The organism is Shewanella sp. SG44-2 (genome assembly GCF_014164215.1).
Lineage (GTDB): Bacteria > Pseudomonadota > Gammaproteobacteria > Enterobacterales > Shewanellaceae > Shewanella > Shewanella frigidimarina.
Genome location: NZ_JACJEU010000011.1, coordinates 57,672 through 115,342, shown reverse-complemented (window position 1 = coordinate 115,342; position 57,671 = coordinate 57,672). Strand labels below are relative to the sequence as shown.

Below are 57,671 nucleotides of genomic sequence, written 5' to 3'. Positions count from 1 at the left end.
AAATGGTTCATTAGTTCCATTACTGAGGCTACTGCTGTGTTAAACATTTGACGACGTGCAATGTCATCGCTGACTTTGGCAATGGTCTTATGTAATTCACGGCGCAATGCTTTTTGATCGGCATTTAATTTGCTGGTATCTAATGCTTCAGTTTTACCTGCAGCAACATGATCGCTAGCCAATTTCCAGAAACGTTTAATGAAGCGATGTGCTCCTTCAACGCCTGACTCTTGCCATTCCAGGGTTAATTCTGGTGGCGAGGCAAACATCATGAATAAACGTACGGTATCAGCACCGTATTTTTCCACCATGACTTGTGGATCGATACCGTTATTTTTCGATTTAGACATCTTACTCATGCCGGTGTAAACCAGTTCATGACCTTGATTGTCTATCGCTTTAATGATGCGGCCTTTGTCGTCTTTTTCTACCACAGTCACTTCTAAAGGTGATACCCAAACTCGGGCGCCTTTTTCGTTGGTGTAGTAATACGCATCTGCTAATACCATGCCTTGAGTCAGTAATTGCTTTGCGGGCTCATCACTGTTGACTAAGCCTGCGTCACGCAGCAACTTATGGAAAAAGCGGAAATACAACAAATGCATACAAGCATGTTCGATACCGCCAATGTACTGATCTACTGGTAACCAGTAGTTAGCTTTAGCAGGATCTAACATTTCGTCTGCGTGAGGACTACAGTAACGTGCGTAGTACCAAGACGATTCCATAAAGGTATCAAAGGTATCTGTTTCGCGTGTTGCTGGCTGACCGTTGACTGTGGTTTCGGCCCAAGCCTTATCGGCTTTAATTGGACTTTGAATACCGTCCATTACCACATCTTCTGGCAAAATAACTGGCAGTTGATCTTCAGGTGTTGGCACAACAGTACCATCGGCGAGGGTCACCATCGGGATAGGAGCACCCCAGTAACGCTGACGAGAAACACCCCAATCGCGTAAACGATAATTGACTTGGCGTTTGCCTTTACCTTCTGCGGTTAATCTAGCATCAATAGCTTCAAAAGCTGCTTGGAAGTCTAAACCGTCTAGCTCAGGGAATGCATCGCCCGAATTAAACACCACACCTTTTTCGGTGTAAGCTTCTTTGCTAACGTCTACTTCGCCATCTACTGGCTTAATGACCGCTTCAATCGCAAGCTGGTATTTAGTCGCAAATTCATAATCGCGTTGATCATGAGCTGGAACTGACATTACCGCGCCTGTGCCGTAATTCATCAATACAAAGTTAGCGACCCAAATAGGTACTAACTTGCCACTAATAGGATGAATCGCTTGTAAACCTGTCGCGACGCCTTTTTTCTCCATCGAAGCCATCGCAGCTTCAGTGGTATCAGCATTTTTACATTCTTCTAAAAATGCGGCTAATTCAGGGTTACTCTGCGCAGACTGTTCAGCTAATGGGTGACCAGCTGCAATAGCTACATAAGTCACACCCATTAAGGTATCAGGACGAGTGGTGTAGATATCAAACGATGCATCACTGTCAGCAACGGCAAAGGTCATTTCAATCCCTTCACTGCGACCAATCCAGTTACGCTGCATGGCTTTAACCTGTTCAGGCCAGCCATCTAACGTGTCGATGTCGTTAAGCAATTCTTCAGCATAATCAGTGATTTTAATAAACCACTGAGGAATTTCTTTCTGAATTACTTCAGTATCACAGCGCCAACAACAACCATCTTGTACTTGCTCGTTTGCGAGTACGGTTTCATCGTTTGGACACCAGTTTACTGATGAGGTTTTTTTATACACTAAACCTTTGGCATACAACTGAGTGAAGAACCATTGTTCCCAACGATAGTACTCAGGGGTACAGGTAGCAATTTCACGACTCCAGTCATAACCAAAGCCCAATAGCTTGAGTTGGTTCTTCATGTAGTCGATATTTTCGTATGTCCACGGTGCCGGCGACGTCTTATTATTGATCGCGGCATTTTCTGCAGGCAGACCAAATGAGTCCCAACCAATCGGTTGCAAAACATTTTTACCTTGCAAACGTTGATATCGTGCCACTACATCGCCTATTGTGTAGTTACGGACGTGGCCCATGTGAAGACGACCTGATGGATACGGAAACATTGAAAGACAATAGAATTTCTCTTTGCTTTCATCTTCAGTAACTTCAAAGGTTTTATGTTCGTGCCAGTGCTTTTGCACTAAGGCTTCAATTTCTGAGGGATTATATAGCTCTTGCATCAATCTATTTCCGGCCATGCCGCCCATTGTTTGATCTAACGCTCAGCAGCGCGATTTATAACTGCATAGAATAAACCAGAAGTGATCTATTAAAAAGGTGCGTATTAAGGAGTATTACTTATGAGTGGAAAAAGTTCAGCACTATTAGCCTTATATCAGTCACTATTCGAACAGGTGAAAACCACGTTTGAGCAAGATAACTCATTGACAGCTAAAAGTTTGTTTAAGTCAGTGACCCAGGGTAAAGACTATCTAAAACTTAAATCTCATGCAGATGAAGAAGAGCTCGCTTTAGTAGAAGAATTTTTAAAGCGTGACATTGCAGCCTTCTTAAGTGAGGAAAATGCCGATAATTTGAGTTTTAGTCCAATGGTAATTGGGATTGAGAATACATTATGGCAGTGGTTGAGCGAAATAACTGATCGTAGCCAAGTGGAGTGGCATGAACTTTTACAAGATTTTAAACATCATGGTGTGTATAAGTCTGGAGAAATTATTAACCAAGGTAAACTGACCTGTAATAAGTGTGGTCACCAAATGCAAATCGATTTTCCTGGGGTGATCCCCGATTGCCCAAAATGTGATTACAATGAGTTTTCACGGGAGCCGTTAACACCATAATCCGTTAGGTGAATGCTTAAAACTCTACTCGGTAATGGTAGTGACTTGCACTGCTGTTACCGATCATTTCATCATAAGCAGTCTGAATTTCTATCATGGCATAATGAATGCCTTGTTGTTTCAGTAATACTTCAGCTTGTTTGATTGAGTGAAGACTCAGCTGTTTCCCTGCTTTATTGCGAACACTGTAAAAATTTCCCCGAAGGTCTTCAACACCGAGCAAATAATGATTTGAGTCGGCATAACTAATAATCGTGGGATGCTTAGTTTGTTGGGATATGGCTAATTTTATTTCAGATAATTGCATCGTAACTTCCATCAATAGTCGTTTATCGAGGGCATTACGAAGCAAGCTCGAGTTTAGTTTTATATCGAAAGCTTATTTTGAACATCTACAAGTATTTAAAGATGGTTGTAGATTAGCAACCACTTACTACAGTTTGATATTCAGGTGCTGTATTTGCATCTGCGGCTTGAGTGTAAGAGAAGTAACAATTGTCATTGATGACTTGGCCATTATCATCTTTATCGTATCCGATATAAGTAACAGCAATTCCTTGATATTGTATGGTAAAAGCGTCATCCACAATGATCCATTTTTCAATGTCCGTGTTGTCTAAATAGCCCCATTTTAACCGAGTTTCAAATACACCGTCGCTGTCGATATCAATATCGATTAAGTCATCGCGGTTTGTGACAGCCTGCACTCGTAAACTCGTCATTTTTGAACGGGCATAAACTAGGGTGTTGGCTGTTTTAATGCTGCCCATGAGGCCTGATAGAGTGCTCTGTCTCGCTTCGGTACTCAAACCAATAAATTTAGGCGCTGCAACCATCGCTAAAATACCAAGGATAATGATGACCACAACTAACTCTATTAAGGTAAATCCTTTTGAGAGAACCTGCGTTTTGAGTTGAATCGATTGTGACATCAAATTATCTCGTTATTTCCGTAAGACGTTTCTGACACCAAATAGCATTAATAAACCACACAGTATCAGCAAGGGGAGTTGACCTATTTTTCTAAACCAAGTTTCACCTTGATAAAGCGCAACATTGGTTACTAACACCCCAGTTTCAAACTGCGGGATAGCATCGGTAATTCGTCCATGCGGATCAACGACTGCAGTAATGCCATTATTGGTACCACGCAGTAATGGTTTACCCATTTCAATGGCACGCATTTGGGCTATTTCCATGTGCTGTAATGGCCCGTTAGATGTGCCAAACCAGGCATCGTTTGATACGGTGAGCAGCATATCTGTTTCGTTTGTAACGCTTGCTCTTACTTGCTCTGGGAAGGCAATTTCGTAACAAATAGCCGGTGCTAAATGGTAACCCAGTGCAATTAAATTAGGTTGAGTGTAGTCACCACGTTGAAATGATGACATCGGTAAATTAAAAAACGGTGCAATAGGGCGTAATAAATCCCCTAATGGTACGAATTCACCAATTGGCAGTAAGTGATGTTTTTTAAACTCATTTGTGCCACCGACAATATAGTCAGCACTTTGCTGCTGCTTCTGATGATGATTACCCAATACGATTAATGAGTTATAAAAATCTTTTTGCTGGTGGCTAATAATGCCAGTAATAATCGCCGTGTTATTCATATTGGCGACTTGATTGGCATTCAATAAAAAGTCTTCCACCATGGCTTCTGGTGCAGGAATGGCAGCTTCTGGCCAAATAACGATATCGACACTAGAGGCATCATCAAATTGCTCACGGGTAAGATCCATGTATTTAAGCATGGTAGGCCACAACGCATCTGGCTCCCACTTCATGCTTTGAGGGATATTCCCTTGCACTAATGCCACTTTAACTGTTTTACCACTGGCTGATATTGGGTTGAGTTGTGGTGCAGCCCAAGCGCTTAATGCCAAAATGGGTAATATGATTAACACTGGGAACACGCGCTTTTGTGTTAACAGCATCAGTGAGCCTGCAACCAGAGCCACCACAAAGCTCAGTCCTAACGCACCAATAAAGCTGGCAAATTCACTAAGAGGCCCTAATGTTTGGCTGTAACCAGCCCAAATCCAAGGGAAGCCTGTCAGTACCCATCCTCTTAACCATTCGGTTAGTACCCATAAGGCGGGGAATAATCCTAGATAGGTTAAATAAGGATTTAAGGTGTGCTTAGCTGTACGTGATAACTTGTTGAGCAAGTATCCTGTTATTGCGGGATAAATTGCCAGATACAGTGCCAGTAAAGCCATTAAGGTTATCGACACAAAAATGGGCATCCCACCAAAGGTGTCAATACTGACATGCACCCAACTAATGCCAATGGCAAAGCAGCCAAAACCGAAACTAAGCCAGTAATATAAACTTTGCTTGGCGGTTAATGTATGACTCTGCCATAGGGCAAAACTCAATGCTAAAGGAAATATGGCCCAAATTTCATAAGGCGCAAACGAAAGTGCCGTACTGGCGCCAGCAATAAATGCCGTCACCAGACGAACAATACTCAAAGAAGAGTGTAAAGGTTGAGTTTTTAGCACGATTTAGTCGTCGAATTCTTCACTAATATTAGGGTCAGGAAGTTTAACACGAAGTTGCACCAAGCGGCGGTTATCTGCGTTAATGACTTTGAACTCGATATTGTTGATGACAATGCTTTCATTACGTTCTGGTAAATGACCAAATGCATGCGACACCATACCACCGACAGTATCGAATTCTTCATCACTGAAATTGGTACCACAGGCTTCGTTGAAATCTTCAATTTCCGTCAGCGCTTTTACCATAAACACAGTGTTACTGAGTTTTTTAATTTCGGTGTCTTCAACTGAATTGTGGTCAAATTCATCTTCAATTTCACCAACGATTTCTTCGAGAATATCTTCAATAGTGACTAGACCTGACACTCCACCATATTCATCGACAACAATGGCCATATGGTAGCGCTGTGAGCGGAATTCTTTGAGCAGTACATCGACTCTTTTACTTTCAGGAACGACCACGGCAGGTCGAATCACTTGGGCAAGAGTGAAAGATTCATCAGATTGTTTAAATCCGTATTTGATCAAATCTTTAGCCAGTAAAATGCCTTCAATATGATCTTTGTCTTCATTAACAACAGGGAAGCGAGAGTGACCGGAATCCATGACGATTTCTAAAAACTCATCGACGGTCGAGTCTATTTGAATGGTAACAATTTGCGATCTTGGGATCATGATGTCGCGCACACGAAGGTCGGAAACCTCTAATACACCTTTAATCATTTCGCGAGTATCTTCGGTGATGAGGTCACGCATTTCTGCACCTGCTATGACATCAACTAAATCTTCGCGATTTTGAGGTTCGCCCTGAAATAATTGGTTAATTTTATCGAACCAGCTCTTCTTGTGGGCGTTTGTACTCGGGGGGATATCGTCACTCATAATATTTACCTAAACAAGGGTATCTATAAGATATACCTTGTTTATTTATGCTTCCTTATAGGGATTGTCAAAACCTAAGCCTTCAACAAGTTGGGTCTCTAATGACTCCATCTCATCGGCTTCTTCGTCGATAATATGGTCATAGCCCAGCAAATGCAAGCTACCGTGTATGACCATGTGTGCCCAGTGAGCGATTAGCGGTTTATTTTGCTCAATTGCTTCTTGTTCCACCACTGGTGCGCAGATAACGAGGTCACCCAATAATGGCAATTCAACTTCTGGCGGCGCTTCAAACGGAAACGACAATACGTTAGTTGGCTTGTCTTTACCGCGATAAGTTGAATTGAGCTGCTGACTCTCGGCAATATCAACAATACGAATAGTTAACTCTACTACTGGCATTGTTTGGCCAATAGCGGCTCGAACCCAAGTTTCAAACTCAGCTTGAGTTGGTAAGCGTGGATTATCGACTGCAATTTGTAGGTCGAGATCTAATGATATCCCTTGCTGGCTCATTGAGCACTTTCCTCTTTATCTATTAGCTGACGTTTCTGTTCACGTTCGCGATAAGCTTGTTCTTTGATGGCTTTTTGAATTTGCTCTTGTTGCTCGAATGCTTCATACGCTTCAACGATACGAGCAACAACAGGGTGACGGACCACATCTTGGGCAATAAAGAAATTAAAGCTGATCTCAGGTACCTCGCTGAGCACCTCAATGGCGTGACGTAGGCCTGATTTTTGGCTACGAGGTAAATCTATTTGAGTAATGTCGCCAGTGATCACCGCACGAGAATTAAACCCAATACGGGTTAAGAACATTTTCATTTGTTCAACAGTGGTGTTTTGGGCTTCATCTAAAATAATGAAAGCATCATTGAGAGTCCGGCCGCGCATGTAAGCGAGCGGGGCGACTTCAATTACGCCGCGTTCAATCAGTTTTTCAACTTTCTCAAAACCCATCATCTCAAATAAGGCATCATAAAGTGGGCGTAAATATGGGTCGACTTTCTGGCTTAAATCGCCCGGTAAAAAACCGAGTTTCTCGCCAGCTTCAACCGCTGGACGAGTTAGTAGAATACGACGCACTTCTTGACGCTCATAGGCATCAACCGCCGCCGCAACAGCAAGGTAAGTTTTACCTGTACCAGCAGGGCCAATACCAAAACTGATGTCGTGCCCCGTGATATTATGCATGTACACACTTTGATTGGGTGTACGAGGTTTAATTACGCCACGCTTAGTTTTAATATGGATGCTACTGTCGTCAGAGTCTTGCAGTGCTTCAAGGTTAATGGCTTCTTGAATGGCTAAATGCACCACTTCAGGTTCTAAGTCTGGCGTACTGCCTTTGATTGTTTGGGTTTCTATGTATAACTGACGCAACAAGTTATTGGCATTGAGCGCATTACGTGGCAGTCCAACAATAGTGAAGTGGTTATCTTTATGAATAATCTCAACACCTAATCGGCGTTCGAGTTGTTTGATGTTGTCATCAAATGGGCCACATAATGAGACGAGGCGGCGAGTATCTGAAGGTTCTAGATACAAATTCATGGTGGTGACTTTAGTGGTCAAATAAGGCTCCAGGTTTCGGTCTTGGACAACAAAATAATAGCGTTAAAATGCCATTTAGTAATAATGACAGTTTACGAGTCTCTGTATCGAATTACCATAATATGACCAATTTTAGGCAAAATTAAAGGCGGACAAGCCGCCTTTAGTATCATCTTAAGCAACAAACATGAATTACGGCTTAAAGTGGGTCACACCTAATGCGTCATCTTGCTTGTGTTTAGCCAGAATTTCAGCCGGACGTAAACTGCGACGTAAATCCATTTCATTTTCACCACGGACAAATTCACCGCGTAATGAGTTGGTATAAACATCAACAATTTTCACATCAACGAAACTACCTATATGAGTGTGAGCGGCTTCAAAGTTAACCACACGACTGTTTTCAGTTCGACCGCGAAGTTCCATTGGATTCTTCACTGAAGGACCTTCAACTAAAATACGTTGAACAGTGCCCAGCATTTGACGGCTATAACGCATTGCTTGTTGGGTAATACGGTCTTGTAAAATGGCTAAACGTTGCTTCTTTTCTTCGTCGCTAACATCATCAGGCAAATCTGCCGCAGGCGTGCCTGGACGAGCGCTGTAGATAAAGCTAAAGCTGTGGTCAAACGCAACATCTTCAATCAGTTTCATGGTATCAGCGAAATCGTCTTTAGATTCACCAGGGAAACCAATAATAAAATCTGAGCTAATTTGAATATCAGGGCGAGCTTTACGCAAGCGACGAATAATCGATTTATACTCAATCGCCATGTGACCGCGTTTCATTTGGGTCAAAATACGATCCGAACCCGATTGCACCGGTAAATGCAGGAAGCTCACCAATTCAGGCGTGTCTTCATACACATCGATAATGTCTTGGGTGAATTCAATTGGGTGGCTAGTGGTAAAACGCAGACGGTCGATACCATCAATTGAGGCCACTAGGCGCAATAATTCCGCAAAGGTACATATCTCATCATCATGAGTTGCACCGCGATACGCGTTAACGTTTTGCCCCAATAAATTCACTTCACGTACACCTTGGGCGGCTAATTGAGCCACTTCAAGAATAACGTCATCTAACGGACGGCTGACTTCTTCACCGCGGGTATAAGGTACCACGCAGAAAGAACAGTACTTACTGCAACCTTCCATAATTGATACGAACGCGGTTGGACCATCAGCGCGAGGCTCAGGAAGACGATCGAACTTCTCAATTTCTGGGAAACTGATATCAATCACAGCTTTTTCGCCGCGTTGAATTTGTTCAATCATCTCAGGTAAACGGTGTAAGGTTTGTGGACCAAAGATAATATCAACGCATTGAGCGCGATCTTTAATTGCTTTACCTTCTTGCGAGGCAACACAACCGCCGACCCCAATAATTAGATTAGGATTTTTATCTTTTAAAGATTTCCAACGCCCTAGCTGATGGAATACCTTCTCCTGTGCTTTTTCACGAATAGAGCAAGTATTTAGCAGCAGAACATCTGCTTCGCTTGCATCCTCGGTCAAGGTATATCCTTGATAGTCGTCTAATAAATCGGCCATCTTTGATGAGTCATACTCATTCATTTGACAGCCCCAGGTTTTAATATGAAGTTTTTTACTCATCAGTGCTCGCCAGTAAATCACAGTAAAAATAGCGCGACATTTTACCTGTTGTCAGGCGGTCTGGCTAGCACTAGTGCAAGTTTCACTCATTTGAATCTAAACTTTGTAATAGCCTTGAAAATAGTAATGATTTATCGTTGGCGTTAAACGTGATTGATTGCTCGGAGTAAAAACCAAATTCCGCAGCCATTTGGCGACTTTGTTGCTGGACTTGAATGAGATTACTTTGGCTTAAATCACGATTAAAGCTGAGCAACATTTCCGTGGTTTGTTGATATAGGGCATAATCGAATGCATTACGATATGTCACTGTAATGGTTTCAATGGAACCTACGTTTGTTGCAGCTTGAGTGATTAAGTTATTTTTGGGATTATTAGCAGCGGCATTCGTCGACAGTACTAATGAGCAACCTATGATTGTGGTGATCACAACTGTGGCAATCAAACCATAGCGAATGTCATGGCGTACAAATTGATGGTGACTGTTCATGATGTCCTCTCTTGATTACGTAAAGTGGATCAATTAATGAGACAGTCACAGTATATAGAATCGTTTATTGATTGATTTTTGTTCATTGTAAGCAGATGTAGGTAAAAGCCGTTATAGCAACATTTGGTCATGCTTTAGCTCTTATAGACATATCTATACATATATTGACCGCAGTTCACTGTCATATTAAACAGAAATCATCTCACTATTTATGGATGCCAATACAATGCAAGATGCTTCATTCACATCAACGAACACCTCTGGTAACGCTAATTATGATGTTGTCGTTGTTGGCGGCGGAATGGTCGGTGCGGCTGCTGCGATTGGATTAGGTCAGTTAGGGCTCAATGTCGCAGTGATTGAATCTCGCCAACCACAACCTTATGATCCTTTACAGCCTTTAGATGTGCGAGTATCGGCAATTAGTGTGGCATCTGAGCAATTGTTAACGCGTCTTGGTGTTATGGATGAGCTGCTAACCATGCGCCATGCACCTTATACAGGTTTAGAAACGTGGGAGCTCGATGGCTGCCTTACTGCATTTAGCGCCGAACAAGTTGATCAGTCGCACTTAGGCTACTTTTTTGAAAACCGTGTAATTCAATTAAGCCTATGGCAACAAATCTATAAAATGGACAACATCACCTTATTGTGTCCAGCAAAAGTGATGCAGTTTTCTCGTTTAAGGGACTGTCATCAAGTCGGTATTTTGCTCGATAATGGCGACATGCTTACTACAACATTACTTGTCGGTGCTGATGGGGCTAACTCGCAAGTGCGCCAATGGGCTGGTATTGGTTTGACTGGTTGGGATTACGTCCAATCGGCGATGTTAATCAATATTAATACTCAAACTCCGCAGCAATCAATTACCTGGCAGCAATTTACTCCAGCTGGACCGAGAAGCTTATTGCCGCTGCCTGGAAATCATGCTTCATTAGTGTGGTATGACGATGCCAATCGTATTAAACAGTTATCTCAACTGAGCGATCTACAACTTGCCGAACAAATTAGACTGCATTTCCCATCGAGATTAGACCCTGATTTTACTGTTGAAAATCGTGGTAGTTTTCCATTAACTCGGCGCCATGCACAACAATATTATCAAGATAATCTGGTTATTATTGGCGATGCGGCTCACACGATTAATCCATTAGCTGGCCAAGGCGTTAATATTGGTTTTAAAGATGTCGATGTGCTGGTGGCTCAAATTGCTAATGCTATTGGATCGGGTGGCACATGGTGGGATAGCAAGGTATTAAAGCGTTATCAGCAAGCGCGATATTATGATAATCAATTGATGATGACCGCAATGGATGCTTTTTATGCCGGTTTTAGTAACAATTTATTGCCATTAAAATTACTGCGTAATGGCGCGTTAAAACTGGCCAACATCGACTCACCGCTAAAACGTAAAGTATTGAAGTACGCGCTTGGGCTGAATTAAACTATTGGTTGGCTACATGAGCAATTTGGTCGCTAGGCTTCTTACGCAATAAACATGGCTTTTATAAAGAGTCGCCAACAGTAAAGCATGAGCGGCTTTGAATGATTACATTATGAGTGAAATTGGTATAAAATGCCGCGTTTTGCATCATGTGTATTTTGATGTACCCCATGAAGGCATTTAGCAGCATTGTTTGCTAATAAACTGACTAGGTTGTGATGAGTAACATTAAATTGATTGTCGGATTGGCAAATCCGGGTGCTGAATACGCACAAACTCGCCATAACGCTGGTGCATGGTACGTGCAAGAACTAGCGCGCATCTGTAATATCCCCTTGGTTGCAGAGAGTAAATATTTTGGTGTCACAGCTCGTGCAACTTTGCATGGCAGGGATGTTCGTTTATTGATCCCGACAACGTATATGAACTTAAGCGGTAAGTCGGTTGCAGCATTAGCCAATTTTTTCCGTATTTTACCTGAAGAAATCTTAGTCGCCCATGATGAGCTGGATATGGATCCTGGTGTGGCTAAATTCAAGTTAGGCGGTGGCCATGGTGGTCATAATGGCTTAAAAGACATTATTGCCAGTTTAGGTAACGACAAAAACTTTCATCGTTTGCGCATTGGCATTGGCCATCCAGGCGATAAAAACAAAGTCAGCGGCTACGTACTGGGCAGGGCGCCAGCGGTAGAGCAAGAGCGAATAAATGCCGCGATTGATGAAGCGGTGCGTTCAACCGAGATTTTATTTAACCAAGACATGGCGAAAGCTATGCATAGATTACATTCGTTCAAAGCAGAATAAGCCAAGCGAGTTTTGTTTTAACACCCTTTCGACATCATTATCCAATGGGATAATTCTACATATATAAAGGTAAGCATATGGGTTTTAAATGCGGCATTGTTGGTCTGCCAAACGTAGGTAAGTCAACGTTGTTTAATGCGTTAACACAAGCGGGTATTGAAGCGGCAAACTTTCCGTTTTGCACTATTGAGCCAAACACGGGTGTGGTACCGGTACCAGATGCACGTCTTGATGCGTTAGCTGCTATTGTTAAACCTCAACGTATTTTACCTACTTCTATGGAGTTCGTTGATATCGCTGGTCTAGTGGCTGGTGCATCGAAAGGTGAAGGCTTAGGTAACAAGTTTTTAGCTAACATTCGTGAAACTGATGCAATTGGTCACGTAGTACGTTGTTTTGAAGATCCAAACATTGTTCACGTAGCCAACAAAATTGACCCAGCTGGCGATATTGAAGTCATTAATACTGAGTTAGCTCTAGCAGACTTAGACGCATGCGAACGTGCTATTTTTCGTCAAGCTAAGCGTGCTAAAGGCGGCGACGGTGATGCGAAATTTGAAGTCGCAGTACTTGAAAAAATGCGTCCAGTGTTAAACGAAGGCCAAATGTTGCGTTCGTTGGAATTAACTAAAGAAGAGTTAGCAGCCGTTGCATACCTTAACTTCTTGACCATTAAACCAACAATGTACATTGCTAACGTTGCTGACGATGGTTTTGAAAACAACCCTCATTTAGATGTTGTTCGTGCTATTGCCGCAACAGAAAATGCTATCGTTGTGCCTGTATGTGCTGCTATTGAGTCTGAATTAGCTGAAATGGAAGCTGATGACCGCGCAGAGTTTATGGCTGACCTTGGTTTAGAAGAGTCTGGTTTAGATCGCGTAATTCGTGCAGGTTACGAATTACTGAATCTGCAAACTTACTTTACTGCAGGTGTAAAAGAAGTTCGCGCATGGACAGTACCCGTTGGTGCTTCTGCCCCACAAGCTGCTGGTGTTATTCACACTGACTTCGAACGTGGCTTTATTCGTGCGCAAGTAATGGCATACGAAGACTTTATTACTTATAAGGGTGAAGCTGGCGCCAAAGATGCGGGTAAATTACGTGTTGAAGGTAAAACTTATGTCGTTAAAGATGGCGATGTAATGCATTTCTTATTTAACGTTTAAGTTTTATTAACGTTATCAAGAAACGATAAAGGGGCGTAAGGGAATTTAATCGGTGTTAATTGGGTTTATTTTGTCGATTCGGCATTCAGTTTGGTGAAGTTATAGCCGAACAAGTCGAATTGATGAAAATAGCGAAAAAAACCAGTTGACCTAGATAACCTGAATAAGCATAATACGCCCCGTTCCTCACCAAGAGGGATAGCAAGAAATAGTGGCAATATAGCTCAGCTGGTTAGAGCACAGCACTCATAATGCTGGGGTCGCAGGTTCAAGTCCCGCTATTGCTACCATCTATTTCTTACCCATCTGCTCAAGATGTTAAACTAGAGTGTTGTGCGGGAGTGGTGGAATTGGTAGACACGCCAGATTTAGGTTCTGGTGCCGCAAGGTGTGAGAGTTCAAGTCTCTCCTTCCGTACCATTTATTCGAGATATTGGCTTAGGCGAATGTTTCAAAAAGTTTGATTGGGATATCGCCAAGCGGTAAGGCACTGGGTTTTGATCTCAGCATTCCAAGGTTCGAATCCTTGTATCCCAGCCATTTATAAAGTTAGACAAGATTATTGGGATATCGCCAAGCGGTAAGGCACTGGGTTTTGATCTCAGCATTCCAAGGTTCGAATCCTTGTATCCCAGCCATCTTTGGCAATGTAGCTCAGCTGGTTAGAGCACAGCACTCATAATGCTGGGGTCGCAGGTTCAAGTCCCGCCATTGCTACCATATTTACTGGGTAGAGTGAGTTGTACTTACGTTAGCTGGTAAAGCAAAGTTTACTCTGAAATAAAAAGAGTATACTCTAAGTTAAAATTTGATGCGGGAATGGTGAAATTGGTAGACACGCCAGATTTAGGTTCTGGTGCCGCGAGGTGTGAGAGTTCAAGTCTCTCTTCCCGTACCATCAAATTTTAGTCAAAATTGTTTTTCATGTCTGTTTAAAAAATACTATTGGGATATCGCCAAGCGGTAAGGCACTGGGTTTTGATCTCAGCATTCCAAGGTTCGAATCCTTGTATCCCAGCCAAATTCTAAAAAGCCCGTCTTATAGACGGGCTTTTTGCTGTGTTTTTTCAGTAAAATGTTTTCAGCAAAATTTTTTGATCATATTGAAGCCTGTTGATGTGAATGCCACTCAAAGAAAATCACCCCTTAGCCTTACTCCATGTGCTATCAACTTACTCTGAATGAGCAGATAATTAATACAATCGGTATTGTTTATCAATAGTATTTTCCTATCAACGTTATTGATTCTATCGGTTATCTATTTTACTTACTGTTGTTTAGAATTGTCTTATGCAGTGAATATTTTTAGAAAGGCTTATCCATGGACGTCCTAACACCAACACCATTAACGTATCCTTATGAAGCATCACGCCCCAAGATGGCGCTGATTGCTGAAGGCGGTGGTCAGCGAGGGATATTCACCGCTGGTGTGTTAGATGCGTGGTTAGATAATGATTTTGATCCCTTCGATTTATTCATAGGCACATCTGCAGGTTCACAAAATCTCACGAGCTTTTTATCTCGCCAGAAAGGCTATGCCAAGCGGTTAATCCGTGGATTATCACGGCATAAGCGATTTTACCAACTGGGCCGAGGATTAGTTGGAGGAAATGTTGTCGATTTGGATTGGTACTTTGATAAAACGACTCAAGGTAGCTTTGCCTTAGACTTTACCGCCGCCGCAAAATCATTGGGACAACGCGAGTTATTGATCACCGCAACTAACTCACGCGATCGACAAGGTTATTTCTTACGCCCAAATGGTGATAATGACCACTGGCGCGAATTACTTAAAGCCTCAAGTGCATTACCTTTTCTATATAAGCAGGGGGTTAAACTTGCGCCCTGGTTAACCGCCAGTGCCGCTAATCAAGTTCATACCAACTATGATTACCCTCAAGCTGACTTTTACCTTGATGGTGGACTGGCAGCGCCGTTACCAGTTCGTGAAGCATATCGTCGTGGAGCGCGAAAAATTGTGGTTATTCGTACTGTTAATGCAGATTTTCATGCTCAATCTGCTTGGGTACATAAATTAAAATCATGGATTTGTGTGTCAGGTTATTGTCCCAAAACCATAGATTACTTGGCTCAGCATGAACAAGCTTACGAACAAGAGCTCGCGTTTATCGCCAATCCACCTGATGATGTCGAGATCATTCAAATTTTTGCTGATGATAATCTTCAAAGCAAATTGTTGGGCAGCACAGATATGGACTTACGCCATGATTATCAAACGGGTATTACAGCAGGTAATGCTTTTTTACACACTCAAAAGGCATTCTATTCAACACATTCTTTGCATGCTCAGCCGCCGCTAGAGTCGCTTACGATCATGCAAAGCATGACAGCTTAAATGAATCTGGTTTTGGTTTTGCAGCCAACGCTGAGGTGATTATATTGACTCAATAATTCACTTTGGGTTGAATTTTTTAATGTTGCAGAACGATTTGACGGTTAATGTTAAACATCAGTTGTTCAACACTGACTAACATTTGGTAATAGAGGTTAGGAGTCTTTCTCAAATAAGGTAGATAAAATATTTTTGCGATATTTACCCAAACAAAAACGCACTCGTAAGAGTGCGTTTAGTTGTTTCACTCACTAAAGATGATTAGTGGCGGAACATCGCAGAGATTGACTCTTCGTTACTAACGCGACGTATCGCTTCAGCTAGTACTGCAGACATTGTTAGCTGGGTCACTTTCGCCACTTTTAACATTTCAGGGCTTAATGGCACAGTGTCTGTCACGATAACTTCATCGATAACAGAGTTAGCAATATTTTCAGCAGCATTACCTGAGAATACCGGATGAGTAGCATAAGCGAACACGCGGTTAGCGCCATGTTCTTTCAATGCTTCAGCAGCTTTACATAAAGTGCCACCAGTATCGATCATGTCATCAACGATGATGCAATCACGGCCTTGAACATCACCAATAATATGCATTACTTGAGCAACGTTAGCTTGTGGACGACGCTTATCGATAATCGCAAGGTCAGAGTCATCTAATAGCTTGGCAACGGCACGAGCACGAACTACACCGCCAATATCAGGAGACACAACAACAGGATTTTCTAATTTCTTTGCCAACATGTCTTCAAGTAACACAGGGCTACCGAACACGTTATCAACAGGGACATCAAAGAAACCTTGAATTTGCTCAGCATGTAAGTCACAAGTCAATACGCGGTCAACACCCACGCTTGACAAGAAATCTGCAACAACTTTTGCGGTAATTGGTACACGTGCACTGCGTACACGGCGGTCTTGACGAGCATAACCAAAGTACGGAATAACGGCAGTAATACGACCCGCTGATGCACGACGTAGCGCGTCAACCATTACAATAAGCTCCATGAGGTTATCGTTAGTTGGTGCGCAAGTAGATTGGATGATGAACACATCCGCACCACGTACATTCTCGTTTATTTGAACACTGATTTCACCGTCGCTGAAACGGCCTACAACTGCGTCGCCAAGTTTGCAAAATAAACGGTCGGCTATCTTGGCGGCTAGATTTGGGGTAGCGTTACCAGCAAAGAGCTTGATGTCGGGCACTTTATGAACCTCAGGTGTTTGCTTTACGATTAAAGGCTAGATCAATTTTACGTGTTGTCACTCAAAACTGACCCAGAAGAAATAATGTTGTTAGAGCTGCTCAAGCCGTATTTGTAATGGCGACTTGTTCATCCCCTTTGCAACAAAACCTTGCATATCAGCCGGTAATTTGGCTAAAGCGTCAAGGGCTTGTTGCGAATGTGTAAATTCCCCGAACACGCATGCACCTGTTCCGGTCATTCTCGACGGCGCATATTCTACCAGCCAGCTTAAGGCATTGGCAACTTGAGGGTGCTTAGTTGTGACCAGTTTCTGACAATCATTGCTCCATTGTTGAGTCATTAAACTGCTCATATCCAATTTTGGTGTGTTACGTGGCAAATCAGGATGTTGAAAAACGGCCTGGGTTGATACATGTACATCAGGGACAATAACTAAATACCATGACTCGGGTGGTTGTACTGTGATCAACTTCTCACCGACACCTTCGGCGAACGCAGATAAACCATTAATAAAAACAGGGACATCCGCACCAAGCGTTAAGCCAATTTCAGCTAGTTTATTGGGTGATATATTGGTTTTCCATAAGGCATTTAGCGCCACTAATGTGGTAGCTGCATCAGATGATCCGCCACCTAAACCACCCCCCATAGGCAACAATTTTTCTAACCAAATATGCGCGCCGCCTTCATATTGGGTGTAACGCTTGAGTGATTTTGCGGCCTTAAGAATTAAGTTATCGCTGTCAGCGACAGAATCGGACATCGTAGAATGGAGAATTAAATCTGGTGTGTCTGTGATATGAAAATCAAGGTAATCACAATGGTCAATAAATTGAAATAGCGTTTGTAGTTCATGATAGCCATCGGCTCGCTGGCCAGTTACATGCAAAAATAAATTCAGTTTTGCAGGAGCTGGCCAACTTTTGGATATCGCTGATTTGCGAGAGTTCGTCGATGTCATATTTTGTTAACTACCTTGTTATTAGCCAGCACTGAATATTAAACCCTATTTTGTTTTGGCTGCTACCGCTGTCCATTGATTAGTTTGAATTTTTATTTGCACATCTTCACGCTCAATCTTCAACAACCTAGGCACCTGCGCGCCGCTTTGTTGTTGCCAACCTAGAAAACTGACCACCCAATTGGCTTCAGGGTCGTGACTGATTAATTGTTTAATTGTGCCATCAGGATTATAGCTGACAATTTTATCATTGCTGCCAATTTGACCTGTGATCCATAAAGGAAGGCTATCAAGTGGGATTGACCATCCGCTAATACCGGTCAGTAAATCTTGAGCATTACTGTCGCGATAGGTTTTGCCGTCAACGTCAAGTGTCGCCATACCTTGATTTGTCTTAAGGGTTAATACTGTTGTGCCTAATACCGTTGTTAAGCGTAAATCATTAGCTTTCGGTTGGTGCAGCCAATACAAATTGGTACTGAATTTGTCTTCAGATGTCTTGACGGCAATTTTCCCTTGAAGTTCCCATGCTTTGGCTTGAGCCGCATTGGTCACATTGATAGGGCTAAAATCTTCAGATGGTGTGACACTACAACCGGCTAAGACAAGCAACACGGTAACGAGGGCGATATGAAATAAAGATGCAGATAAACGCAATGGATTGCCTAGCAGTTGCTTAAGATGTTCTTATGATACTGGGCTTAAGCCATTATGTAAAAATCCTTTTGCCAAAATTAATGTGATATTAATGTATTGGTTTACATAATAGATATGTGATCAATAAATAAAAATTTAGACATTTATTCCGTTTTGTTAAGCCAATTGTGTTTTTAGTTGGTTCAATTCAGTAGAATAGCCTAATTAACGTCACCGAAAAGAACTTGATACCGTCTAATGAGCCTAGTAATAATCGGGATAAACCATAAAACCGCCACGGTAGATTTGCGTGAAAAAGTCGCTTTCTCTCCAGACCGCATTCATGATGCCATGAAAAGCTTGGCCAGTCGCACCCGCACAGGTGAGGCTGTTATTGTGTCTACCTGTAACCGTACTGAGCTATATTGCAATAATGCTGAAAAGGAAGACATTATTGAATGGTTAGAGGATTATCATGGTTTAGATCATAGCGATTTAATGCCGTGTATCTATGCTTATGAAGAACAAGTAGCCGTCAAACATTTAATGCGGGTAGCATCGGGTTTAGATTCTCTGGTGCTTGGCGAGCCGCAAATTTTAGGGCAGGTCAAACAAGCGTTTGTGAAAGCCAAAGAAGCTGGCACTATCGCATTAACGATTGATCGTTTATTTCAAAATACTTTTTCTGTGGCTAAAAAAGTACGTACAGACACTGAGATCGGTGCCGCAGCAGTTTCTGTTGCCTTTGCCGCTGTTAGCATGGCGAAACATATTTTCTCATCATTGAGCACCACTAAAGTGTTACTCATTGGTGCCGGAGAAACCATTGAATTAGTTGCCAAGCACCTTAAAGATAATGGTGTTGCTTCTATGGTGGTGGCAAATCGTACTATTGAACGCGCTCAAGCCATGTGTGAAGAGTTTAATGCGACCGCAATTACCCTAGAACAAATACCAGACTTTCTCCCTAAAGCCGATATCGTGATATCCTCTACCGCCAGCCCTTTGCCTATTTTAGGTAAAGGAATGGTCGAAAAAGCGCTAAAACAGCGTCGTCACCAACCTATGTTGTTGGTGGATATTGCAGTTCCAAGAGATATTGAAGCAGAAGTCGGTGAGTTAGACGACGCATTCCTTTATACTGTAGACGATCTGCATAGCATAATTGAACAGAACATGGCTTCACGTAAAGAAGCCGCCGAGCAAGCAGAATTAATTACTGAAGATCAATCACACATATTTATGGAGTGGATTAGGTCTTTAGAGTCAGTCGACAGTATTCGCGAATATCGCAGCCAGAGCTTGGCTATTAAAGATGAATTAGTTGAACGTGCCTTGAATAAATTATCTCAAGGCAGTGATAGTGAACAAGTGATACTTGAGCTAGCCAATAGGCTGACCAATCGTTTGATACATTCACCTACACAAGCGCTCACTTCAGCAAGCCGTCAAGGCGATTTGAATACGTTAGGCCAATTAAGATCTGCGCTTGGTTTAGATAAAAACTAAGGTTAGCGAGCTAAATGAAAGAATCCGTTATCCGCAAGCTTGAAGGCTTGCTCGAGCGTAATGAAGAAGTATTAGCGTTACTCAGTGATGCTACCGTGATTTCGGATCAAGACCGTTTTCGTGGATTATCAAAAGAATATTCTCAACTTGAAGATGTTGTCAGTAGCTTTAAGGCATTTCAACAAGCTCAAAAAGATTTCGACTACGCCAAAGAGATGCTTGAAGAAGACGATCTTGAAATGCGCGAAATGGCGCAAGATGAGTATAAGCAGTCAAAGCAAGTGCTAGAAAAGCTTGAAGATGAATTACAAGTTTTACTATTGCCAACAGATCCTAACGATGACACCAACGCGTTTCTTGAAATTCGCGCCGGTGCAGGTGGTGATGAAGCAGCTATTTTTGCTGGTGACTTATACCGTATGTATTCACGTTACTGTGAAGCCAACCGTTGGCAAATGGAAGTCATGAATGTGAACGAAGGTGAACATGGTGGCTTTAAAGAAATCATTGTTAAAATAAGTGGTGACGGTGCTTACGGTAAATTAAAGTTTGAGTCTGGCGGACATCGTGTTCAACGTGTGCCTGAAACTGAATCTCAAGGCCGTGTACATACTTCGGCTTGTACTGTTGTAGTATTGCATGAAGTACCAGAGGCTGAAGCAATTTCGATTAATGCAGCAGACTTAAAAGTTGATACTTTCCGTGCGTCTGGTGCGGGTGGTCAGCACGTTAACAAAACCGATTCTGCCATTCGTATTACCCATATTCCATCAGGTATTATTGTCGAGTGTCAGGATCAACGTTCGCAGCATAAAAACCGTGCCCAAGCGATGAGTGTATTGGCCGCGCGTATTCAAGCTGTTGAAGATGAAAAAAGACGTAGTGCTGAAGAAACAACCCGACGTAGTTTAGTGGCCAGTGGTGATCGTTCTGAACGTATTAGAACCTACAATTACCCTCAAGGTCGTGTAAGTGATCATCGCATCAACTTAACGCTATACCGCTTGAATGAAGTCATGGAAGGCGATTTAAATGTCTTGCTTGATCCTATCATGCTAGAACATCAAGCAGACATGCTTGCAGCGTTAGCTGACGATTAAGGAGTGCTCTTGACTCAGTCTTCGTATTCAACAATTGCTGAAGCCCTGCAATGGGCTTATTCACAATTAGCTGCAACCTCTGAATCTGCACATGTGGATGCAGAGGCATTGCTATTGCATTGTATGAATAAAAATCGCAGTTTTTTATACACTTGGCCTGAGCGGCAGCTGACCAGCGAGCAATTTAAAGCTTATAGTCAGATGATCGCCAAACGTCAAAGTGGCACTCCGGTTGCGCATATTATTGGTGAGCGAGAGTTTTGGTCATTACCCTTCATTGTTAACGACTCCACCCTTATTCCACGGCCTGATACTGAAATTTTAGTAGAGACTGCATTGAACTTATCTGTGCGTCACAATGCCAAAGTATTGGATTTAGGCACTGGAACAGGAGCAATAGCATTAGCTTTAGCGTCTGAGCGCCCAAAATGGCGAATTACAGCCATTGATAAAGTGCCAGAGGCTGTGGAGCTTGCTAAAGCTAATCGCGGCAATCTTAATTTAACCGAAGTGGAAATTATCCAGTCGGATTGGTTTTCTGCGGTAGAACAGCGCGATTTTGATTTAATTGTGTCGAATCCTCCTTACATTGATGAAGCCGATGAGCATCTTCATTTAGGCGATGTTCGCTTTGAACCGCAAAGTGCACTCACCGCAGGCAATGAAGGGTATGCTGACTTGTATTACATTGCAGAGCAAGCAAGGGCTCATTTACTGCCCGGTGGTTACTTATTGCTTGAACATGGCTATGAGCAAGCAATCAAAGTACGTGAAAAACTGATTGAACTGGGTTATCAAAATGTCGCCACAGTACGAGACTTTGGCAGCAATGATCGATGTACGCTAGGACAATGGGCTGATTGATAATCCTGCCTTACTCGGCATTTCCCTTCTAAGTAAATAACACTCATCGCGATATTGGTATGTGGCTGGTTGATAGAGTAAACTAGCCACCTTTTATTTTGACCTTTTTAATGAGACTTAATTAATGGAAACATTTTACAGTTTATATCCAGCGGTAAAGCATACTCACATGATGCTAGTTGCCATGAGTGTGATCTTTTTTATCGTGCGTTTTGTTTTGCATTTACGCCAGTCTCCTATTATGGAAAAAAAGTTTGTTAAAGTGGCGCCACATGTCATTGATACCTTTTTATTACTATCAGGCTTCACTCTTTGCTTTATGATCAAACAATATCCTTTTGTTGATCCATGGATGACAGAAAAAATCATCTGTGTTGCGGCATACATTGCTTTAGGCATCATGGCACTTAAATCTAACCGTAATAAGCTGTTTAAGTTTTTTGCTTTTATCGGTGCAATTGGTTGGGTAGTGTTAGCGGCCAAACTGGCTCATTTTAAACAAGTCGTATTCATGGGTTAATTGGTTTTTAATGGCAAAATATCATCTTGATGATGCAGTTTCGATACCTGAAACTGCATTTGAACTCTCTGAACATCTCGGCTTTTCAACCTCAAAACCTGCTATGTGGGCATGGTATGAAATGGCTGGTTCGGTATTGAGTCACTATGTTGTTGACCAACAAGCACGGCTTGAAGGTCTGTTTAAGTGGTTTTACAATGATTTAGGCTTTTGTGCTCGCGATGACTATTTTAGTGTCGAAGCAGCAGATTTAAGCTATTGCGTGTTAAAGCGTCAAGGTAACAGCACTACGTTATCAATATTATTAATTTTATTGGCTAAGCAGCTCGACTTAACACTCGAGGCGGTTTTATTACCCGGTAATACGGTATTAAAAAGCCAAGTGAATGATGTTATTAGATACCATGACCCGCTTACAGGTAAGGAGCTTAGCCGTCATCAGTTGCATGCATTTGTGCGCGGTGAATTGGGGAATGCGGCTAAATTAAAGCCGAGTCATCTAAAAACTGCCACGCTAAAACGTTTAATTAGCCGCATGTTGCACGAGCTAAAAGCGGGTTGCATTGTCAGCCATAAGTTTGAACCGGCAATGGAATGCTGTAATTTATTATTACAATGGCACCCAGATGATGTTCATCTTAATCGCGAACGAGCGTTTATTGCGCAGCAATTAGGTTGCATTAAAGTGGCCATGTCTGATTTACAGCACTTCATTGATTTGAGTCCGCATGATCCGGTAATTGAACTGGTTAAGATTCAATTAAAGGAACTCAGTCAACATATGCAGGTTTATCATTAATTATGTGATATTACCTGCCGAACAGGCCGCTTTGGGTTAACTCAAAGTGGCTTAAGTTCGCAAGTCGGGCGCCAGCAAGCTTAGTTTTAAAAGCTCTGCTGCGAAATCATGCGATTTGAATCACCACTGATTTTCGCAATAACAATCACAATAACAACAAAAAATATAATGTATTTGTAAGGGAGAACACTGCATGACAACGTCAGCAATGGTGAGCAATGATGCCACCGCACTGGGTATACTCGCCGTTATTTTAGGTTTTGTTTTTTACACTAGTTCATCTACCCATCCGTTTTGGCAAAAATTCTATAAATACATTCCAGCATTATTACTGTGCTATTTCTTACCTTCATTATTAAATACGTTTGGCGTGATTGATGGTCATGCGTCACAACTGTATTTTGTTGCTTCGCGGTATTTATTGCCTGCGTGTTTAGTGTTATTGATTTTAAGTGTCGATTTAAAAGCCATCCTGAGTTTAGGCCCTAAAGCGGTAATTATGTTTTTAACCGGCACGCTGGGTATTGTTATTGGTGGACCGATTGCACTATTAAGCGTATCAATGATTGATCCATCATTACTAGGTGGCAATGGCCCAGATGCCGTATGGCGCGGTATGACAACCTTAGCGGGAAGTTGGATCGGTGGCGGTGCCAACCAAGCCGCAATGAAAGAGATTTATGAAGTCGGCGGTGAGATTTTCTCAGTGATGGTGACTGTCGATGTCATTGTGGCCAATATCTGGATGGCAGTACTGCTGTTTATGGCATCAAAAGCCAAAGAGATTGATGCCAGAACGGGTGCAGACACCACCGCGATTGAAGCACTAAAAGAAAAAGTAGAAAAGTACCACGCCGAGAATTCACGTATTCCGTCGCTTCGTGACATCATGCTAATTGTGGCTGTTGGGTTTGGAGTGACAGGTTTTGCCCATTTTGCGGCAGATTTCTTAGGGCCTTTCTTCGAAGCCAACTATCCATGGACCGAAGATTACAGTTTAACCTCTAAATTCTTCTGGTTAGTAGTAATTGTGACCACTATCGGTTTAGGGCTTTCGTTTAGTCCTGTACGTCATCTAGAAGCGTCAGGCGCCTCTAAAATCGCTTCTGCATTTTTATATATTTTAGTCGCGACTATTGGTTTACATATGGATGTGTCTAAAGTCATGGATACGCCGATTTATTTCTTAATCGGTATTGTGTGGATGTTAGTGCATGCAGGATTAATGTTATTGGTTGCTAAACTCATTAAAGCGCCATTGTTTTATATGGCAGTGGGCAGCCAGGCAAACGTGGGCGGAGCTGCATCGGCGCCAGTGGTGGCTGCTGCATTCCATCCTGCATTAGCACCTGTAGGGGTGTTGTTGGCAGTATTCGGTTATGCATTAGGTACTTACATGGCATGGCTATGTGGTCAGTTATTACAAATTGTCGCAGTGTAATGCGCTAAGAGGATCAAATGGATCAAAAAATTATTCAGTTATCTAATAACGTTCAAGTCGCTAACGATAAGCCGTTCGTGTTATTTGGCGGTATGAATGTGCTTGAATCGCGCGATTTAGCAATGTCGATTGCGGAGCATTATGTGGAAGTTACCCAAAAGCTTGGGATTCCATATGTGTTCAAAGCGTCTTTTGATAAAGCGAACCGTTCATCGGTTAACTCATACCGTGGACCGGGTATGGAAGAAGGTCTACGTATTTTTGAAGAAATAAAATCAACCTTTAACGTACCGATGATCACCGATGTGCATGAAATTCATCAGTGTGCGCCAGTCGCTGAAGTTGTCGATATTATTCAGTTACCTGCATTCTTAGCGCGTCAAACCGATCTTGTTGTTGCAATGGCGAAAACCGGTGCGGTGATCAATGTGAAAAAACCACAGTTTCTAGCGCCGCATGAAATGCGCCACATCATTACCAAGTTCAACGAAGCGGGTAATGACAACATTATCTTATGTGAGCGTGGCAGTAGTTTTGGTTATAACAACCTCGTGGTCGACATGTTAGGCATGGACGAAATGAAGCAAACAGGTTATCCGGTGATTTTTGATGCCACCCATGCACTACAACGCCCTGGTGGACGTGCTGATTCTGCTGGTGGCCGTCGTGCACAAGCCACTGAACTTGCTCGTAGTGGTATGGCATTAGGTCTAGCAGGTCTATTTATTGAAGCTCATCCCGATCCTGATAATGCAAAATGCGATGGTCCATGTGCACTACCACTGCATTTATTAGAGAAATACCTAACGCAGATGAAAGCGGTTGATGAATTGGTTAAATCCTTTGAGTTTATTGATACTAGCAAGTAAACCATCAATGGCATTGAATAACTGAAACATCGGCAAATTGATTTTTAATCAATTAGACACTTAATCAGTGTCTTTTAATGGCCGTAAACAGTAATCTAATTGCCCTTGTATAAGCCCTGACTTTTTACCAAGTTTCAGGGCTTTTTTATGTAATGAGCAATAGTTAATTATGTGGATCATGTTTACCTTCCTCGCTGCGTTTATGCAGGCGTGGCGCAATGCGTTTCAAAGTAAACTCAGTAAAGAAGTCAGTGTTGCAGGTGTTACCTTAGCTCGATTCATTTGGGCTGGCCCCATTGCTGCGTGTTATCTGTATGGTTTACATCAATATCAACCTAGTGCATTACCTGAGTTTACAGGGACATTTTGGGGTTTTGTTATTGGTGCATCATCGATGCAAATTCTAGCAACAGGCTTGATGGTTAAACTGTTTAGAATGCAAAACTTTGCGATTGGTGCCGGGCTGGCTAAAAGTGAAGCATTAGTAGCAGCAATACTTGGGGTGCTATTTTTCGGCACACAATTATCCTTATTAGGCTGGATAGGCGTTGTTATTGGCGGCTTAGCAATAATGTTGTTAAGCAGCAAACAAGGTTTTAAACAGCTCTCAGTTAAAACAGTCTTGTTAGGGCTTGCGTGTGGCAGTGCTTTTGCGTTGACTTCCCTATGGGTACGCGAAGCAAGTTTAACCCTACAAGGGCCGTTTACGCATCGTGCTGCATGGGTATTACTGTGGGTTATTGGCTTACAAACAATCGTGCTAATAGGCTATTTGCTGGCAAAAGATAAATCGACTTTAGCGGCGTTGTGGCAACGACCAACATTAACCTTATCAATTAGTATTACTAGTTGTATCGGTTCAATTGGTTGGTTTAGCGCAATGTCGTTGCAGGCTGTGCCTTATGTCAAAACACTAGGCCAGATCGAGGTGTTTTTTACCTTGATGATCGCTGTTTTTTGGCTTAAAGATAAAGTTAAAATTAACGATGTAGCGGGTTTGATTTTAATCGCAATAGCAGCTGTTTTGGTCATGTGGAGCTAAATCCAGTAGCGAATAATTATCAGCTTACATATTCTGATTTGGACTGATGTACCCCATCATTTAAATTGAGTTGATGCGAGTGATAGCATCGCATTCAAGATTGACTCAGTTGTAAAACCTTGTCGACGAGATATTGATTCTTGGGCACTTTAAGATGATGCGCCTTGGCTTGCTGGCAAATATAGCCATTTATCTCATTAATTTCAGTCGGTCTATTGTGGGCGATATCTTGATACATAGATGAGAAGTTTGCCGAGGTTAACTCAATCACTTGATAAACCCGCGCTCTAACAGCTGCCTTATCTAATGTGATGTCATCATATTTAGCCACTTCGACTAGCTCATCGATAATGGCACTGATCTGTGATTGATATTCTGCTGCTGCCAATTGACCATTAGCACACTGATTTAATGCGGTTAACGGGTTTATTACTGCATTAATGGCCAGCTTTTGCCACAAGACTGGTAATACAGGCTGATACCATTCAATCGGCTGATTGTCACTTTGCAGATGAGATATGCGCATCTTTAACGCTGTCGACATAGCAGAACCACAATAATGTCCTAGCTGCGTTACGCCAAACCCACTGTGCTTTACCTGCCACTGACTTAACTTCAACGCCGCTTGTGAAGTGGTGCCTAACGTTAAGCCTATACCCTGATACTGCGAAAGGGCTGCAGCAACCAGTAAGTGCGGACCTAAACCATTATGGAGTAATACAATATGGCATTGGGGCGACAATTTCGGTAATAAAGGTAAAAGTGCTTGCTCGACTTGATAGGCTTTAACACACACAAACAGTAATTCAACTTGTACTAAGCGGTCATCATCAGTTCCCAATATTGTCGCTAATGATTCATGATTGTGCTGTGTGTGGTCAATGAAATTCAACGGCTGTTGACGAGTTAGCTTATCTCGGCCAATAAACATCACATCGTTCGTTTGGGTATTAACACTCAGTTTGTGATACATCAACTGTCCAATTGCACCTGCACCTAAAACGGCAATAAGAGTATTATTGTCGTGTGTGGATGATGTTGGCAACGTTGGTGTATTGGCCATAGGGCTTTAACGATTCGCTTTTAATTTACGGTATTTATTGATAGAAAAGTGCAGTAAGTAAAATAATGCAATCCCAAAAAAGTCGGCAATAACATCGGCAGCTGAAGCGCTGCGATAAGGTAAGCGAGATTGAATCAATTCAATTAACACTGCATAGGTAGCTAGAGAGATACACAAAAAATACCAACGCGGTTTAAAAGCGTAATGTGCTAGATATGAAAGGGCAAAAAAACTGCCTAAATGGCCCACTTTATCCATATGGGCGAAAGTCTGCGGGTAACTTGGTTTTGAAAAAACAAGATAGCTAGTCACTATCACAGCAACAACTAACGCAAGTTTAAAAATATTTTTATAAGTGATCACGAGCGTAACATCAGCCTTGTGAAACGAGAATATCGCTAATAATAAGAAACCTGTTTAAAATTGTCACTAATTAACCTCTATAGAAAGTAATAATTGTTTAATAAGGACATTTTTTACTATTGATAATGACAAAATCATAGTCGTCAAACTCAATACCAATGGGCGTTTTAGCCTCATTATCAATTAAAATAGCTGGTTAATGATATTTTGTTAATCAATAGGATATTAGCGAAAGATAATCGGCTCAATAAAGCCTAAGTTGTACTTCACTATCCTGTTAATGACTCCTAGTGTAAAATAGCCATATATAAATGTGATGAATCAAAGAGGAAAGCAACATGCCATCTATGGATATTGTGTCGGAAGTTGACGAAGAAGAATTACGTAACGCGGTAGAAAACTCTCGCCGTGAAGTGGCTGGTCGATTTGATTTACGTGGTAAAGAAATCGAGATTGATTTGAAAGACAATGTTGTTACCTTAAAATCAGAAGACGATTTCATTTGTAAGCAGTTAGTCGATATTCTGCGTATTCAACTTAGTAAACGTAACGTCGATCCGTCGTCAATGGAAGTCGATGAAAAAGCGGTTCACAGTGGTAAAACCTTCAGTTTAAAAGTTAATTTTAAGCAAGGTATTGATTCACTGGTGGCTAAAAAGCTGGTTAAAGCTATCAAAGACAGCAAACTTAAAGTGCAAGCCGCTATTCAAGGCGACTCAGTACGCATCACCGGTAAAAAGCGCGATGACCTACAAGCTGTCATGCGTCTAGCCAAAGAATCAGAACTCGGACAACCATTCCAGTTCGACAACTTCAGAGACTAATCCTGAAGCAATAAAGAGAAGCCGATATGCATTAATCGATATTGGTTTTTTAAATTTATCCTGCTTGTCAGATTTTAGATCAGATAACATTGTTTTGAGTTTTGTCATAAACAGTGAATAAGTAGCAAGCTTTGTCTTAAACTTATGTTCAACATCATTACCTACGCTTTGACTTAATTAAACTAGTAATACATATCTACTAATGAATGTCGAAACCCTATTGTTGGCATTTTTAATTAAAAGTACAAATTGCCATGCAATGCTTAGTGTATTGATATTGTTTGTTATTTTATAGTGATTTGATATAAGTATTTTCACATTGATGGCATTGGTCTGTTGTTACTTTTGTTTCGAATAGACTTACTTTGATTGCTATATATTTTCTGTCATAGTTAATTTATCTAACTGTTTACAGACGTTATTTAGTGGGTAGGGCACAGTACGATCCTGTTTAAAATACTATTATGACTGAAGATATTACCATTCCACTTCCATCGCTTATTCATCGAATCGGTGGGGAGAAAGCCAAGCAGGCAAAAATCATTGCGCTGCAATATGACTGCGAGCTAAAGCGTGTGCGTCGATCTCGGAATTGGGGCATTATCGGTGAGGCGGTTAATATTCAGTCGTTTACTGAACAGTTAAAAGCACAAAGTGATGATAATTTTCGTTATCTTATTCAAAAGATTGAGACTGCGCTTCTTGGCCATGCAGATAAGTTAGAGCCACTAGACGAAAAACTTGTCCGCTTAATTAAACAAACACCAGGTATCACCTTGGGAGAATTAATCCAACTTACCCAATGTACGTTAACTGAGGCGCGAGTGGCTCGTTTTAACGTCGATTTTTGATTATTTCAAAGTGTGCTTTTTATTTTTTATGCTGCAGAATCGCAATACTCAGGGCGATACAAAATACAACGCTTGTTGTTTTGAGCCACAAGCTCAGTATGTAAATTTACATCGCAGTGAATAAACAGAGTTAAAGATAAGCAACCTAAGTCATCAATTGTTTTATTGACACAAATCGCAGACACAAGAGCGATGTTCATATCACTTGCTCTTGGGTGAAGGTTAATCGGTTTAATGCGGATCTGAGAATTATAGGTATGAAATAAGGGTGTAACACAAATTGCATTACACCCTTCTGGATTTTATTTTTTAACTAGTTAATTTAAGCACTCTACTTAATCACTAGAAACGATATTCAACACCGATACTAGCCTGTTTAAAGTCTGTTTCTGTGTCGGAACCGTTAGATACATTATCTAAGTTAATTTCTGCATCATACCAAGTGTACTCTGCATTAATTAGAAAACGATCTGTTACCTTAAACGCTACACCTGCACCGGCAAACACACCTTCATCATCTTTATTGCCAGAAAACCCGACTACGTCATAATCTGTTGAATACCATAACTGACCACCTTTGGCATATAACTCTATTCGCTCAGCAATGGGCAATGTCACTTTTAGACCTGCGGTATAACCATCTGTTTCAGCACTAGATAAGTTGTTGCCGTAACTACCAAAATCAATATAGCTACCTTCTAGAGCTAAGTATTTGTTGAAGCGATAACCGACTAGGCCCTGGAGAACATCATTGTCGTCATCAAAGTCATCTTCGCCATCAACTTTTAGGTAACCATAATTAGCGCCGACATAAACGCCATTTTCAGCTGCGTCTTTCTTGAAGTCATCAGCGTGAGAATAAGTACTAAAAGAGGCTAACGAAATAAGTCCAGCTAAAGTAAGAATCGTATTTTTCATAAGGTACTCCTAGTTAATTACGTAAATACATCTAACTACTTACAAAACGGATGCCAACTTTATAAAAGTAACAGCGAATTATTTATCGGTATTTAAATTTAACGGTTAATATCAATGGTTTATATTGTTGTTTTTGATGAGGGAAGGTGGCCGGTGATTATACATCAAGTGAAATGGCTTATTTTTTCACCCGCTTAATGAGACAGCAATAATGTAAAACGGTATTTTTTTCTGATTAAATTGTAATTTTTTCATATTGAAAATATATTGTTATCAATATGTTATGGTTTATTTGTTGTTGTCTACTTTCTAGGAAAGATAAAATCTTGGTCATAAACTTGCTATGTTGATTTAGCTTTTTAAAGTGTAGGTTTGTCCGATAGCGTTAAAGTACAACCATTAAGTAAGAATAATAACTATACAGTAACAAGCCGAGTAACCGGATTATCAACACGGTAGGATCGTGAACCTAATTTCATATCGATTTTGGGTTAACGACTATGACAGGCTTAGTAGCTAATCTAGTAGCTAATCTAGTGGCTAATATTGTACATTAAGGTTGCAGGTGACAATGCTGCTAACCAAGTGGTTTTAGATATTATTTATATTTATTCAATAAAAATATTTACAAGCTTAGATATTCGTGTATTATACGTCTTGCTCTGACATTCAGAGTTATTAATGAACATCAAGTAAAAGAAAAGCCTTAGAATCTCTTCGTTATCGTTGTTATCCTCTGTGTTTCCCTTAGCTTCATCGTGACATTCAATAATTCAAGCTTGAGCGCATCGCATTTTCGCGACAGATTGATTAATTTTAATATATAAGGGACACATCATGTCTAACAAAACAACTGGTTTAGTAAAATGGTTTAACGAAGATAAAGGTTTTGGTTTTATCACTCCTGATAACGGCGGCGCTGACGTGTTCGTTCATTTCCGTTCAATCACTTCAGAGGGTTTCAAGACTCTTGCTGAAGGCCAGAAAGTTTCTTTTGATGTTGAGCAAGGCCAAAAAGGCCCACAAGCTGCTAACGTAGTAGCTGTGTAACTCGACGTTATAAGAATAACGCAAACGGTTTAACGACTGTTTGCGTTTTTTTATGCCTGCAATTTAACAATTTATATTGTTAGCGTGTATAGGTACTTCATTTTGGCCGTATAATAACTTCAAATTTGGTTTAATATTTATCTACTGCTTGTTAATCAGCATCCTTAACACGAGCAGAACCCAGCACTCACTTAATAATTTACTCATTTCTCAAAAACCCTCTTTCTACTTTGATCTGAATCAACGCTATTAATCGTAAATCGATTCATTATATTAGCTGTACATCATACTGATGATTACGGGGCCATAATGTCAGATAACAAACTCATCTTGATTTTAAAAATCTGTATCTCGATAGGGATTAGCTTAATTTTATTAGGCATTTATTGTCATAATTTCAGCGAAACGATTGCAACGATGGGGGTTAATGGAATCATTATTAGTGCTATGTGTGTGGCTTTTGGCATGGCGTTGTCGCTACCAACAAAAATGTACCTGACTTTTATACTGGTTAAGCGTGAAGTAGAAAAAACCACATGACTTCTTTTTAGTCGGCTCATATAAGTTGATTGTAAATGTTTACACTGCCTACATTTCAATATCAATTTTTATCTCCCTGATTTTACCTGCTCGAAATAATTTTTAATGGTGATAATTTCTTCTACCACCTTTTATCCTGACCAATTTATTTTTGCAAAAAGCCGAAGTTAGTAAACGTAAAAGCCTTATTGAGTGGCTTAGTTGCAATTTAATACTTAAGTATGAAAGTTTTTTGTAGTTGATTTTAATCGATTTTCTGTGAAGTTCATCACTGTGAGACGTTTAATTTGTTACATAAATAGTGATACTGGTCTGTTTCGACATAATGATAGGGAATTTGTCGTTATAAAAGTCTATAGCATTGATTTTATGAATATTAAACTTATAAGAAACTAACTGCATTATGGTGAAACCCCCACTTTTTTGGTTGAATATATGTGACTTTTGTTAGTTTTTAATGGTTTTTTGGATGACATTCGTTTTTGGATCAGTTATTACTGTTTATACAAACAGGAAATAACATTTAAGGAAAAATAATGCCTTCATGGTTTACTAATGTTCAGCTTGGTTTTGATATGGCGACAAGCTTAACAATCGTTGGTGCTGCAGTTACTTGGGTTATTCGTGAGAAGAAGCAAGCTGAAGCCGAAAAAGTGCGTGGCATTAATCAACAGGTTCGCTCTACGAGTCTTAAAAAAGTACAAGATGTGCTTTTTGAGATGGAAGATAAATTTTCTGTGCTGATCAATGAAACACAGACCTATGAAAATATGATCGATAATCGTGTTCGCAAAGTAAATGATCAACTCGATTTTTCTCGATTGAATTTAGCGATAAAACGAGACGATCAATTTCTGATTAAAGCGATTGATCGTCTCCAAGCTATTCGCGAAGAATTAGGTCAGTTTTATGAATTGATTCAGGTTAGACGTTATAGCTTGATACCTTTACTTGATGCTATTGAAGAAGGTGATAAGTATATTGGTGTATTCCAACAAAACATCGACGAGGTCGGTGATGCTTATAACCAAGTGACATCAGGAAATGTATCTCTGTTAAAAGAGCTGGAAGCAGTTATTTCAATGCTCAACAAACAGTTTGGTGATGAGCTTGTTGACGTATCTGATGAAGTCAAAAAAGAGCTTTTTCAAAAGATATCGACAGATGAAACCTTTATGAAACCAATACAATCTATCATTTATGATGAAGATTATTTCTATTGGGTACAACGTTTTGTTCCTGCAGGAAGAGAAGACGATTATTTAGAAAAGGTTGTTAGACCAAGTAAAATTGAAGATAAAGAGCTTTGCTCTGAAGTGATGGTTCATTTTATTTTAGCCTTAATTGGTAAGAACCATGAGCTAATTTCTCAAGTACTGAGAACGGCTTCAGGCTCGGTGATGAAAGCACGAATCGAGTGTAAAGATATTCTGATTTCACTTAGTGCTATTTCACATAAATTGGTTATGGATAATAATGGTGAAACACTTGAAAAAGTAATCGCTAAATATGAGTCTGAAGAGTACTTTGGCCGAAACGTAACTATTCGCTAGTCGATCTATTTAACATTGAACCTGCTGTTTATATTTTTGCAGATGACTAGGGTATGTTGATCTTTATTGGTTGAATTTTGTTCGAGTTAAAAACGTTTTAAACGAGGCGAATGGATTGCTGCCTAGTCATCTAAGCAAAATGCATTCAACAAAGAGTAAAACGTTTTTAGCCGAACCTTTCGGGCAGCGTTTGTAGGTCATTTTTACTGCGTTATCGACTTTTTATGTAGAATAACTACACCACAAAGTCTCTACTTTGTCGCTCATGTGTAAGTAATGGCCAACAATTCTCTGTAAAAACAACCTTAAAAGATCAGTAAGACCTAGTGTTTCTAGGTCTTACCGGACCTAGTGGCAGATGAATGAGGGGTGAAAACCCTTCATCATTTATACACCGGGTTTAGCTTCAGCAAGACTGGCTTCAACCTTTGCCGTTAATACATTCATAATACGATCTGTGACGATTGGATCTACAGTGATAACTGTTTATTTACATTGAAATGAGCATGTTCATCAATTTAGTCATTTTTATAAACACTAGCACTGTTCTGCTGCTAGCGAATCAATAGTGTTAATCCTGCAAAATCAGCTTAAAGCTAACATTTTGGCAATTAACCCAAGACTATTGGCTCAAAAACACCGATAATTCACCCTAATTTAGACAAGCTGGCCGTTTGGTTGCGCAAGACTGTGGATATATTCAATGGAAATCAAAGTAAATTTTCTCGATAATTTGAGACTCGAAGCTAAGTTTGACGACTTTACCGTCACCGCCGATCAGCCGATCCGCTACAAAGGTGATGGTTCTGCTCCTAGTCCTTTTGATTATTTCTTAGCATCTTCAGCACTTTGTGCCGCTTACTTCATTAAGGTGTATTGTAAAGCTCGTGATATTTCGACTGAAAATATCAAATTATCGCAAAACAATATCGTTGACCCGGAAGATCGTTATAACCAAATCTTCCAAATTCAAGTTGAGTTACCGGATGATATTTCGGATAAAGATCGCCAAGGTATTTTACGTTCAATTGATCGTTGTACCGTTAAAAAAGTGGTTCAGACTGGGCCTGAGTTTAAAATCGAAACCGTTGAAAACTTAGACGCCGACGCCAATGCGATGTTGATGGGTCAAACTGAAGCCGATGCGAGTACTTTTATCTTAGGTAAAGATTTACCGCTTGAGCAAACCATTAAAAACATGACAGGCTTGTTAGCCGACCTTGGTATGAAGATTGAGATTTCGTCATGGCGTAACATTGTGCCAAACGTGTGGTCTTTGCATATTCGTGATGCGGCTTCTCCGATGTGCTTTACTAACGGTAAAGGTGCTACTAAAGAGAGCGCGTTATGTTCTGCTTTAGGCGAGTTTATTGAGCGTCTTAATAATAACTTTTTTTATAACGATCAATTCTTTGGTACTGAAATCGCCAATAGCGAATTTGTGCATTACCCGAATGAGAAATGGTTCGCGCTAGAAGAAGATGATGCTCTGCCTACTGGCATTTTAGATGAGTACTGTTTAGACATTTATAACCCCGATGAAGAGTTATGTGGCTCACATTTAATTGATACTAACTCAGGCAATAAAGATCGTGGCATTTGTGCTATTCCATACACGCGTCAGTCCGATGGGGAAACGGTCTATTTCCCGTCTAACCTTATTGAAAACTTATTTTTAAGCAATGGCATGAGTGCGGGTAATAACCTGCAAGAAGCCCATGTGCAGTGTTTATCTGAAATTTTTGAACGTGCAGTTAAACGTCAAATTATCGAACAAGAAATTGTACTACCCGATGTGCCAATGGCAGTTCTAGAGAAATTCCCAAGTATTTTAGCGGGCATTAAAGGGCTTGAAGAGCAAGGCTTTCCTATTGTAGTGAAAGACGCTTCTTTAGGCGGTCAATTTCCTGTTATGTGCGTGACCTTAATGAACCCACGTACTGGTGGTGTTTTTGCCTCGTTTGGTGCACACCCTAGCTTTGAAGTGGCATTAGAGCGCAGCTTAACCGAGTTGTTACAAGGCCGCAGCTTTGAAGGCTTAAACGATGTGCCAAAGCCAACGTTTAACAGCATGGCAGTGACTGAACCAGAAAACTTTGTTGAACACTTTATTGATTCAACTGGGGTTATCTCTTGGCGCTTCTTTAGCAGTAAGTTTGATTATGAATTCTGTGAATGGGACTTTAGCGGTGCCAGTGAAGAAGAAGCCAGCGGTTTATTTGGTATTTTAGAGGCCATGGGCAAAGAAGTGTACATTGCCGAATTTACTGATTTAGGTGCTTCTGCGTGTCGTATTTTAGTGCCTGAATATTCAGAAGTGTATCCTGTAGATGACTTGATTTGGGACAATACCAATAAGTCTTTAAACTACCGTGAAGATATCTTAAATCTGCATTCATTAAGCACTAAAGCGTTAGGTAAGTTAGTTAATCGCTTAGAAGAAAGTCAATTAGATAACCACACTGATATCCGTACGTTAATTGGCATTGTGTTTGATGAGAACACGGTTTGGGGCCAGTTAACCATTATCGAATTGAAGATTTTGATTTATCTTGCATTAGGCTCGCACGAAGACGCGATTGAATTGGTTGGTGAGTTCTTACAGTTTAACGACAATACCGTTCAACGAGGTCTGTTTTATCAAGCTGTGAATGCGGTATTGGAAGTGACTTTAGATGAAGACTTAGAGCTTGAACACTTTATTGGCAACTTTAACCGCATGTTCGGTAAAGAAATTATGGACAATGTTGTCGGTTCGGTTAATGGCACAGTACGCTTTTATGGCCTGAGCAAAACCAGCATGAATCTCGAAGGTATTGAGCCACATTTACGTTTGATCGAAAGCTACAAAAAACTGCATCAAGCGCGTAAAGCAAACCTTAGTATCTAATTTATTGGTTCTGTTTTGCATAGTAAAAAGCCCGTCACTTATGTGGCGGGCTTTTTTGTCGCACTATATTATGAAGGAGTGACGTGCTTACTGTTTGTCTAAATAACTTTCTACAGCAGTGGCTCTATCTTCGGCATGCTCTATTAGCTCATCGATAGCACGATAAAAATCGCTACTGCTTTCTAAAAAGCTATACCCAGATACTTCAGTGGTCGCATAAGGAGCAATCAGTGCAGAGTAAGCATTGTAGCTTGCTTGCATTTTATTGGTTTCGAATGCATCGCTGATAACCTCAAGTAAAAACTGGTTGTAGCGGTCACGGTATACATCATCTGCGTACAGTTTTGATATGAGTGGCCAGCTGTTTGAGTTGAGGTCAGAGAAGTCTAACGACAATGCGCCACCTTGTTTGCCGTCTTGCAATGCTTCGTTGTTGTCCCAAGGTATCCAGGTCAGTTTTGAATTGTCTGGATTGCTATATAAATAGTAGTTGTGTGGCATTAAGCCGTAAGTGTCCCAGTTTTGAATGATGCCATTAACGGCTAAGTATTTTAAAAATACATCAACATCAAATACCGTTTCTAAATTGGCTCGCCATGTTTCAGGGTCTGTGGTGCGAGTGTCGTCGTGTAAGGCGGTAAATAGGGCTTGTATATCTGACCAATCTTCGTCGTCTTCGTTAGTTTTTTTCTCAAAATCTTCTTGATTAAATGACCCATCAACAAACATTGCGCCATTATCTTCGGGTTTGTACAAGTTACCTTTGTCGCTAGAAAATTGCGTGTCGATTACCGTGTCATCAATTTCTTCTACAAGAGTATATAAACCAAAATATTCAGGGCCGTCGCCATGGTCAACGTATAAGGTATAAAACCCAGTGTGAGATACCGCAAGCCCTGCATCTTTAAACACATCCGCAGCTACTTTTTCACGTAACATTGACTCGTCATCAAAGTTGTTTTTTAAACTAAACTTTTTAAAGCCATAAAAGCGTTGGTTTTTAATTTGCGGGTAATCGTCTTCATACTCGTCGAAATCAAGTTTAAGCGCCAGTTTCAGAATGCCTTGTTGCCAGCTAGTTTGCAGTGATGAATTACCTTTAAAGCGGATGCCGACGCGATACCATTGCGTGCCGTTATAAAATACTTCAGCTGGAACAAAAATAGGATCTTCATCGGTATCACTTAAGCTATTTGATGAGCTTCTACCAAACTCACCATAAAGTGCTGTCATGTCATCTAACATGCTTTGCCAGCGCGCTTGTGTGACAACGATATCAAGCCGTTTAACTTCGGTATCACTAAATACTTCATCAAAGTTAGGGTCGACATTTTTACTGTGAGTTTCGTCAGTCCAATCGGTTGCTATAAAATCTGCGTCGGTGATCTCTGTTTCGGTATCAGTGCTTGTGTCAGTATCAGCGCTAATGACCGTTTCGGCTATTTCGCTGCTGTTATCACTGTCGCTACCACAACCTGTGAGTATGAAAGCACAACTTAGTGTCATGATAAGTAATAGTGTCATTGGCTGGTTAATTAACCGCTTTTTGAGGTGTAAGTTATTAAGGGAAAACATCGGGCTCTCCTAGTACTTGGGTAAGATTGTTAACATAAAGTCATTACCAGTATGTTAGAGAGTAAAAGTGCAGAAACTGCACAGTGAGTGTGGAACAAAATAGCAATTCGATAAAAGTGCGATCTTGTTCAAAGTGATATATTTGTACGCTAGTAAGCAGTCACCACCGGTAATAGATAAGATAAATGAGTTTACAGTGAAGAGATTTATCTTTAGGTTAGTGAGTTGTAACAATGTTAACGCCTTGTAAGAAAACATAATCTTAATAATTAATATTCAAGGACGATAAATGAAATCTTCACTTTTTTTGATTGGTTGTGTTGTTTGCAGTCCTGTATTGGCCGCTAATGAGTTGCCACCCATTTTAGATTATTATCCCGAGTGTGCACCGCAAGTCATCAACAATCCGAGTGACAAAGTGGTTTACGACATCGATTCTGAATCTGAAAAGACAGGCGGTTATTTGCAACTAGCATTGGTCGAATTACAGCGTAAAGCTCAGTCTGTAGGAGCTGATGCGGTGATTATCGAGCGAATCAATATCGGTAATATTGATCGGAGTATTAATTTAGAAAACGATACAGGTAAGATTAACTCGAGTGTAAAAAAAATTCATGTGTTAACGACAGTACAAAACATAAAGTTATGTGATGACAAGCGGTTAACGACGACTCCCACGCCATATAACAGTAAAGGTTTGTCTATATCGCGTACTGAAACAGTCGTGATGCTCCCAATGCTAAGCGATACTAATTTACTAAAACAAGCTGAAAAATTTAATGCACCGCAAGCTATCGTCACCATCAATAGCGCTTACGGCATCAAACTTGGCGACTCATCGAGCCAACTGTTTAATCTTATGGGACCACATAGCGTTCAATTACTGCTAGATAATGGTTCAATGGCATACAGTTATGGACGTAATTTATAGTTTTTTGTTAACAACGATAGCGTGTCCAATATTACTCAAAATCAAGGGTTATTTAATAGCCATGGTAAAAACCAAATTGCTTTGAGTGGCAATTATGATAATGAAAATTGGAGTATTGCGGGTAAGATAAAGCGTGGCGATGAGTTGCAAAAGGTAAAGCAATCTTTGTCTTTAAAACCACAACAAGATGACTATGTTTCCATTGGTGATAACAGTAAGTTAGTGCTGAACTTTGAAAGCTACAAACAACGCGAGTCGACCGATGCTATTTACCGCCTAAACGGTTTTTCAATTTTACCATTAGTCAGTGTAAACCACTCTGAACAGGTTAAATTCGCATCATTTAGCAATATTGATATTGCTAAAATTGTGGCACTAAAAGATCTGCAGACTTACAAACTAACGTTACCGCAGTTAGTGAATCAAATTCAGCTTAACCAAGATGGTCCGCTAGTGTTAATTAACCCGAACATATTATTGGGAATAGATAACCAAGGTTTGGTTAATAAGATAAAGGTAACCGAATCTGTTCTTGGCGAGCAGGATATTAATCAGTTTAATCAGGTGCTAGCGCAATATGACATACCTAATACCAAGTCGGCATTTTTAGATCGCTATCCCAATGCTGAAGACAACTTTGATAATATACTTCTGAATAAAGACAATATTTCTATGTCAGTAAATTTTGATTCTTATGATGACGATGCTCAATTGATCGAACTCACATTATCATTTTAATGCGCTAGCTAATTCATGCCATTTAGTTTGCTGGTGACGCTATATGCGCGGTGGTACCAAGCTAATACACAATGATATAATTGGCTAAATAAAGAGTTAACGCGTTGATGTTAGTTTGGTCATTCAAACTGCTGGGAATACAAATGAATATTGAAAATGATGTGATTGATAATTTAGCCGAATTAGAACGCTTTTTACTGTCGGTGGAAAAGGGCGGTTTAGGTTTGGAGGGTGTTGCCGGTGTGGGTATGGCAACTAGTAATGCCGACGGTCGTCATTTTGTTGCGGTATTTGGTGATAACCACAAGCTATTACTTGGCCGCTGGATTACCGCTGAAATCTTCGAAAGCGGCCAAGAGATGGTTAAGAATGGGGTTAAATCAAAGCACTGATTGTAGACTCTATTTTGATTAAAAGGGGCAGAAATTCATTTCCGCCCCTTTTTACTATTAGTGGCTTAACATCATCACTTATCTGAATTGGTTGAGCCAATCTTATGAATCGCTAAATCAGCTCCAATAAATTCATCTTCTTGGCTTAAGCGTAAATTCGATACTTTATTAACCGCGCCATACACAATCATACCGCCAACAATTGCCACCACAACGCCAGCAATACTGCCAATGAGTTGCGACATAAAGCTGACCCCGCCAAGACCACCTAAAGCCTGCTGACCAAAAATACCCGCAGCAATACCGCCCCATACACCGCATAAACCGTGTAGTGGCCATACGCCTAGAACGTCATCTATTCTGTTGCTACGCTGTAATTTGGTGTACACCAGAACAAACAAACCTCCTGCTATACCGCCAACCACAAATGCGCCAACAGGATGCATTAAATCAGAACCTGCACACACAGCAACTAAGCCTGCTAGTGGTCCGTTATGAATAAAGCCTGGATCATTCTTACCCACCACAAGTGCCACAATCGTACCGCCAACCATAGCCATTAAACTGTTTACCGCCACTAAACCACTAATACCGTCGAGGGTTTGCGCTGACATAACGTTAAAGCCAAACCAACCGACAATTAACACCCAAGAGCCTAGCGCTAGAAAGGGAATATTTGATGGCGCAAATGCGATTCCCGGTTTACGACCACGGCGAGCTCCTAATAAGTAAATGGCGACTAAGGCTAACCAACCGCCCATGGCATGCACTACAACGGAACCGGCAAAGTCATGAAATTGGGCGCCGAATTGGCTTTCTAACCAAGCTTGAAATCCATAATTACCGTTCCACATAATCCCTTCAAATAGCGGATATACGAAGGCAACAATTAAAGCTGATGCCAATAAGAAAGGTCTGAAGCTGCCGCGTTCAGCAATACCGCCAGATACAATTGCTGGAATGGCTGCTGCAAATGTGAGTAAGAAGAAAAACTTAACCAGTTGGTAGCCATTATCAGTGGTTAAGCTTTCTGCGCTGACAAAAAAGTGATTGCCATAAGCTATTTGATAACCAATGACAAAGTAGGCGATAGCGGAAAAGGCAAAGTCAGTTAGAATTTTAACCAAGGCGTTAACTTGGTTTTTATGCCTCACGGTGCCCATTTCTAAAAATGCAAAGCCTGCGTGCATGGCTAACACCATAATTGCACCAAGTAAGATGAACAAGGTGTCTGCACTTTGTGCAATGACGCCAATAGCATCACTAATATTATTCATTTCAGTTCCCACAAAACGATTCTCTGTTGAAATTCATACTTTTATAAAGCAAAAGTCATTCCTAAACCGATACATGGCTGGCATTTTTCTGAACCTATATGGTGCAAATGTCTGAAAATGTTGCTGAAATGATCCATTAAATGTACTACTTCGGTGCATTTTGATGTCAACTCAGTACTCAATAGTGTCCGTAATGATTGATGCTTGGGCTCGGAATGTCCCATATTGGTGCGTTAATGCTTGTCTTTGGTGCGTTGCGCTGCAAGTAAATTAACTTTATGTTAACAGTCGTCATTAAGATAATATTGTCCAATAACAAGGATGAAAAATACACTAGGTGTAAAAATCCCGACTCCAGATTATTAATAACTGATCCCCAATAACATCTCACTAGAAACAGCATTACGGGAGCAATATGACAACAGTAAGAGTGGCAGGGGTTGGAATGATCCCTTTTTGCAAACCAGGTAAACATGAGCCCTACCGTGCGATGGCGGCTAAAGCGATTAAGTTAGCATTAACCGATGCTGGTCTTGACGCCAAGTCAATTGGCCAAGCATATGGAGCCTATATTTATGGCGACAGCACCTGCGCGCAGCATGCATTCTACAATGTAATCCAAAGCGGTATTCCAATTATCAATGTTAACAATAATTGTTCTAGTGGCTCGACAGCGTTATTTCTTGCGCGCCAAGCGGTGTTGTCTGGACAAGTGGATTGTGCGTTAGCGTTTGGATTTGAAGAAATGCAACCAGGTGCATTGGGATCGCATTGGACTGACAGAGAAAGCCCTTTTGAGCGGATTGAGCCAGTGTTAAAGCAGTTTAATGCCCCGCAAGGCCCAATTGCATTGCGCGCTTTTGGTGCAGCTGGCCGACATTATATGGATAAGTATCATGTCGGTGCCGATATTTTTGCCAAGGTGGCCGAAAAGTCACGTCGTCATGCGTTACAAAATCCATACTCGATGTTTTCAACGCCATTAACGTATCAGCAAGTGCTTGATGATAAGTTAATTTACGATAACTACTTAACACGGCTTATGGCTTGTCCTCCCACCTGTGGTGCAGCTGCGACCATCGTTTGCAGTGAACAGTTTGCCCGTCAAAACGGCATAACATCCAAGGTAAAAATTATTGCGCAGGCAATGGCAACTGATACAGAGCAATCGTGGCAAGACCCAATTTTTGCCGTCGGTAAGGGTATGAGCCAACAAGCGGCGCAGCGGGTTTATGATGATGCTGGTATCGACCCCAATGATATTGATGTGATAGAGCTACACGATTGCTTTACTCCAAATGAGGTGATCACTTACGAGGCATTAGGCTTATGTCCTGAAGGCGGCGCTGCTGAATTGATTGCTAATGGTGACAACACTTATGGCGGTAAATTTGTCATTGGGCCATCGGGTGGATTAATGTCGAAAGGGCACCCAATTGGTGCTACTGGGTTGGCACAATGTACAGAGCTGACATGGCACTTACGTGGTCAAGCTGGCAACCGACAAGTCGATAATGCCACATTAGCGCTGCAGCATAATGTAGGTTTAGGTGGCGCGGTGGTGGTAACGTTATATGGCGTTTAACTAACGGTTTGATTTCATGCTGCGCTACATTGCCGTTGATGTATGAAGGAAATGTAGCGCAACATGGTGGGCTGTTCGTTAACTGGCTTTTTTGCGACTAAAAGTACGTCGGTAAAAGGTCACCACACTGAATGATAAAATCAATGTGCCAATGAGTGACACCAAGGTAATCAACATTACATAGCTTGCTGGCATGTACAGTCCATCGTGTAGAGGTCGAACAAAACTGGCAATTTTAGCTGATAAAGGTCGGTCACTGTGTTTGATTACTGACTCAATCGTTCCTTGTTGATAATTCATGCTGATGCGATCAGCTTCTCTTAACCACACGCCCTGATGTTCATCGAATTGAATACTGTACACAAGGTCTTGTGGTTTATCTGTTTCTGCTTGCTGGTCTTTATTGGGCTTAGAGCGTGGTTTACTCACTGATACAAGCTCTGCGTCTGGCCAAATTTGTTGTGCGTTGCTTAGCTGGCTTAACCAATGACTTGGTTGGCTGACAGAATAAGGTAGTGTCTGTTCGCTGGTGGCATCTTGCTTAAGAACACCTGTCCATAAGCTGTTGTAAGTGACTAAAAATCCGCTGATACACAATATAAACAATGGTACTGAAATAAATAATCCAAGTTGAATGTGACTTTTAAGTAAACTGCTTGAGCGGGTATTTTTAGGAATACTTTGTTTTAATCTAAATCCATTTCGCACTCGCCACCACAGGTAAATGCCAATTAAGGTTACGATGCCCCCCGCAAGCGATGCCCATGCATTAATGTATTTACCACCATTGTCGATGAGAAAATTTCGATGCAACCAAAATACCGTGCTATATCCAGGTAAATCGAAAGAGGAGCTACTCGACAGTTCATTTAACTCTTTGTCCAATGCAATTGATTTACCACGAGTGCTAGCTTGAATATATGGCGTATGTTCTGTTGGAAAGCGAACAGTACTCATGTCGGGATAGCGCTCAAATACACTCGCAACAGTATCGGCTTTTTGTTCAAGTGTGATTGGAGAGTATGTTTGATCTTTACTGTCTAGGCGTTTGAGTAAATCAACGCTACCGAGATATACCCCTGTGGTAAGTACTATTAACATGGTGATGCTAATAAAAAAACCTACCCAGTTGTGAAACCATTTTAATGTCGAAACCATGTTCATTTTTGTTTGCTCAAATTATGCCATGCAGTATTGCAATAGAGTGTTAAACCTGCTGATTTTATTATTTTTTATAAACGTTAATACAAATCCATAAACTTGCGGTAATGATAATTAATCTCAATTATTTGTTCAATTAAAGAAGTGTAAAGATGGGGGGGATAAACCCATTTTATCGTCTAAATATCGTTTTGGCGTAAGTGCTTTATTCTGGGATTGTTATTAATTAGATCGTACTTCACCCTATTAGAGCCGTCGCTACGCATTTCTAGATGCCTCAATAACTAGCCACTTGAAATGTTCAAGTGGCTAGTAGAATTAGCATCAACGGCTGAGTTTAGTGATTATTTTATATTTTTTAAAACTCATACTATTTTGATAGTAAACAATATTCTCTAATGTATATTTGAATAACAACAATCAATTTGAACAATCATTCAAAATAAACTTGAGCGAGCGTTCAAATTGATTTATAGTGGTCTCAATTCGAAACGCAACACTCCTAAATTTATTTATCTAGAAGAGAGAATATTATGACTGCATTTACTATTCACACTGTAGACACAGCACCAGAAGACAGCAAAGCAATGTTAGAAGGCGCTAAAAAGCAAATGGGTATGGTACCTAATTTATTTGGTGTGTTGGCAGAATCTCCAAGCACGTTGCAAGCTTACCAACAGTTACATCAGGCTTTTTTAGACACATCATTTAACCCTGAAGAGCTAACGGTTGTATGGCAAACCATTAACGTTGAACACGAATGTGGCTATTGTGTACCAGCACATACAGGTATTGCACATTCAATGAAAGTAGACCCAGCGTTAACTGAAGCATTACGTAATAAAGCGGCGATGCCAACTGCAAAATTACAAGCGTTACAAGATGCGACATTAAGTATCGTACGTAACCGCGGTAACATTTCTGAAGCAGAACTAGCAGCATTTTATGCCGCAGGTTATGGCCAACAGCAGGTGTTAGAAATCATTTTAGGCTTGTCACAAAAAGTGATCAGTAATTACACCAACCATGTAGCAAAAACACCGGTTGACGATGTATTCAAAAAGTTTGCTTGGTAATTCTTTACCAACATTGTTACCGACATTTTTATCGACATTTTTATTAAAGATTATCATCCACGATAAGTCGATGAATGTATGACTTCATAATACCAATGCCCGCGTTATCGCAAATGGCATTGGTATTTTTTTATCAGGTTTTAGTGAACAAAACGCACTTGAACAGATGAGGACCACCAAATGACAGCAAAGATTAAACTCGATATTATTTCAGATGTTGTGTGCCCTTGGTGCATCGTTGGTTATAAACACTTAGAAGCGGCGATAAATGAACTTGGGCTACAAGATCAAGTTGAGATTGAGTGGCAACCATTTGAACTTAACCCTAACATGCCTGCTGAAGGTGAAAACCTGCGTGAGCATTCAGCCAGAAAATACGGCACAACTCCAGAAGGTAGCGTTCGTGCACGGGCTAACATTACCCAACAGGGGGCTGAACATGGCTTTATTTTTGACTATTTTGAACAGATGAAAATGGTTAACACTTTAGACGCTCATGTGCTGTTGGAATACGCTAAAGAAGTGGGTAAGCAAACTGAGCTTAAACTGCGTTTATTCAGTGCCTTTTTTACCGAACATAAAGATATTTCAAACCGTGAAGTGCTGACCGCTGAACTCATTGCGGTGGGTATTAATGCCGCTGAAGCCATAAGTTTACTTGATAACGCAGCAGTGGCTGAACAGGTTCGCGCCAAAGAAGCCCATTGGCAGCAACTCGGTATTTCGGGTGTGCCCACGGTCATTTTTAACCAATCGAGTGCATTAACTGGCGCGCATCCAGTTGAAGCGTATAAACAAGTTTTGGCTGATTTAGTCGCCCAGCGCTAATACGCTAGGACAACATCGTTTGAGTATTGTTATTCCGAGTTTAGGTTACTTATACCTGAGCCACGCTAATCACCTGTTTGGTTGATGCAGTAATAACCACTGGGATTGATTTTGAGGTTGGGGTGTAAGAGCCAATTCCGACGCTGTTGATTGACACCAGTGGATTCGTCTCTGGGTAATATGCGGCAATGTTACCGCGTGGAATATCGTAATAAACCACGCTAAAACCACAGACTTTGCGGACGATATTATCGTTGGCAATAGACTGTATATCAACAAGTTGGTCTTCAAGAATATTAAGTTGAACAGCATCTTGTTGGTTCATAAACAATACATTCCGCTTGCCTTTAATACCGCGATACCGGTCGTCCATGCCATAAATAGTGGTGTTGTATTGGTCGTGAGATCGCAAACTTTGCAGTAAAAAAATAGCTTGTTGTTCGGCGGATGACGCAGTTGTTTGTGCATTGCTTGAACAATCTGCAATAACTGAATTTGGCAACTGACTAGGATTAAATTGAGCTAACTGGTTAGTGGTATTCCAAATAAGCTCAGCAGCGCTATTCCCCAGATAAAACCCGGCAGGTTGCTCGATACGTTGATTAAAGTCACTAAAGCCGTCGATGGTACTTTCGATAAGCTGACGGATTAGTGCATAGTCATCACGTAATGCCAGCCAATCTAGTTTATTTGCGGCATGGTTTGTTGAGTTTAGCTGAGTCGAGCCGGAATGGTTAAATGTTGCATGAGCCATTTGAGCGACAATATCAATTTCAGATAAACATTGTTCTGAGGCGGGTTCGGTCATGCCTGTTGAAGCATGAACCATGCTAAAGGTATCTTCAACGGTGATTTTTTGAATGCCGCTTTGCTGCTTGTCTAATTCAGTGCGGCCTAAACAAGGTAAAATTAAGGCGTCGTGTGTTACTTGTAAGTGGCTGCGATTAAGCTTAGTGCTGATTTGAACATTCAGTTCAGCATTGCGCATTGCTTGATATGTAAAATCAGTATCGGGCGCCGCAGCCGCAAGGTTTCCACCTAAACAAATTAGCACCTTACTCTGTTTACTGTGTAGGGCTTTAAGGGCTTCGACCACATTGTGGCCCGCTTGCCGCGGTAAGCTGGTAGACAAATGTTGTTCTAAGCGGGTAATAAAAGCGGCAGACGGCTTTTCATTAATGCCCATAGTGCGGTTGCCTTGCACATTACTGTGGCCGCGAACAGGGCATAATCCGGCGCCTTTTTTACCTATTTGACCACATAGCAGATGCAGATTAACGACTTCACGAATAATGTCGACCGAATGCTTATGTTGAGTTAAGCCCATTGCCCAGCAACTGATCACGGTTTTGCTGTCACTGAACACGGTAGCGGCCTGAATAATCTCTGCTTTTGTTAGTCCAGATTGTTGTTCTATTTTATCCCAGCTAGTGTGTGTGACACTGTGTTGATAATCTTCAAAAAATGCACTGTGCTGCTGTATAAACTCATGATCTATTTTATCTGGACGTTGTTCAATAATAAATTTAGCCATGCCTCGCGCAGCGGCCATATCGCCGCCTAATTTAGGGGTTAAATACAAATGGCTGATGGTAGTGGCTGCTGGTGTGAGCAATTCTATAGGACTTTGTGGACTGGCGAACTTTTCTAAGGCAACTTCTTTAAGATTATTGAAAGTGACAATTTTACCCCCTTTTTTGGCGGCCTTGCGCAGAGTATTCATCATTCTTGGGTGGTTGGTGCCAGGGTTTTGGCCAAACACAAAAATGGCTTCGGCGGCATCAAAATCTTCTAATACTACCGTGCCTTTACCTATTCCAATGGCGCTAATTAATGCGACACCACTAGCTTCGTGGCACATGTTAGAGCAATCGGGAAAGTTATTGGTGCCATAAAGCCGGCCAAACAGTTGGTAGAGGTAGGATGCTTCGTTACTGGCGCGTCCAGAAGTGTAAAATTCAACTTGGTCAGGGCTACTTAAACTGTTGAGCTTGGTGGCGATAATCGAAAATGCCTCAGACCAGCTTACTGGTTCATAGTGATCTGTTATCGCATTAAAGCGCATTGGTTCGGTTAAACGCCCCTGATACTCTAACCAGTAGTCGGTCTGTTTTGTTAGTTGGCGTACCGAATGCTGAGCAAAAAAATCGCGACCAACGCCTTTACCTGTTGATTCCCATGCCACGGCTTTAGCACCATTTTCGCAAAACTGAAATGCACCTTGTTTGTTATCGCCCCATGCACAACCGGGGCAATCGAAGCCATCAGTTTGATTAACACGGAGTAAGTTTTTAAGGTTTTGCTTAGTGTGTTGGCTGCGAAGTACATGAGTAAATGTGGCTTGCAGTGAAGGGAATCCGCCGGCTTTGGTTGGTTTTTGGTGATGACTAGACATGAATTTCTCCGATAGGGCTCAGCGATAGACGATTAACATTGAAGTGAGAGTCGTAACTGGAATAATAAATAGGCGCTGAAAACTTGGGTATGTGAATAATGTTGAGGTTGTATTTTAGTGCCAGCTTGACCGCGAGTTGGCTTGGCGAAGCTAGACTAATAAGATTGTTAGCGCCAAACAGCACCGCTTTATGGATCAATTCACTGCTACAACGACTGGTGATTAATAAGGTATTACATGATGTTTTTTGAGCCGCGGTTGTTTGCCTTATTAACATGCCGATAAGTTTATCGAGTGCATTATGACGGCCAATGTCTTCACGACAGGCGATAATGTCGCCTTGGGCTGTTAACGCTAAAGCCGCATGTATCGCACCACTTTGTTGAGCTTTTATTTGGCTGTCGGCAATGCGTTGTTTTAAGGTCTCAAGGTTATTAATGTCAATGGGGCGAGTGACCGGAAGAATAGGTAATTGAGGCAGTGCATGCTCTATTGCTTCAACACCGCAGATGCCGCAACCTGTAGCACCCACGAACCGACGTTTTTTACTGTTTAAGGCCGACAGACAACGATTGGCGATAGTCACTTCAACCATAAAGCCGCTATCTGATGGCGTTATTTGAATGTCATGTACGTCATGATCGTATTGGATAATGGCTTCGGAAAATAAAAAACCAATCGCAAAGTCTTCAATATCATCAGGAGTGACCATCATCACAGCATAGTTAATCCCGTTAATATTAATGGCGGCAGCCGCTTCCTCTACCAGATGTTCAATGGGTGGCAACCATTTGTATGAAGCATTCATGTGTATAGACTCAAAACCTGACGTGGATCACAGTTTAGGGGGCGCTAATACACAAAGCCAATCAAACAAATTTATGCGGTGATAGTTTTTATCTATTAATATGATGGAATTGATAGGTAGACTTTGAAGGGTGTATGAACCTGAGACAGTTACATTATTTTTATGAATTAGCGCAGTTTAAGCATTTTGCTAAAGCAGCCAAAGCTTGCCATATTACCCAGCCGACTTTGTCTGCCAGTATAACCGCGTTGGAAAAAAGTTTTGGTACCGAGCTAGTGGTGCGCGGCAGTCAGTTTGTTGCGTTAACCGATGCTGGACAGATTGTATTGCGCTATGCAGAAAAAATGCTGTTAGATCAAGCGGCGTTAAAACAAGAATTGAGTGTGTTTAGTGGGCCCTTAATCGGCTCTTTGAGGATTGGCATTGTGCCGCAGTCGAGTGTCGATATTATGCCGATAATTAAAGCATTCAATGAACTGCACCCTAATATTGCCGTGACGCTATTAGTGACCACCAATGAAAAGCTGATTGAACAACTGACTTTGCATCAAATTGATATCGGTTTAGGGTTTGATGAAAACCTTACTGAGGCGAATCGTCGCACGTTTCATTTTTATCCGCAGATTGATAATGATATGGCGGTATTATCAACCCAAGCACTTGTTAATCAACTCGACACTACTGCGCTAAGTGATAACCGATTAACCCTTAATAATTTGCAACGTTTACCATTGGTGTTGTTGAGCCAAAATATGCAGTTTAGGCAATACATTGATAATGCGATGGCAAAAACGGATTTGCACTTTAATGTGGTGTTAGAAACCGACTCGCTATTTCATCTAGTCAGCGCGGTAAAACACAATATTGGCTACGCGATTGTCAGCAGCGGTATTGCAAAATCGGCTCAGCAGTTATTCAATCTGCATTACCGACAATTGCAAAGTATTGAATCGGGTAATACCGTGTTTATTACCCGTAAATACAGTGTCTCACCTGCGATGCGCGAATTTGTGAGTCTGATTGAAATAAGGTGATTTTTGCAGATGTCTTGCCGTTAAAGCGTCATGCTAGCAAGTTCAGATAGGCGTGGATGTTGTTAATATCGCATCGTTCAACTTGGCTGGTGGCATCTTAACGGCAGCAAAGATAACACCTGTTAATGACAACGCTGCTTTTTGGGTGTCATAGCGGTCCTAAAATAGCTGTCCTAAAATTGATGTCTTAAATGATTGCAACTTAACTTGGGTTTATGTTTGCTGCAAGCCTGTGATTGTTGATATAATAGCGGGCTAAAAAATTTATCTATTTACAGACTTTTTTATCTCGCAATCACTGCCACATCGCCTGCAGGAATAACTATGATTAACCACTTTAGCGTACTGGGCGTCAGAGCCAATGCCAAAGAAGATGACATAAAAAAAGCCTATAAACGTTTATCGAACAAGTATCACCCTGACAAATTACTTGGGGCGTCTGACGATGAAAAACAACAAGCATCTGTTCAGCTCCAACGAGTCAAAAAAGCTTACGAAGTGTTGTCAGATAAAAAGCAGAGAAATGCTTTTATCAATGATTTTAACAACGTAATTGTTACCGATCCTACAGCCGCTATGCGCGGATTGTGGGACGAATATTATTCCTGAGTATCCCATGGCTAAACATCTTAATATCTCACGCATTAATGAGCTAAAAAATAATGCCAATGACAATATAGAATCTTACAACGACCCTGATACGCCAAATGCACTGGCAAAGTTTACTAGCCAAATCAGAGAGATATTGTTGGCCGATCCTGGGATGCTAGATTCAGTCCCTGAATATTTACCTGTCGCGCTTTATGAAAGAGTTAAGTTCTCGCCTGAGTCAAAGCGCCAATGGGCGCATTGGATTAGCTTAAATATTCACCCAAGCTGGGATGAATTTAAAACGACGATTGCGTTTAACAACGCCGATCTTCCTCTGGCGCTTGCGGTACGTAAATATAACGAAGATTTGCTTATCGAAAGTTGTGCCGTGGTGTATTTATTAGAAACTCAGGGAGATACAGCGCCCAAGCCTGAGGAAGATGATTCTGATGGTCTTCATGAGCATGAACGTGATGAAAACGATGATGACGACACGGACTATGATAGCGATGAAGAAGGTTATTATGACCAATATGATGAGGATATCGAATGAACAGTCTCATTGAAATAACAGCCGCTGAAATACAAGAGCTGGCTAATGTTGAGCCTAAACAGGCCAGCAAGAGATTTGAATTGATTGCGACATCAATGTCAGATGATCAGTTGGTTGAAGTTATCGAGAAAATGGATATCGTCACGCTGACACAAATTAATAGTCAGCATGATATTTCGTGCCCATCTATTATGTCTGAGTTAATGACTCCAGAACAGATCCGCGACATTGTCTGCCAGCAGCCGCTTTATTGGGAAGAAAAAATCAAAAGTAATGCCGAAGAGTTAATGCAGCATACTTTTGATTTTATGACTTATCTTATTCGAATCCAAGACAGTGAAGAGAAACAAACCGCAATTTTAGAGTGTTTGGCTGAAGATCCTGCTGCGTTGTTTTATCTATCGATTCCGTTTATCGAGCTTATTTTAGGCGGTAGCAGCGGTGATGACGATGAGATAAATGACACTTTTGATGATGAAGCGGATGAAGAAACCGTGGGTTACTCAGATTGGCAAGCCGATGAAGAGGCACACAGTCTTAGCATTGATGACCCTCGTAGTTTATTAGCATTGATCCGCGATCGGGCGCCTAATGTTGAAAAAGCGATTAAGAACATGCTGCGTAACACCGGCTCTGACTGGCAGCTAATTATCAGCCAGTTTGCCAGCGAGTTAGTGATACAGGCGAAAGAAAAGAACCAGGTCACCGACGAGTATGCTGAAGTTGATGATATGTTTAGCTTTCTTGATTAAGGGTTCTGCAAATGCAATTGGTATTACGTGACGAAAATCAGGGTCCCTATCTGAGTCGGGTGTTGGCTTATGGCCGAACCGAAGAATTGCTCAGTAATGAGCAATTGGGACAGATCAAAGCGAAAGCCATTTTGATGAGCCTTAAGTTCGCTGATAAGTTTTATAACAAGTATAAAATGCATTTGCTTGAAGAAGCCGCGCAAGATGTCATTGGCATTGTTAGCATCGGCTTAATGGCATTATCGGACCAAAGTCAGGCTAATGCTATACGGTTGCTGCTGACTGATGACGGCGTAGTTAAGTCGTTCCAGAAGGGCTGGGGGATGCTAACTAAAGTTAGTCAACACAGGCTTCATGGTAAATCTGTTTATGGCGACGTGGATAAAGTGTTGCTTGATCAAGTCTCGAGTCCACCTGATTGTGACGAATGGCAAGGCTGGGCTTACTACCAAGAAGCATTAGCTGAGCATAATCGCCAGCAATCAATTAATGCCTTATTGGCACAGTTCTACATTGTCGGCACTTTTGATCCAATGGATTATATTAATCTAGAAAGTACTCTGGCAGAAGCCGTGTTATATCGGATATTTTTTGACGGTAAAAAAGTCCGTCAAGATCTTAAACGACGCATGGCTCGTATAGAACTTAAAGATGAATGGTTTAACCTCGAGTTTATCGAGCAACAAACTAAGGCAGCTTTAGCTGAGTTACCTAACGAGCTTGCTGATGCAATTCGTTTAGATTTAGGTAAGCATTTTAATGCTGCATTGTTACGGACGCTGCATTTCTCTCGTAGCTATCAAGAGTTGGCCATTCAAAATGCCTCTCCTGAACGATTGGAGCGTCTGGAATACAAAGAAGGCTTAATTGGTCTACTTGGTTGGCCAATTTATATCGACTTGTAGTTTAGCTTTAGGAAGCTTGCGAGTGAGCAAGCTTCCTACATTCACTGATTATGTCTGCCATTATTTACTTCCGGATTGCGCATCACTATAAAACCTTTCATTACCGTTATGTTGTACATCATTTATACTCAGCATTGAGTTAACAACGTTTTAATCTTATCAATAAATTATTCTAACTCACTGTTTTAAAAGCTTACTTAGAGGTTTTTTGTTGCAACGCTTTTCTTTCAAATGGCACTTATTGCAAATACTGTTGCTTCCCTATTCAACACTGACTTAATGGTTAACTTATTCATATAGCACAATATATGTAGGTTGTATCTTCTACTATCCGAGCGATACAGAGGTGTGGATAGTGTGGTGTCAATGGTATTAATGTTCACTGAAGAATTGTCTCGCTAATTGATTATCAAATAATTTTTGATAATGTTTAGCTTTTGTGGTGGTTCATTGGCAGTCATAATCCCAGTAATATAAGGCTTTGCTGATAAAGATCGTTAAAGTCGGCTATATTCTAAAAGGGTGTTGTATGAATATTCGCTTTGATCACTTGTCATTAAGTGCTAGAAATCCGCAAAAAATGAGCGATTTTCTCGTGGCGTTATTAGATTTAACCGTTGGTACTCGACCTAATCTTGAGTTTTCTGGTTATTTTTTATTTGCCGGTGACAAAGATGTGATACATATTTTTGCTAATCAGCAGCCAGATGTGAGCAATCAACTGTCGCAAAATGAGCAGCCGCAAAATATTGTTCATCATGTGAGTTTTTTCAGTGATGACTATCAAGATGTAATGGCAAGAATTGCCAAACTGGGCCTGCGCTATTCTATTAATGAAGTGCCAGGATCATTGATTAAACAAATTTTTGTTCGCGGCCCTGAAGGCCTCATTATTGAGATCCAAGCGTTGCCGAATGACTAATATGCTTTGTAGTTGTGTATGGTATTGGTTTTGTGTCATATTTTACCATTAAGTTAAGTCGTTTTTACGTCGTTGAGAGAGTGATGGTCGACAGTAATTGTTGATAATGATATTGGCTAACTAATTGATGGAGTTTATTTTACATCTGCTTTTCTGTTAGTTGTTAACGCGCTAATCGTTCTTTGGGCCGAGTCTGCTGCCTATTCCACCTTTTGTTTAATTGCTCCTAGGATCCAATATGCTGAGTAGCTTACGTGCTTATCGTTCGTCCATTATTTTACTGAGTGCCTTACTGCTGGGCGGATTGTTTGGCGGGTTATTTCCTGAGTGGGCTATCAAGCTTAAACCTATTGGGCAAATTTTCCTCAATCTATTATTTATGATCATCGTGCCTTTGGTTGCTGTGAGTGTGATGTCATCTATTGCTCACATGACCGATTTAAAGAAATTAGGCGCGATACTTGTGTCTATTATGGCAGTGTCGATTGTCATGGCGATTATTCCGTCAGTGGGCGTGGTGTTGTTGGCGTTAGCATATGATCCCGCGCAAGGGGTGACATTAGACTTAGCCAATACCGTAGATGCAGCCTCTGGCAGCATGGACTTTGTCAGCTTACTCACAACTAACGATTTTGTCGGGCTACTCTCTAAATCAAACATATTAGCGTTGATTATTATGTCGGTGATCGGCGGTGTGGCCATTGGTCAATCTGGTGAAGATGGCCAGAGAGTGGGGCGCATGCTAGACAGTTTAAATACTGTGATCATGAAAGTGATTTCGATATTAATGTATGTGGCTCCAATTGGACTTGGTGCTTATTTTGCCGCGACTATGGCAAGTCAAGATACTGAATTAATGGGGACGTTTGCGCGAGCTGTAGGGCTGTTTTTTGTGGCGATGGCTATTTACCTAACGTTAGGTTCGACCTTATATGCGTGGATTGGCGGTGGTGCACAAGGTGTGAAACGTTTTTGGCAACATATGCTCGAACCAGCTGTGACGGCATTAGGCACTAGCTCGTCGTTAGCGACATTGCCTGTGACTATTCGTAGTGCTGCTAAAATGGGCCTAAATGAGCAAATTGCAGAGATTAGCTTGCCGTTGCTAGTCAATCTCAATAAAGGTGGTGCAGCTGCTATTACCGCGCTAAAAATCGTGTTTATTTATTCGTTATTAGGGCTCGATTTTACGACCGATGTATTTATGCTGACGATTTTGATTTCGGTATTATCTGCGTTTGTGATTGGCGGAGTACCGGGCGGAGCATTTTTAGGTGAAATCTTTATTGTGACTACATTAGGTTTACCGATGGAAGTGATCCCCATTTTAGTCGTCATTGGGGCCATTACCGATGCAGCTTCAACGGTGGTTAATGTGGTGCATGATTTAACGGCAACGCAAATTATTGAACGCATCAATGGTAAAAATTATATTGTGGCTACGCCAACGAGCCGCTTACAAGAGTAAGCTTCAATATTCTGTTAATTAATGTTTATCCGATCAAGCTGCTGCTACACAGTTTCGCCCGCCAGACTTTGCCGAATATAAGGCTTTGTCTGCGCGGTCAAGTAAGCTGTGGGCTGAATCTTCTAGCCTGTACTGAGCTACACCTAAGCTGATTGTTAGCTCCATTCCTTTAATATTTTGCATGGCAATATATAGCCTTAACCTTTCGGTAAACTCAATCGCATCAGCTAATGTCGTGTTGGGTAACACCACCACAAATTCTTCGCCGCCCCAGCGTGCTAATAAGTCGTCGTTGCGCATTTGGTTTTGCAATAACTGCGCGAGTTGGCATAGCACTTTGTCTCCGATTAAATGGCCGTGATTATCATTAATTTGCTTAAAATGATCGATGTCGATAATCGCCACAGAAATAGGGTATTGAGTGACGGCTTGTTTACTGAGTAAATCTTGAGTGGTTTGATGGTTTGTCAGTGGATGGTCATCGGCATAAGGCTGGTAAATAATCGGTGCTTCGTCTGTTTGTTTTATCGCGTTAGTAGTCTCTGTTGTCATAGAGGTATTAGCTGCTGGTGTGGTCAGCAGTGTATCAAGCGCGAAATCGAGTTTTTCACGGTTATATAGTCCGGTGAGTTTATCGGTTTCAGCCATTTTTTGAATTTCTAAATTACGTAATGCCAGTTTTTTATAAGCGGAAAAGCGGGTTTTTTCGTAAAACCTAAACAGTAAAATTTGCGCAACACACACTTCAATAACGTTGAATAATGAACCTTTGCTAAACGTCACAGGTTGAGGATTCTGCGTTTGCAGGTAAACGAGAAAAGCACACACACTAAAGCAGATACATGAAATAAATGTGCCCCAGGTTCGTCCGATAAGAAAAAATGAAAAAGGCGGAATCAAAGTCGCCCAAAACAGTGAATGAGAATATCCCTTGGTCGATATCACAAATAACATAATCAAACTGGCTACCATGAGAGTAACAGCCCATGCGGTTATCTTTACATGTCCCGTACTGCGAAATCGATAGTAAATGCCCAATGAAATAACTAAGCCTGAACCGTCGAGTAAGGCATATTGATAACCTTCAAAATAGAACAAGTTGATCAGAGTCAGAATGAGAAAGTAACTCGTGGTAATGAGTAACGAATGCTCGATTAAACGGATACGCCAATAATCAGGGTGATCAGGCGGATACTGAGAGAATTGTTTGTACCAATATTTAATCATAAGCATTTTCCGAAGTGACATTAAGTGAACGTTAATCTTTGTAACTTGATCACCGTATCTTTCAATCCTTGAAAAGTGATACTTCAGCATAGGTAAAATATTAAAAAATAACCGTCTATTTAGACGGTTATTTTAAGGTATAGGTATGACAGGGCGATTATTATTTATAGTTTTGTTTCAATTAGCTTCAGAATGTCAAAACAGGCGCCCATGGTATGATAATCAGTGTTGCCGAATGGACTTTTTAGGTTATCTATCTTTTGGTTGTCTTGAGTTAACATGCTAAACCCTGCACCGGATCGATGAGCGACCAAGTGTTGCTACGTGCAATGCCAAATTTTGTCAAATGGGTATTTAACAGTGGCTTTTAAACTGTGGTTTTCAAACTTTGGTTATTTAACTGAAAATACCTAGCGAAGAGTATTTGACTGGAAGCATTGAGCTAGCAGTATTGAATTAGACGTTTTGCGCTATAAGTATTGAGGTAAGAGTACCAAAGTCGCTTGTTGTGAATAATCAGCTTCATAATTGATTGTTATTATTTGCACTCAAGTTGTCATTACAAGCACTGATATGCCGCCCTACAAATGATTTTAACTTATACGCCAAACTTGAAGCATATAGTTTGGCAACGTATCATGCGCTTTTTATTGCGATGAGCCCTTCTATAATGCGCCACTTAACCACTCGTTATCATTCCGACACCCCAGCAGATTTTGTTGCCGCGAATCACCAAACGATGCTAACGCGGCTTGCTGCTCGTGCCATTGTGATGCGTAATAATC

55 protein-coding genes and 7 tRNA genes (2 of these 62 cut by a window edge) are annotated in these 57,671 nt (G+C 41.1%); 40 read left to right on the top strand and 22 right to left on the bottom strand.

Translation table 11 applies throughout. The annotated features are described in order from the left end of the window. Nucleotides 1-2,216: the 5' portion of a leucine--tRNA ligase gene (gene leuS / locus H5181_RS10860; RefSeq protein WP_182751007.1), read on the bottom strand. 376 nt of this gene lie to the left of the window's left edge; only the first 2,216 of its 2,592 coding nucleotides appear in the window; its start codon is at nt 2,214-2,216; the stop codon falls past the left edge of the window. 120 nt (nt 2,217-2,336) lie between these two features. Between leuS and H5181_RS10855 the strand changes: the two genes are divergently transcribed. Beyond that, nucleotides 2,337-2,837 (top strand): zinc ribbon-containing protein, encoded by a 501-nt coding sequence (locus H5181_RS10855; RefSeq protein WP_011636189.1) that lies wholly within the window; start codon nt 2,337-2,339, stop codon nt 2,835-2,837. 16 nt (nt 2,838-2,853) lie between these two features. Here the strand turns inward: H5181_RS10855 and H5181_RS10850 are convergent, their stop codons facing one another. The 8 genes from H5181_RS10850 to H5181_RS10815 form a co-directional block, all read right to left on the bottom strand. Continuing rightward, a complete protein-coding gene (locus tag H5181_RS10850) occupies nt 2,854-3,144 on the bottom strand; it encodes a DUF6482 family protein (protein ID WP_041412776.1) in 291 nt (96 codons plus the stop codon). A 112-nt stretch (nt 3,145-3,256) separates the two neighbouring features. After that, a complete protein-coding gene (locus tag H5181_RS10845; protein WP_182751006.1) occupies nt 3,257-3,769 on the bottom strand; it encodes a type II secretion system protein in 513 nt (170 codons plus the stop codon). Nucleotides 3,770-3,781: 12 nt separating this feature from the next. After that, a complete protein-coding gene (gene lnt, locus H5181_RS10840) occupies nt 3,782-5,344 on the bottom strand; it encodes an apolipoprotein N-acyltransferase (RefSeq protein WP_011636192.1) in 1,563 nt (520 codons plus the stop codon). A gap of 3 nt (nt 5,345-5,347) precedes the next feature. Beyond that, complete coding sequence (gene corC, locus H5181_RS10835) at nt 5,348-6,226, bottom strand: CNNM family magnesium/cobalt transport protein CorC (RefSeq protein ID WP_011636193.1); 879 nt, start codon at nt 6,224-6,226, stop codon at nt 5,348-5,350. 45 nt (nt 6,227-6,271) lie between these two features. Then, entirely contained in the window at nt 6,272-6,742 is a 471-nt protein-coding gene (gene ybeY / locus H5181_RS10830) for an rRNA maturation RNase YbeY (protein ID WP_102036018.1), read from the bottom strand. Beyond that, entirely contained in the window at nt 6,739-7,803 is a 1,065-nt protein-coding gene (locus H5181_RS10825; protein WP_123777337.1) for a PhoH family protein, read from the bottom strand. Before H5181_RS10825 ends, ybeY begins: the two co-directional genes overlap by 4 nt. A 171-nt stretch (nt 7,804-7,974) precedes the next feature. Further along, the gene (miaB, locus tag H5181_RS10820; protein WP_011636196.1) at nt 7,975-9,399 is read right to left on the bottom strand and encodes a tRNA (N6-isopentenyl adenosine(37)-C2)-methylthiotransferase MiaB; all 1,425 of its coding nucleotides are present in this window, start codon (nt 9,397-9,399) and stop codon (nt 7,975-7,977) included. An 82-nt stretch (nt 9,400-9,481) separates the two neighbouring features. Continuing rightward, nucleotides 9,482-9,889, bottom strand: coding sequence for a hypothetical protein (locus H5181_RS10815; RefSeq protein ID WP_182751005.1), 408 nt, complete (start codon nt 9,887-9,889; stop codon nt 9,482-9,484). A gap of 226 nt (nt 9,890-10,115) precedes the next feature. Between H5181_RS10815 and H5181_RS10810 the strand changes: the two genes are divergently transcribed. The 11 genes from H5181_RS10810 to H5181_RS10760 all read left to right on the top strand — a co-directional run bounded on the left by H5181_RS10810 (nt 10,116) and on the right by H5181_RS10760 (nt 15,667). Next, nucleotides 10,116-11,336, top strand: a complete 1,221-nt coding sequence (locus tag H5181_RS10810; protein WP_182751004.1) for an FAD-dependent monooxygenase — start codon at nt 10,116-10,118, stop codon at nt 11,334-11,336. Nucleotides 11,337-11,554: 218 nt separating this feature from the next. Further along, nucleotides 11,555-12,142 carry an aminoacyl-tRNA hydrolase gene (gene pth / locus H5181_RS10805; protein WP_123777334.1) on the top strand — a complete coding sequence of 196 codons (588 nt, stop codon included), beginning with the start codon at nt 11,555-11,557 and terminating at the stop codon, nt 12,140-12,142. A gap of 77 nt (nt 12,143-12,219) precedes the next feature. Next, nucleotides 12,220-13,311, top strand: coding sequence for a redox-regulated ATPase YchF (ychF, locus tag H5181_RS10800; protein WP_011636200.1), 1,092 nt, complete (start codon nt 12,220-12,222; stop codon nt 13,309-13,311). 213 nt (nt 13,312-13,524) lie between these two features. Continuing rightward, nucleotides 13,525-13,601: transfer RNA gene (locus H5181_RS10795), tRNA-Met, on the top strand. Between the two features lie 45 nt (nt 13,602-13,646). Then, nucleotides 13,647-13,731, top strand: a tRNA-Leu gene (locus H5181_RS10790). Between the two features lie 45 nt (nt 13,732-13,776). Continuing rightward, a tRNA-Gln gene (locus tag H5181_RS10785) sits at nt 13,777-13,851 on the top strand. A gap of 23 nt (nt 13,852-13,874) precedes the next feature. Next, nucleotides 13,875-13,949: transfer RNA gene (locus H5181_RS10780), tRNA-Gln, on the top strand. Nucleotides 13,950-13,954: 5 nt separating this feature from the next. Further along, a tRNA-Met gene (locus H5181_RS10775) sits at nt 13,955-14,031 on the top strand. Nucleotides 14,032-14,124: 93 nt separating this feature from the next. Continuing rightward, nucleotides 14,125-14,209 (top strand) — tRNA-Leu (locus H5181_RS10770). 48 nt (nt 14,210-14,257) lie between these two features. Next, nucleotides 14,258-14,332, top strand: a tRNA-Gln gene (locus H5181_RS10765). 300 nt (nt 14,333-14,632) lie between these two features. Next, nucleotides 14,633-15,667, top strand: coding sequence for a patatin family protein (locus H5181_RS10760; RefSeq protein WP_182751003.1), 1,035 nt, complete (start codon nt 14,633-14,635; stop codon nt 15,665-15,667). Between the two features lie 258 nt (nt 15,668-15,925). Here the strand turns inward: H5181_RS10760 and H5181_RS10755 are convergent, their stop codons facing one another. The 3 genes from H5181_RS10755 to lolB form a co-directional block, all read right to left on the bottom strand. Beyond that, complete coding sequence (locus tag H5181_RS10755) at nt 15,926-16,873, bottom strand: ribose-phosphate pyrophosphokinase (RefSeq protein ID WP_011636202.1); 948 nt, start codon at nt 16,871-16,873, stop codon at nt 15,926-15,928. 90 nt (nt 16,874-16,963) lie between these two features. Then, on the bottom strand, nt 16,964-17,836 hold the full coding sequence (gene ispE, locus H5181_RS10750) for a 4-(cytidine 5'-diphospho)-2-C-methyl-D-erythritol kinase (RefSeq protein ID WP_011636203.1): 873 nt from the start codon (nt 17,834-17,836) through the stop codon (nt 16,964-16,966). A gap of 45 nt (nt 17,837-17,881) precedes the next feature. Beyond that, on the bottom strand, nt 17,882-18,493 hold the full coding sequence (gene lolB / locus H5181_RS10745; RefSeq protein WP_082707315.1) for a lipoprotein insertase outer membrane protein LolB: 612 nt from the start codon (nt 18,491-18,493) through the stop codon (nt 17,882-17,884). Nucleotides 18,494-18,730: 237 nt separating this feature from the next. Between lolB and hemA the strand changes: the two genes are divergently transcribed. The 8 genes from hemA to H5181_RS10705 all read left to right on the top strand — a co-directional run bounded on the left by hemA (nt 18,731) and on the right by H5181_RS10705 (nt 26,616). Further along, nucleotides 18,731-19,981, top strand: a complete 1,251-nt coding sequence (gene hemA / locus H5181_RS10740; protein WP_123777332.1) for a glutamyl-tRNA reductase — start codon at nt 18,731-18,733, stop codon at nt 19,979-19,981. Nucleotides 19,982-19,995: 14 nt separating this feature from the next. Beyond that, nucleotides 19,996-21,081, top strand: a complete 1,086-nt coding sequence (gene prfA / locus H5181_RS10735; RefSeq protein WP_011636206.1) for a peptide chain release factor 1 — start codon at nt 19,996-19,998, stop codon at nt 21,079-21,081. Between the two features lie 9 nt (nt 21,082-21,090). Next, nucleotides 21,091-21,945: a peptide chain release factor N(5)-glutamine methyltransferase gene (prmC, locus tag H5181_RS10730; protein ID WP_123777331.1), complete on the top strand. Its 855-nt coding sequence runs from the start codon at nt 21,091-21,093 to the stop codon at nt 21,943-21,945. Nucleotides 21,946-22,069: 124 nt separating this feature from the next. Next, a complete protein-coding gene (locus tag H5181_RS10725; protein ID WP_011636208.1) occupies nt 22,070-22,465 on the top strand; it encodes a SirB2 family protein in 396 nt (131 codons plus the stop codon). Between the two features lie 10 nt (nt 22,466-22,475). Continuing rightward, a complete protein-coding gene (locus H5181_RS10720; RefSeq protein WP_059744788.1) occupies nt 22,476-23,264 on the top strand; it encodes a tetratricopeptide repeat protein in 789 nt (262 codons plus the stop codon). Nucleotides 23,265-23,457: 193 nt separating this feature from the next. Next, nucleotides 23,458-24,705 carry a DUF819 domain-containing protein gene (locus H5181_RS10715; protein WP_011636210.1) on the top strand — a complete coding sequence of 416 codons (1,248 nt, stop codon included), beginning with the start codon at nt 23,458-23,460 and terminating at the stop codon, nt 24,703-24,705. A 17-nt stretch (nt 24,706-24,722) separates the two neighbouring features. Next, the gene (kdsA, locus tag H5181_RS10710) at nt 24,723-25,574 is read left to right on the top strand and encodes a 3-deoxy-8-phosphooctulonate synthase (protein WP_011636211.1); all 852 of its coding nucleotides are present in this window, start codon (nt 24,723-24,725) and stop codon (nt 25,572-25,574) included. Between the two features lie 169 nt (nt 25,575-25,743). After that, entirely contained in the window at nt 25,744-26,616 is an 873-nt protein-coding gene (locus H5181_RS10705) for a DMT family transporter (protein ID WP_011636212.1), read from the top strand. A 94-nt stretch (nt 26,617-26,710) separates the two neighbouring features. Here H5181_RS10705 and H5181_RS10700 read toward each other — a convergent pair whose 3' ends face one another. Beyond that, nucleotides 26,711-27,679, bottom strand: coding sequence for a ketopantoate reductase family protein (locus tag H5181_RS10700; protein ID WP_182751002.1), 969 nt, complete (start codon nt 27,677-27,679; stop codon nt 26,711-26,713). Nucleotides 27,680-27,685: 6 nt separating this feature from the next. Then, nucleotides 27,686-28,042 (bottom strand): VanZ family protein, encoded by a 357-nt coding sequence (locus tag H5181_RS10695; protein ID WP_011636214.1) that lies wholly within the window; start codon nt 28,040-28,042, stop codon nt 27,686-27,688. Between the two features lie 338 nt (nt 28,043-28,380). Between H5181_RS10695 and H5181_RS10690 the strand changes: the two genes are divergently transcribed. After that, nucleotides 28,381-28,866: a YajQ family cyclic di-GMP-binding protein gene (locus H5181_RS10690; protein WP_011636215.1), complete on the top strand. Its 486-nt coding sequence runs from the start codon at nt 28,381-28,383 to the stop codon at nt 28,864-28,866. Nucleotides 28,867-29,330: 464 nt separating this feature from the next. Next, the gene (locus tag H5181_RS10685; RefSeq protein WP_123777329.1) at nt 29,331-29,717 is read left to right on the top strand and encodes a ribosome recycling factor family protein; all 387 of its coding nucleotides are present in this window, start codon (nt 29,331-29,333) and stop codon (nt 29,715-29,717) included. Between the two features lie 26 nt (nt 29,718-29,743). Here the strand turns inward: H5181_RS10685 and H5181_RS10680 are convergent, their stop codons facing one another. Further along, on the bottom strand, nt 29,744-29,917 hold the full coding sequence (locus tag H5181_RS10680) for a hypothetical protein (RefSeq protein ID WP_182751001.1): 174 nt from the start codon (nt 29,915-29,917) through the stop codon (nt 29,744-29,746). A 142-nt stretch (nt 29,918-30,059) separates the two neighbouring features. Continuing rightward, a complete protein-coding gene (locus tag H5181_RS10675; protein ID WP_162022374.1) occupies nt 30,060-30,635 on the bottom strand; it encodes a porin family protein in 576 nt (191 codons plus the stop codon). 837 nt (nt 30,636-31,472) lie between these two features. On the opposite strand from H5181_RS10675, the gene H5181_RS10670 reads away from it, so the two are divergent. From H5181_RS10670 to H5181_RS10655, 4 genes are all read left to right on the top strand, one after another. Continuing rightward, on the top strand, nt 31,473-31,685 hold the full coding sequence (locus H5181_RS10670; protein WP_011636218.1) for a cold-shock protein: 213 nt from the start codon (nt 31,473-31,475) through the stop codon (nt 31,683-31,685). A 309-nt stretch (nt 31,686-31,994) separates the two neighbouring features. Further along, a complete protein-coding gene (locus tag H5181_RS10665) occupies nt 31,995-32,225 on the top strand; it encodes a hypothetical protein (protein ID WP_011636219.1) in 231 nt (76 codons plus the stop codon). 536 nt (nt 32,226-32,761) lie between these two features. Continuing rightward, on the top strand, nt 32,762-33,778 hold the full coding sequence (locus H5181_RS10660; RefSeq protein ID WP_011636220.1) for a hypothetical protein: 1,017 nt from the start codon (nt 32,762-32,764) through the stop codon (nt 33,776-33,778). 703 nt (nt 33,779-34,481) lie between these two features. Then, on the top strand, nt 34,482-36,668 hold the full coding sequence (locus H5181_RS10655; protein WP_182751000.1) for an OsmC domain/YcaO domain-containing protein: 2,187 nt from the start codon (nt 34,482-34,484) through the stop codon (nt 36,666-36,668). Between the two features lie 87 nt (nt 36,669-36,755). Here H5181_RS10655 and H5181_RS10650 read toward each other — a convergent pair whose 3' ends face one another. Continuing rightward, nucleotides 36,756-38,243 (bottom strand): CotH kinase family protein, encoded by a 1,488-nt coding sequence (locus H5181_RS10650; RefSeq protein WP_182750999.1) that lies wholly within the window; start codon nt 38,241-38,243, stop codon nt 36,756-36,758. Between the two features lie 289 nt (nt 38,244-38,532). Here H5181_RS10650 and H5181_RS10645 point away from each other — a divergent pair, with 289 nt between their 5' ends. The 3 genes from H5181_RS10645 to H5181_RS10635 all read left to right on the top strand — a co-directional run bounded on the left by H5181_RS10645 (nt 38,533) and on the right by H5181_RS10635 (nt 40,304). Beyond that, on the top strand, nt 38,533-39,174 hold the full coding sequence (locus tag H5181_RS10645; RefSeq protein WP_182750998.1) for a hypothetical protein: 642 nt from the start codon (nt 38,533-38,535) through the stop codon (nt 39,172-39,174). Between the two features lie 21 nt (nt 39,175-39,195). Continuing rightward, complete coding sequence (locus H5181_RS10640) at nt 39,196-39,912, top strand: hypothetical protein (protein WP_182750997.1); 717 nt, start codon at nt 39,196-39,198, stop codon at nt 39,910-39,912. Between the two features lie 143 nt (nt 39,913-40,055). Next, entirely contained in the window at nt 40,056-40,304 is a 249-nt protein-coding gene (locus H5181_RS10635; RefSeq protein WP_011636224.1) for a hypothetical protein, read from the top strand. Nucleotides 40,305-40,378: 74 nt separating this feature from the next. Here the strand turns inward: H5181_RS10635 and H5181_RS10630 are convergent, their stop codons facing one another. Further along, nucleotides 40,379-41,581, bottom strand: coding sequence for an ammonium transporter (locus H5181_RS10630; protein ID WP_182750996.1), 1,203 nt, complete (start codon nt 41,579-41,581; stop codon nt 40,379-40,381). Between the two features lie 415 nt (nt 41,582-41,996). On the opposite strand from H5181_RS10630, the gene H5181_RS10625 reads away from it, so the two are divergent. Next, nucleotides 41,997-43,166, top strand: coding sequence for a lipid-transfer protein (locus H5181_RS10625; protein ID WP_182750995.1), 1,170 nt, complete (start codon nt 41,997-41,999; stop codon nt 43,164-43,166). A gap of 78 nt (nt 43,167-43,244) precedes the next feature. Here the strand turns inward: H5181_RS10625 and H5181_RS10620 are convergent, their stop codons facing one another. Then, entirely contained in the window at nt 43,245-44,324 is a 1,080-nt protein-coding gene (locus H5181_RS10620; protein ID WP_259397032.1) for a PepSY domain-containing protein, read from the bottom strand. Nucleotides 44,325-44,860: 536 nt separating this feature from the next. On the opposite strand from H5181_RS10620, the gene H5181_RS10615 reads away from it, so the two are divergent. Together H5181_RS10615 and H5181_RS10610 are read left to right on the top strand one after the other, a co-directional pair. Next, nucleotides 44,861-45,403, top strand: a complete 543-nt coding sequence (locus H5181_RS10615; protein ID WP_011636227.1) for a carboxymuconolactone decarboxylase family protein — start codon at nt 44,861-44,863, stop codon at nt 45,401-45,403. 180 nt (nt 45,404-45,583) lie between these two features. Continuing rightward, on the top strand, nt 45,584-46,231 hold the full coding sequence (locus tag H5181_RS10610) for a DsbA family oxidoreductase (RefSeq protein ID WP_123883693.1): 648 nt from the start codon (nt 45,584-45,586) through the stop codon (nt 46,229-46,231). A gap of 49 nt (nt 46,232-46,280) precedes the next feature. Here the strand turns inward: H5181_RS10610 and H5181_RS10605 are convergent, their stop codons facing one another. Both H5181_RS10605 and fdhD read right to left on the bottom strand, forming a co-directional pair. Continuing rightward, on the bottom strand, nt 46,281-48,626 hold the full coding sequence (locus H5181_RS10605) for an FdhF/YdeP family oxidoreductase (RefSeq protein ID WP_182750993.1): 2,346 nt from the start codon (nt 48,624-48,626) through the stop codon (nt 46,281-46,283). Further along, nucleotides 48,619-49,434, bottom strand: a complete 816-nt coding sequence (fdhD, locus tag H5181_RS10600) for a formate dehydrogenase accessory sulfurtransferase FdhD (protein WP_182750992.1) — start codon at nt 49,432-49,434, stop codon at nt 48,619-48,621. The genes H5181_RS10605 and fdhD overlap by 8 nt, the downstream gene beginning before the upstream one ends. Before the next feature lie 134 nt (nt 49,435-49,568). On the opposite strand from fdhD, the gene H5181_RS10595 reads away from it, so the two are divergent. From H5181_RS10595 to H5181_RS10565, 7 genes are all read left to right on the top strand, one after another. Then, complete coding sequence (locus H5181_RS10595) at nt 49,569-50,468, top strand: LysR family transcriptional regulator (protein WP_182750991.1); 900 nt, start codon at nt 49,569-49,571, stop codon at nt 50,466-50,468. Nucleotides 50,469-50,792: 324 nt separating this feature from the next. Further along, a complete protein-coding gene (locus H5181_RS10590) occupies nt 50,793-51,077 on the top strand; it encodes a J domain-containing protein (protein ID WP_011636232.1) in 285 nt (94 codons plus the stop codon). A 7-nt stretch (nt 51,078-51,084) separates the two neighbouring features. Further along, nucleotides 51,085-51,612 carry a hypothetical protein gene (locus H5181_RS10585; RefSeq protein ID WP_011636233.1) on the top strand — a complete coding sequence of 176 codons (528 nt, stop codon included), beginning with the start codon at nt 51,085-51,087 and terminating at the stop codon, nt 51,610-51,612. Beyond that, nucleotides 51,609-52,364, top strand: coding sequence for a hypothetical protein (locus tag H5181_RS10580; RefSeq protein WP_011636234.1), 756 nt, complete (start codon nt 51,609-51,611; stop codon nt 52,362-52,364). Before H5181_RS10585 ends, H5181_RS10580 begins: the two co-directional genes overlap by 4 nt. A gap of 11 nt (nt 52,365-52,375) precedes the next feature. Continuing rightward, nucleotides 52,376-53,269 carry a hypothetical protein gene (locus H5181_RS10575; RefSeq protein ID WP_011636235.1) on the top strand — a complete coding sequence of 298 codons (894 nt, stop codon included), beginning with the start codon at nt 52,376-52,378 and terminating at the stop codon, nt 53,267-53,269. A gap of 529 nt (nt 53,270-53,798) precedes the next feature. After that, nucleotides 53,799-54,191 (top strand): VOC family protein, encoded by a 393-nt coding sequence (locus H5181_RS10570; protein ID WP_123777311.1) that lies wholly within the window; start codon nt 53,799-53,801, stop codon nt 54,189-54,191. Nucleotides 54,192-54,429: 238 nt separating this feature from the next. After that, complete coding sequence (locus H5181_RS10565; protein WP_011636237.1) at nt 54,430-55,659, top strand: dicarboxylate/amino acid:cation symporter; 1,230 nt, start codon at nt 54,430-54,432, stop codon at nt 55,657-55,659. 33 nt (nt 55,660-55,692) lie between these two features. Here H5181_RS10565 and H5181_RS10560 read toward each other — a convergent pair whose 3' ends face one another. Continuing rightward, nucleotides 55,693-56,886, bottom strand: a complete 1,194-nt coding sequence (locus tag H5181_RS10560) for a GGDEF domain-containing protein (protein ID WP_259397030.1) — start codon at nt 56,884-56,886, stop codon at nt 55,693-55,695. 670 nt (nt 56,887-57,556) lie between these two features. On the opposite strand from H5181_RS10560, the gene H5181_RS10555 reads away from it, so the two are divergent. Continuing rightward, nucleotides 57,557-57,671, top strand: the 5' end (the start) of a protein-coding gene (locus H5181_RS10555) for an NUDIX hydrolase (RefSeq protein WP_059745629.1). Its footprint extends 419 nt past the window's final position; 115 of the gene's 534 nt are visible here — the first part of the coding sequence; the start codon lies at nt 57,557-57,559; its stop codon lies beyond the right edge, outside the window.

What these genes read in the sequence shown, in the direction of transcription:
- H5181_RS10715 (WP_011636210.1), top strand. Translation starts at nt 23,458, where the DNA reads ATGACAACGTCAGCAATGGTGAGCAATGATGCCACCGCACTGGGTATA.
- H5181_RS10635 (WP_011636224.1), top strand. Translation starts at nt 40,056, where the DNA reads ATGAATATTGAAAATGATGTGATTGATAATTTAGCCGAATTAGAACGC.
- H5181_RS10650 (WP_182750999.1), bottom strand. Translation starts at nt 38,243, where the DNA reads ATGTTTTCCCTTAATAACTTACACCTCAAAAAGCGGTTAATTAACCAG.
- H5181_RS10585 (WP_011636233.1), top strand. Translation starts at nt 51,085, where the DNA reads ATGGCTAAACATCTTAATATCTCACGCATTAATGAGCTAAAAAATAAT.
- pth (WP_123777334.1), top strand. Translation starts at nt 11,555, where the DNA reads ATGAGTAACATTAAATTGATTGTCGGATTGGCAAATCCGGGTGCTGAA.
- H5181_RS10690 (WP_011636215.1), top strand. Translation starts at nt 28,381, where the DNA reads ATGCCATCTATGGATATTGTGTCGGAAGTTGACGAAGAAGAATTACGT.
- H5181_RS10575 (WP_011636235.1), top strand. Translation starts at nt 52,376, where the DNA reads ATGCAATTGGTATTACGTGACGAAAATCAGGGTCCCTATCTGAGTCGG.
- H5181_RS10605 (WP_182750993.1), bottom strand. Translation starts at nt 48,626, where the DNA reads ATGTCTAGTCATCACCAAAAACCAACCAAAGCCGGCGGATTCCCTTCA.
- H5181_RS10655 (WP_182751000.1), top strand. Translation starts at nt 34,482, where the DNA reads ATGGAAATCAAAGTAAATTTTCTCGATAATTTGAGACTCGAAGCTAAG.
- H5181_RS10560 (WP_259397030.1), bottom strand. Translation starts at nt 56,886, where the DNA reads ATGATTAAATATTGGTACAAACAATTCTCTCAGTATCCGCCTGATCAC.
- H5181_RS10660 (WP_011636220.1), top strand. Translation starts at nt 32,762, where the DNA reads ATGCCTTCATGGTTTACTAATGTTCAGCTTGGTTTTGATATGGCGACA.
- H5181_RS10670 (WP_011636218.1), top strand. Translation starts at nt 31,473, where the DNA reads ATGTCTAACAAAACAACTGGTTTAGTAAAATGGTTTAACGAAGATAAA.
- H5181_RS10810 (WP_182751004.1), top strand. Translation starts at nt 10,116, where the DNA reads ATGCAAGATGCTTCATTCACATCAACGAACACCTCTGGTAACGCTAAT.
- H5181_RS10700 (WP_182751002.1), bottom strand. Translation starts at nt 27,679, where the DNA reads ATGGCCAATACACCAACGTTGCCAACATCATCCACACACGACAATAAT.
- prfA (WP_011636206.1), top strand. Translation starts at nt 19,996, where the DNA reads ATGAAAGAATCCGTTATCCGCAAGCTTGAAGGCTTGCTCGAGCGTAAT.
- H5181_RS10570 (WP_123777311.1), top strand. Translation starts at nt 53,799, where the DNA reads ATGAATATTCGCTTTGATCACTTGTCATTAAGTGCTAGAAATCCGCAA.
- H5181_RS10565 (WP_011636237.1), top strand. Translation starts at nt 54,430, where the DNA reads ATGCTGAGTAGCTTACGTGCTTATCGTTCGTCCATTATTTTACTGAGT.
- H5181_RS10725 (WP_011636208.1), top strand. Translation starts at nt 22,070, where the DNA reads ATGGAAACATTTTACAGTTTATATCCAGCGGTAAAGCATACTCACATG.
- H5181_RS10815 (WP_182751005.1), bottom strand. Translation starts at nt 9,889, where the DNA reads ATGAACAGTCACCATCAATTTGTACGCCATGACATTCGCTATGGTTTG.
- H5181_RS10855 (WP_011636189.1), top strand. Translation starts at nt 2,337, where the DNA reads ATGAGTGGAAAAAGTTCAGCACTATTAGCCTTATATCAGTCACTATTC.
- corC (WP_011636193.1), bottom strand. Translation starts at nt 6,226, where the DNA reads ATGAGTGACGATATCCCCCCGAGTACAAACGCCCACAAGAAGAGCTGG.
- fdhD (WP_182750992.1), bottom strand. Translation starts at nt 49,434, where the DNA reads ATGAATGCTTCATACAAATGGTTGCCACCCATTGAACATCTGGTAGAG.
- H5181_RS10685 (WP_123777329.1), top strand. Translation starts at nt 29,331, where the DNA reads ATGACTGAAGATATTACCATTCCACTTCCATCGCTTATTCATCGAATC.
- miaB (WP_011636196.1), bottom strand. Translation starts at nt 9,399, where the DNA reads ATGAGTAAAAAACTTCATATTAAAACCTGGGGCTGTCAAATGAATGAG.
- hemA (WP_123777332.1), top strand. Translation starts at nt 18,731, where the DNA reads ATGAGCCTAGTAATAATCGGGATAAACCATAAAACCGCCACGGTAGAT.
- H5181_RS10610 (WP_123883693.1), top strand. Translation starts at nt 45,584, where the DNA reads ATGACAGCAAAGATTAAACTCGATATTATTTCAGATGTTGTGTGCCCT.
- H5181_RS10680 (WP_182751001.1), bottom strand. Translation starts at nt 29,917, where the DNA reads ATGAACATCGCTCTTGTGTCTGCGATTTGTGTCAATAAAACAATTGAT.
- H5181_RS10630 (WP_182750996.1), bottom strand. Translation starts at nt 41,581, where the DNA reads ATGAATAATATTAGTGATGCTATTGGCGTCATTGCACAAAGTGCAGAC.
- ybeY (WP_102036018.1), bottom strand. Translation starts at nt 6,742, where the DNA reads ATGAGCCAGCAAGGGATATCATTAGATCTCGACCTACAAATTGCAGTC.
- H5181_RS10760 (WP_182751003.1), top strand. Translation starts at nt 14,633, where the DNA reads ATGGACGTCCTAACACCAACACCATTAACGTATCCTTATGAAGCATCA.
- H5181_RS10720 (WP_059744788.1), top strand. Translation starts at nt 22,476, where the DNA reads ATGGCAAAATATCATCTTGATGATGCAGTTTCGATACCTGAAACTGCA.
- H5181_RS10620 (WP_259397032.1), bottom strand. Translation starts at nt 44,324, where the DNA reads ATGGTTTCGACATTAAAATGGTTTCACAACTGGGTAGGTTTTTTTATT.
- kdsA (WP_011636211.1), top strand. Translation starts at nt 24,723, where the DNA reads ATGGATCAAAAAATTATTCAGTTATCTAATAACGTTCAAGTCGCTAAC.
- H5181_RS10645 (WP_182750998.1), top strand. Translation starts at nt 38,533, where the DNA reads ATGAAATCTTCACTTTTTTTGATTGGTTGTGTTGTTTGCAGTCCTGTA.
- ychF (WP_011636200.1), top strand. Translation starts at nt 12,220, where the DNA reads ATGGGTTTTAAATGCGGCATTGTTGGTCTGCCAAACGTAGGTAAGTCA.
- H5181_RS10850 (WP_041412776.1), bottom strand. Translation starts at nt 3,144, where the DNA reads ATGCAATTATCTGAAATAAAATTAGCCATATCCCAACAAACTAAGCAT.
- ispE (WP_011636203.1), bottom strand. Translation starts at nt 17,836, where the DNA reads ATGACATCGACGAACTCTCGCAAATCAGCGATATCCAAAAGTTGGCCA.
- H5181_RS10625 (WP_182750995.1), top strand. Translation starts at nt 41,997, where the DNA reads ATGACAACAGTAAGAGTGGCAGGGGTTGGAATGATCCCTTTTTGCAAA.
- H5181_RS10705 (WP_011636212.1), top strand. Translation starts at nt 25,744, where the DNA reads ATGTGGATCATGTTTACCTTCCTCGCTGCGTTTATGCAGGCGTGGCGC.
- H5181_RS10675 (WP_162022374.1), bottom strand. Translation starts at nt 30,635, where the DNA reads ATGAAAAATACGATTCTTACTTTAGCTGGACTTATTTCGTTAGCCTCT.
- H5181_RS10590 (WP_011636232.1), top strand. Translation starts at nt 50,793, where the DNA reads ATGATTAACCACTTTAGCGTACTGGGCGTCAGAGCCAATGCCAAAGAA.
- H5181_RS10665 (WP_011636219.1), top strand. Translation starts at nt 31,995, where the DNA reads ATGTCAGATAACAAACTCATCTTGATTTTAAAAATCTGTATCTCGATA.
- H5181_RS10580 (WP_011636234.1), top strand. Translation starts at nt 51,609, where the DNA reads ATGAACAGTCTCATTGAAATAACAGCCGCTGAAATACAAGAGCTGGCT.
- H5181_RS10615 (WP_011636227.1), top strand. Translation starts at nt 44,861, where the DNA reads ATGACTGCATTTACTATTCACACTGTAGACACAGCACCAGAAGACAGC.
- H5181_RS10595 (WP_182750991.1), top strand. Translation starts at nt 49,569, where the DNA reads ATGAACCTGAGACAGTTACATTATTTTTATGAATTAGCGCAGTTTAAG.
- H5181_RS10845 (WP_182751006.1), bottom strand. Translation starts at nt 3,769, where the DNA reads ATGTCACAATCGATTCAACTCAAAACGCAGGTTCTCTCAAAAGGATTT.